This is a genomic window from Vibrio sp. FF266 (genome assembly GCF_041439695.1).
Lineage (GTDB): Bacteria > Pseudomonadota > Gammaproteobacteria > Enterobacterales > Vibrionaceae > Vibrio > Vibrio tasmaniensis_A.
The window spans coordinates 1-57,587 of the sequence record NZ_JBGOOO010000029.1 but is presented as its reverse complement, the minus strand read 5'-3'; the positions used below and the strand labels follow the sequence as shown (position 1 = coordinate 57,587).

The following is a 57,587-nucleotide window of genomic DNA, read 5'->3' as shown; positions in this document are numbered from 1 at the left end:
TGTCACGCCGGGGGTCGCGGGTTCGAGTCCCGTCCACTCCGCCACTTATTAGAAAAGCCCTGCTAGAAATAGCAGGGCTTTTTTATATTTGAAGAAAAGAGTTTTGCTTGTAGATTGTATGAGTGCTGTAAAGGCATCGAGACCCTACACTTCACGCTATTCCGGCACATATTAGAAAGCCTAGTCTGACGACTAGGCTTTCGTCGTTTCCGGCATATGAATCTTATTATTCAACTTCGAGTTTTGTAGAAGCGTTGTCCGTTGAGCTCGAGCTCTGATATTCCAACACTTATTATAAAAGTCCTGCTCTTTCTAGAAGCGCTTGATTACGTTAGTTGATATTTGTGGCTATCGATTCAATGGTTAACCTTTAGAGAATGTCTTAGTGAGGTTTACTTCTTACTAATTTGAACTGGTTGATAAAGATGTCTCGTCTCTAGTCACAAGGTTTTGCTGGTTCGGCAACTCTTGCTATATCTCTACTGCTTAATAGATGAACCTATTAAGCAGTTGCGTGAAACCCCGGCTTTAGCGTTTTATAGTTGGAATATTGATGGCCATTTAATTGCTAATTCAGCGTGATTTAACGTGGCTTTCGGTCTGTTGGTGAATATCTTTAAATGTGTTCTCTCAAAGTGAGCTCCTTTTACTCTTCAGCTTACAGGCGTCATACCTCTCGAGCCTCTTCTAAGAGCTTGTATATAAAAATCGTAAAACTACATATAGACACAATTAGTGTCGTTCTCCGTTTGTTTGGGAGGCTTTATTACGCTATTTCATAGTTACTTTTGTGCACTAGGTTTGGTGGCGTTGGACGGGTAGGGTTCGATGAGTTTGGTTTATAGGTGTTGTAGAAGTTATCTAGGGGCAAATAACAGATACAAAAAAGCCGATGCTAGACATCGGCTTAGTTTGAGTCGTTTGGAATTACGCTGGTTGAACGAGAGCGAGTGCTTTACGAGAAACCTCGTGAGCTGCTTTCGTTAAGTTTTGCTTCTCTAGGGCATCAGATAGGTATCCGTAATCTGAAACATTTGAGCGAAGTGCTAGTGCTTTTTCAAAGTGACTTTGTGCTTCTGCCCACTTCTGTTCTCTTAGGTAGAATTGAGCCAATGCGCTGTGTGCTTCGGCATTGCCACCATCTTTACTGATAGCACGCTCTAGCATCACAACTACTGGGTGGTGATCGGCAAGATTTAGCTCAGGAAGCAACATATAGAGCTCATTTGAACCACTCTTCGCAATGTTTTCTTTAATCACTGTGAAGGCTTCTGAATCAGCTTTACGAGCGATCAGTTGCTTCACAAAACAAGAAACAAGGTGAGAGCTTTGTTTTTGCTTTCTTGAAAGCTTATTCCAATGACTGATTAAACCTTCGCTACCTTGCTGCTGTGCCACATCGTGAAGCAAACCACATTGAGCTTTCTGTTCCAGCTCAACTTGTTCATCAGGTGTAAGAAGCTTGTTCTTAGCCAGCTTAGGCGTTAGCTCTAACAGTGGCTGCCACAGCTTAAGCTGCATGTAAGTGGCTTTTAGCAGGCCAAGTACGGCGGTGTTATTCGGGTACGAACCTTTCAATGTTGAAAGTGTATCGAATGCGGCTTCGTAGTTCGACTCACTGATCTGTTGTTTTGCTTTCGTTAGCTCAACGGCCAATAGAGAGTCCTCTTGTTGGCTAGCAAGCTCGATGTACTTATCACGCTCACTTGTATTGCCTTGTTCGTGCGCCGCTTGAGATGCGACTAAATAACAAAGTAGCGGCATGTCGTGGTGGTTAGCCCAGCGAGTTACCTTCTTCTCTGCGCCTTTCCAGTCACCTTCAAGAAGCTTGATGATGCCTTCATTGGTATAACGACGAGAGCGCTTTAGTTTACGAACACTGAACCAGTTCCAAGTTGTCGAGCTTGCGTACATAAGCTTTTTAAATAGGTACTCTAAGCCGAATAGAGCCGCTAGAAGAGCAATGACAAAGATAACCAGTGTTGTCACGCTCATCTCAATGGTCTTATTCGCAATTGAGATCAGAACGTAGCCTTGTTGACCAGAGAACTGAGTACCAACAATTAACCCAGCACCTAGAACGAGAAAAAGAAAAATCCAACGAATCATTATTTTTCCTCCGGGGTCATAACGGTGACTTCACGACGTAGGCGTTCACGTATAACGTCTGATAACTCATTTTGAGACTCAAGTTTCACAGGGTATTTCACAGAAATATTCTGCTCGCTCAGCTGCTTAATTGCCTTCTCAAACTCAATCACTGAGTTGTTATCTTGGTTTAGGTAGGACTTCGACCACTCGTTAGCTGTTTGTAGTGCTGCACTGTAGACATCACCTTGTTCTTTGTAGACAGCGCGAATTGCGGTCTCTAGTTTGCCCTTGATATTCTCACGCAGGTAAAAGTGTTGCTCAGGAGAGAGTAGAGGAATAACTTCACCATCACGACTGCGGAATGTGATGAAGTTTTCTGAAAAGTCTTTCATCGACGTCATCAGGTTGTTCTGCCAGTCATTAATATCTTGAGATACGGCTTTTTTCTCAACAACGGCAGCCTCAGGCAGGATTGCATTGGCAAGCGGCAGCGTATCGACTTGTTGTTGTAGGCTTGTGATGCGTAGAACTAAGCCATCACGGTCGATAAGAGGAATAGTGCGAAGCTTAGTAATGTCATTGGTCATTGATTGACGAAGAGAGACCAAGCTTGGGTCATTCAGTGCGGCGATACGCTGATCGGCGCTTTCCATTAGCTTGGTTGCACTAACGGCATCATGCTCGAGGAACAGTTTACGTCCTGCTAGTTTCACAAGGTAATCAGCTTCAGCAAGCAACCAGTCATTTGGACGGCGACCTTTAACGTCAGCAACCGCTAGCTGTAGGCTTTGAATGCTCTTCTGTTGCTGAGATTGTACGACTTGAGTTTTCTCCACCGCATGTGATGCTTCTTGGATGGTCTCTTGCTTGATGGTTTGTAGGTCTTTATTTACTGCAGATTGAGTATTTTGCAGTTGTGCTTGAAGAGCTGCGATCTGAGCTGAGTACTCAGCGCTCTTTTGCTGCATTTGAAACGCGATGCCGCCGCTAAAAATAATAGAAATAGCGATCGCAATAGCGCCTAGTTTGACACCGCGCTTACCTTGCTTTTCCGCTTTCTCTATTTGCTCTTTATGTTCGGTTTGAGGCTGTTCATTTTGAGCGGTATTTGGCGCAGAGGCATCGAGCGTCTTTTCAGGTTGTTTTGTCTCTGCAGAGTCAGCTTTTTCGTTTTCAACAACTACTGGCTGAGTGTCTTGTTTCTTTTCAGGTTCAATATGCTCATTATTTTTTTTGCTTGTCATGCTTATTTCCTGTTCTAGCTAGGGCCGGAGAGCAGCCAGTAATATTTGGTTCGTAGCACTGTGAGTATTGGTCACGTTCGAGAAGCCGAGTTGTTGTGCTCGTTCTACTATGCGCTGGCTTGGGACAAATAGATGTCTTGTTGAAAGCCAAGCCAAATACTCATCAGGGGTAATTGAGCAGAGATACTCCAATTGTTCCTGACTAGTGATGACAACTTTGGACGTTTTTTTGTTTATCCATGTTTGATAGGTATTGTGGTCGCTAATAGGAATATATTCTCTACGGTAGGTCTCACAATAAGAGACTTTTGCACCTCGATTGAGTAGAGAATCTCTAATGAGCTCACGCCCACCATTTCCACGCAGTATCAAAATGGATTTATTATCTACGCCATTAAGTTCAGTAAGTTTGAGAAGATGTTCACTATCACTCACTTTGGGATAGTTTACTTTTTGTTTACTAACTTTGCTTAAAACGTGCGCAGTTTTTTGACCAACGCCAAGATAAAGCGGCGAAGTTGGCCAAATAGATGAAGTTTTCGAAAGGATGTTTTGGGCAGCGGTCACGGCGTGGTGACTGACTGCAATAATGATATCGCTGTTATTAAGCTGGGTGCTTAAATCCGATGAGTGTGGATTATCAACGATACGAATAAGCGGATGATGGATTGCTTGAATCCCTTCATCCGCTAGTTGTTGGCAAAGCGATTGTCCCTCTGAACCGGGACGAGTCACCAACACTGTCATAGTTATTCTTGGTCTGCGTATAGCTTGGTTAAGATTTCTCTCGCGCCATCATCCAGCAATTGATTTGCCAGAGTAACGCCAAGTGCTTCTGCATCTTTGCGAAGGCCAGAGATCTCACCACGAACCATTTTAGAACCATCTGGTTCGCCTACTAATGCACGTAGCCAGATATTATCGCCATCTAATAATGAGTAGCTACCGATAGGAACCTGACAACCACCTTCTAGAGTTAGGTTCATTGCACGTTCGCATAGCACACGATCGGCTGTGTCTTTGTTGTTCAGTGGCTCAAGAAGCTTGATTAGACGTTCATCATCTAGACGACACTCAATACCAACAGCGCCTTGCCCTACAGCAGGTAAAGACTGTTCAGGTTCGATAAAGCTACGGATACGCTCTTCTAGCTCTAATCGCTTAAGGCCAGCTGCTGCCAGCACGATAGCATCGTATTGACCATCATCGAGTTTACCTAGACGAGTACCAACGTTGCCACGCAGCTCTTTGATGATGAGATCTGGGCGGTATTCTAGCAACTGACATTGACGACGCAGGCTGCATGTACCTACGACAGCACCTTGTGGTAACTCATCGATGTTGTTGTAAGTATTTGACACGAAAGCATCACGAGGATCTTCGCGCTCACAAATAGTTACTAGACCTAGACCTTCAGGGAAGTCGACCGGTACGTCTTTCATTGAGTGAACTGCGAGGTCAGCACGACCTTCTAGCATTGCTACTTCAAGTTCTTTAACGAATAGCCCTTTACCGCCTACCTTAGCAAGTGGCGTGTCTAGGATGATGTCACCTTTGGTCACCATAGTTACCAACTCAACCTCTAAACCAGGGTGAGCAGCTTGCAGTGCATCCCTTACAAAGTATGCCTGCCAAAGGGCAAGAGGGCTTTTTCTGGTCGCGATACGAATTGGTGCTGAATTTGTCATGGTGTTTCCGATATAGGTTCTGTAATAGGCTAATCCTACCATTGTGAGGCGAAAATTCTTACTGTTTGATCATTCGATACTTTGATAGCAGAGGGAATTTCATGAGTTCACCAAAATAGTGTGATTGGTATCTCATTTGAAACATGGGCTATTATTAGAAATAGTCAATAAAGAGGACACTACGGCGCCGCGAGTTTTACTTTCAGTCATCAAGGGATTCGTAAGTATGACGGCGTCCTTTGCTTTACCGATAAGGGTAAAAGTGTTAAATTGATCACGTTTTGTTGCTGCTTTCGTTCAGTAACTAAACAGAAGTACACTTAATCTCAAACCAAGGACTTACCTTGCAGGCTTACACTCAAACTTTGATTCAACGATTAGACAATCTAAATCAGCAGCGCATTGATCGTGCGTTGGCGTTGATGAATGTGCAGGGCCAGCGAGTTTTTAACCTTATCCCCGCGCTGCTTCACTTCAATCATCCGATGATGCCTGGTTATTATGACCAACAAGTTCCTTTTGGAATTCGTAGCTTCACGCTTAATGAATTCCAAAAGCAATTTGTCTCTGATACTGAATTAACTCTGGGCGGAAAACTTACCGAGGCCGCTGAACCAGCAATCTTGGGCTTGTACACCATGGGCAGTACTTCTTCTATTGGTCAAAGTACCTCAAGTGATCTTGATATCTGGGTGTGTGTATCTCCAGATATGGATGGCGCATCTCGCGATAGCCTGACCAATAAATGTCTGCTTATTACTGATTGGGCTGAAACCTTAGGGGTTGAAGCGAACTTCTTTTTGATGGATGAACAGCGTTTCCGCTCGAATCATTCTGAAGAGATGACCGGTGATAACTGTGGTTCTTCACAGCACTTACTACTGCTTGATGAGTTCTATCGCTCAGCCGTTCGTTTGGCTGGCCAGCGTTTGTTGTGGCAAATCATCCCGCCAGAAATGGAGGAGTGCTACGACGAGTATGTCCAAGGTTTATGTAACGATGGTTATCTTGATTGCTCGCAGTGGATCGATTTCGGCAAGCTGAACAGTATTCCTGCTGAAGAGTACTTTGGTTCAAACCTATGGCAGCTCTATAAGAGTATCGACTCACCGTATAAATCGGTGTTGAAGGCGATCCTGTTAGAAGCTTATTCATGGGAATACCCAAACACCCAGCTTCTTAGTATTGACACCAAGCGTCGTTTCTTCGCAGATGAACCTGATCTGTATGGCATGGATAGCTACTATCTGATGCTTGAGAAGGTAACTCGCTACCTAGAACGTATCAACGACCATACTCGATTGGATTTGGTGAGACGCTGCTTCTATCTTAAGACCCACGAGAAGTTGTCACGAGATGCGGGTATTGGTTCTGTCGCATGGCGTCGTGAAGCCTTAACCGAGATGACTAAATCTTGGAACTGGGGACAGGAAACCATTGCTGAGCTCGACAACCGCCGTAACTGGAAGGTTGAGCAGGTTAAAGTGGTGCACCATGCCCTGCTTGATGCCTTGATGCTGAGCTATCGTAACCTGATTCAATTTGCACGTCGTAACGACATCACTTCAGCTATCAGCCCGCAAGATATCAGTATCTTGGCACGTAAACTTTACGCTGCGTTTGAGGTGTTACCAGGCAAAGTGACGCTACTGAATCCACAAATATCCCCGGATCTCCATGAGCCTGATTTGAGCTTTATCGAAGTTCGTCAGGGTCAGTCAAATAAAGCGGGTTGGTACTTGTACAAACAGCCTTTGATTGCACATCGCATTCTCGGTCAGCCTTCACTTGAGCACCATGAGTACTTGAGTAAGTTGGTTGCTTGGTCGTTCTTTAATGGCCTAATTACAGAGTCGACGCGTTTGCACTCTGTGGTTCGAGATGCTCATATTGATATCGATAAATTTTATCAAATGGTGAGCGATCTACGTAATACCTTCTCTTTGCGTAAGCGTCGACCGAGTATGCAGGCACTGGCGAGCCCGTGTGAGATAAGCCAACTGGCGATGTTCATCAACTTTGAAAATGACCCGACGTCTGAATTAAGTGGTCGCGCATTAAAAGTGGATCTTAAGAATGCCGATATTTTCAGTTTTGGTGAAGAAGGTAAGAGCTTAGTCGGTAGTGTCGATCTGGTTTATCGGAACTCTTGGCATGAAGTTCGTACACTTCATTTCCAAGGTGAAACCGCGATGCTCGACGCGCTGAAGACGGTACTGGGTAAAATGCACCAGGATGCGTTGCCGCCAGAGTCGGTTGATGTGTTCTGTTACAGCAAAAACCTACGCGGTGTGATGCGTAATATGGTGTATCAACTGCTTGCTGAGTGTATCGATTTGCGATTAAAACCAATTGAGCCAGAGAAACGCCGCCGATTTAAAGCTATTCGCCTGGCAAACAAAATGTTTGGTCTGTTCTTTGAACGTCGTGGCGTATCGGTACAGATGTTGGAAAACTCGGTCGATTTCTATCGTAGTATCTCGACGAATAAGCTGAAGGGCTCACCTTTACTGATGCTCGATAAAGAGCAAGAGTATCAGCTACCAGAAGTGGTTGATGGTTTTGCGAGTGAAGGTTTAATTCAATTTTTCTTTGAGGATACCGACAAAGGTTTCAATATTTATGTATTGGACGAGTCGAATCAGGTTGAGGTGTATCACCAGTACAGCGGTGAAAAAGATGAGATGATCGCAAGCGTGAATTCTTTCTACACTTCAGTAAAAGATGAGTCAAAGGTGTCGTCTAAGTTGATTAACTTTAACCTACCTCAGTACTACCAAATTGTTCACCCTGAAGAAGGTAACTCTTATGTGGTGCCATATCGTAACGATGCGACTTTAGCTTCTCGGAGCTCAAAGATAGTCAATATCTAGTCTTACCAAGACTGATTGATATTAAAAAAGGAGTGATTGATTCACTCCTTTTTAGTTTTGCTTACAAATGATTAGACCCAATTAATCTCTTCATCTGCGTGCTTTTCGCACTCTTCTTTGACCATCTCAAACAACGCCATGCCCGTCTTTGAACATGTCCACTTGTCGTCAACTAGCTTGAAGTGAAAGCCGCCAGATTTAGACGCTAACCAGATCTCACGCATTGGTTCTTGGCGATTGATGATAATTTGGCTGCGGTTTTCAAACTCCAACGTCATTACGTTACCAGTCACTTCATAATCAATATCTGCCTCTGATTCATCGATCGCTTCTTCGATGTTTTGCATCTGTATATCGACCAGCTTATGAAATTCAGTCTCGTTCATCCTTTCTATCCTATTGCTTTTCCTGAGTGTGGTGCGATTATAGGGGGCATTGAGTTAATAATCACGATGTGCAAAATGAAAAAACTAATTACCGCTCTGTTTATGGTGTCCGTTATTGGACTTTCTGGTTGTGGTCAAACGGGTCCTTTGTATGATCCTGATGAAGTTCAACAGACTGAACAATCACAATAAGTGAAACACGCAGAAATCGTTATTTATAAGGGATAAGAACTTTGGATTACTTCAACTATCAGGAAGATGGCCAGCTTTGGGCTGAGGACGTCGCACTTTCACAACTAGCAGAGCAATATGGTACACCGCTGTATGTATATTCTCGTGCCACATTAGAACGTCACTGGAACGCATTTGACTCATCGGTAGGTGAGCACCCGCATTTGGTGTGTTACGCCGTTAAAGCTAACTCGAATCTAGGTGTGTTGAATACCTTAGCTCGTTTGGGTTCTGGTTTTGACATCGTTTCTGGTGGTGAGCTAGAGCGTGTGGTTGCTGCAGGTGGCGATCCGGCGAAAGTTGTTTTCTCTGGTGTCGGCAAAACAGCCGCAGAAATGAAGCGAGCGCTTGAGTTGAACATTAAATGTTTCAACGTAGAGTCTGAGCCAGAACTGGAGCGACTGAATAAAGTGGCCGGTGAACTTGGAGTTAAAGCGCCGATTTCACTGAGAATCAACCCTGATGTTGATGCCAATACTCACCCTTATATCTCTACGGGTCTGCGTGATAACAAGTTTGGTATCGCCTTCGATCGTGCTCCTGCTGTTTATGCGTTTGCTAAAACACTCGATAACTTGTCTATCCATGGTATTGATTGCCATATCGGCTCTCAGTTAACGGATATCGAACCTTTCATCGATGCCACTGATCGCTTGCTTGCGTTGATCGATCAACTACGAGCTAACGATATCAACATCAAGCATCTTGATGTTGGCGGTGGTTTGGGGGTGGTTTATCGTGATGAATTACCACCACAGCCCTCTGACTACGCGAAAGCCTTGTTGGCTCGCCTAGACAATCATTCTGATCTAGAGCTGATTTTCGAGCCAGGAAGAGCGATTGCGGCTAACGCTGGTGTATTATTAACAAAAGTCGAGTTCCTTAAGCCAACAGAGCATAAGAACTTTGCCATTATCGATGCGGCAATGAACGACCTGATGCGCCCTGCACTTTACCAAGCTTGGCAAGATATTGTTCCAGTTAGCCCGCGCCAGGGTGAAGCTGTGACTTACGATTTAGTTGGCCCTATATGTGAAACGGGTGACTTCCTAGGTAAAGATCGTGACCTTGTTCTTGAAGAGGGCGACTTATTGGCTGTTCGTTCAGCAGGTGCTTATGGCTTCGCAATGTCATCCAACTACAACACTCGTTCGCGTGCGGCAGAAGTGATGGTTGATGGCGATAAAACTCATTTGGTTCGTCAGCGTGAAGAGCTTACGAGTCTGTGGGAACTTGAAAACATTCTTCCGGAGTAATTTTAAGCGTTATGCACTTCCACTTTTCTAAAATGCATGGTTTGGGCAATGATTTCATGGTCGTGGACTGCATTACTCAAAATATTTTCTTTTCTCCAGATTTGATCCGTCGTTTGGCGGATCGTCACACTGGTGTGGGTTTCGACCAGCTACTTGTAGTTGAAGCTCCCTATGATCCTGAAACTGACTTCCATTACCGCATATTTAATGCAGATGGCAGTGAAGTGGAGCAGTGTGGCAATGGTGCGCGTTGTTTTGCTCGATTCGTTCGCATGAAAGGCTTAACGAATAAGTACAGCATCAACGTGAGCACCAAGAAAGGGAAAATGGTTCTTAAGATTGAAGACAATGATTTAATCACTGTCAACATGGGTATTCCTGAGTTCGAACCGGGCAAGATTCCATTTAAGGCGAAGCAGCCAGAAAAGACGTATATCCTAAGAACGGATGTACACACCTTGTTCTGTGGTGCTGTTAGCATGGGTAACCCACATGTGGTTACCGTAGTTGATGACGTCGATACAGCAGATGTGGATACCTTAGGTCCGCTGCTTGAATCTCACGAACGTTTTCCTGAGCGTGTTAATGCTGGCTTTATGCAAGTGGTTAATCGTGAAGAGGTTCGCCTGCGTGTTTACGAACGCGGTGCGGGTGAAACTCAGGCGTGTGGCAGTGGCGCATGTGGTGCAGTTGCTGTTGGTATAACACAAGGCTTACTGGCTGAGAATGTGAAGGTTCGTCTACCTGGTGGTGACTTACACATTAGCTGGCAAGGCCCTGGGAAACCTCTGTTGATGACTGGCCCAGCAACGCATGTGTTTGATGGTCAGCTTTCTTGCTAATAACGATATAACAAATAGATTTATAAAAAATAAAGGATAGGTTTTGTCTTACGTTGAAGGCGACACTCTGACTGCAGAGGTGGTTGCGGAATATTTACGTGATAACCCAGATTTCTTTCAAAACAGGAAAGATTTGGTTGATCGCCTTGCTATTAATAATGTTGAGCAGGGCGCTGTTTCTCTGGTTGAGATTCAGCTTAAACGTCAGCGTCATAGAATCGAAGAGCTGGAAGAAGAGATCACTGGCCTGATGTCACTAGCGGCGAATAACGATAAAACTTTCTATGAATTCATGGATCTGCAAACTCAAGTGTTGAAATGCAGTGACTTCATTCAGGTTATCAAGGCTGTTGAACAAAAAGCGTTGGAACTAGGGCTTAAGGCTCATGTACGAGTTCTCTCACAATTAGGTTTTTATCAGCTGAATGAAGAGCGTTACTCGAAATTTTCACTTAACCATTTCAATGGCAAAGATGCTTATCTAGGGCGATTGAGAAAGGCAGACAGACACGATTTGTTTGGTGATTATCCAGTTCCAGAGCTAGGCTCTTATGTAGTGCTACCCCTTGCTAAGCGATCTCCACTGGGTGTACTCGCTTTTTCTAGTGAAGATGGCGGACATTTCCAGCCTCATATGGACACGCTCTTTTTACGCCATTTAGCACTTGTTGTCGCTCATTTGGCGGACACCTTACCTTGGCAGATAAATAATGAGCCTAGAGCCCAAAATACCTCTTCCTAACAGCCTTCAAAAGTCGCTTTCTCGCTTCTATGAATATCTTAGAAGTGAGAAGGGACTCAGCTTACACACCCAACGTAACTACAAACAACAACTTGAAACCATGGCCGCTCATTTAGTTACTCTGGGACTAACGGACTGGGGACAAGTCGATGCGGCGTGGGTAAGACAACTTGCAAGTAAAGGCATGCGCGAAGGAATGAAAGCGAGCAGTATTGCGACTCGCTTATCGTCACTGCGCAGCTTCTTTGATTTCCTTGTCTTGCGTGGCGAAATGACCGCCAATCCAGCCAAAGGGGTTTCAGCACCTCGTAAACAACGTCCTTTGCCTAAAAACCTCGATGTTGATGAAGTCGGTCAGTTGCTTGATGTGAATGAGGACGACCCACTGTCAATTCGCGACCGAGCGATGATGGAAGTTATGTATGGTGCTGGATTACGTTTGGCTGAGCTGGTCGGTATCAATCTTAAAGATGTATTGGGTCGACAAGGCGAAATCCGAGTGATTGGTAAAGGCGACAAAGAACGCAAAGCGCCTTTTTCTGGTTTAGCGAAAGAGTGGGTTGATAAATGGCTCAAAGTTCGTGGTGCACTAGCTTCGCCGGGTGAAACCGCTCTGTTTGTCTCTAAACTCGGGACTCGTATTTCTCATCGCAGTGTTCAGAAGCGTATGGAGGAGTGGGGCAAGAAGCAGGCTGTTGCCAGTCATATTAGCCCGCATAAACTGCGTCACTCCTTTGCAACGCATGTACTGGAGTCGAGCCAAAACCTTCGTGCGGTTCAAGAGTTGCTCGGGCATGAAAACATCTCGACAACCCAAGTGTACACTCACTTAGATTTCCAACATTTAGCACAAGCTTATGACCAAGCTCATCCAAGAGCTCGTAAGAAGAATAAAGATTAGATTAAAGGTTTAACTATGCGAATTTATCGAGGGTTAAAGCCCATCAAAGCCATGACCTTTGATTTGGATGATACCTTGTACGACAACTGGCCTGTGATCATGAAGGTTGAGAAAGAGATGGCGCAGTGGCTTTATCAAAAGCATCCTGTGTCTGCTTCTCTTTCGTTAGAAGAGTGGCAAGGTATCAAACAGCAAGTCGCCTCTGAAAACCCAGCGTTAAAGCATGATGTCACCGTGTGGCGAGAAACACAGATTAAGCGTGGTTTGTTACAACTGGGGTATTCTCAGCAGCAAGCAGAACAAGCGGCTCGTGAAGGCATAGAACACGCCTTGTGGCTGCGTAATCAGGTGGATGTGCCACAGGAAACGCATCGAGTGATGGCTGAGCTGAGCCAACGTATTCCTTTAGTTGCGATTACTAATGGCAATGTCGACCCACATAAAATTGGCTTGGGGCAGTACTTCCAATTAATCCTTAAAGCCGGTCCTGACGGCAGAGCAAAACCCTACCCAGATATGTTTGATAGAGCTCAGCAATACCTAAATTGTGACGCTGAGAATATTCTCCATGTTGGTGACCATCTTAGAACCGATGTCTATGGAGCGAAGACAAATGGTTTCCAAGCATGCTGGTTTAATGATACTGGTTCCAATTTATATGATTCCCCTAAGGCAACAGTGCTGCCTGATGTTGAAATAGAGCAACTTAGTGATCTTATGCGATTAACTTAATGGCCGTAGTAAGCTTAATGTGTCGCATTTATGATATTGAATTGTTACATTAGTCACAATTAAATGCCTGTTTAGGCTAGGATAATTGGCGACTACTTTTGATCGGAATTTTTGATTCATAGTAGTACGGGTTCTCATTTCACTCGATTTCGAACAAGGGTTGGCATGCAAACATTTACATTTCTCGCAAATACTGAGGAGTTATTTAAGTCTCAATTTGATCAGCGAGAGTGGTGTGACAGCAAACAGTACCTTATTCAAATTTTCTCTGCTCAGTCCTCTGATATCGCTCGTCGAATTGCCAATGCAGCCCTCAATCGCATAGGGCATGCGACGTTAATCGGTCAGAGCGCCCGTTATGTTATCTGTGATAACAGCCTGAAGCATGAATGTACCTTAGTCGTCGTCAGTGAATTTAACGATACCCATTTAACGTCTACAGTTCAGACGTTTACCGGAAACCCAAATCAAGACAGCCAAGATCTCGCTTCTCAATTAAACCTTACAGAAGAAACCAAAACGGTTATCAGCTTGTGCGATCAGGTTGAAGGGCGTGACTATCCTATTTATAGCGCCTTTGAGAGTTTACCTTACGCATTACCAGTTGCTGGTGGGCTGTGCCACGAGAATGGATATGGCCGTTGGGTTATGCATAATGAGCAAACCTACCAACATGCTTGTGTTGCGGTTGCATTGACTAACCCTAGCTTAAAGATTTGGTCGGACGCGTATTCTGAGTGGAATCCTATTGGGATGAAATTGCGAGTGACACACGCAGTTGGAAATCGTTTATATGCGTTGAATGACAAGCCGGCTATCGAGGTGTTCAAACATTACCTTGCTGATGGTAAAGATCTCCCTTTTAGTCAGTTGATGAGCTTCCCCCTGTATCGAGAGCTCGGCAGAAAGAAGTGCATCTCGACGCCTCTACGTATTAATGATGATGGTAGTATTGAGTTTGATAGCCCTTGGCATGTCGGCGAAGAGGCCCAGTTTTGTTATAACCATCCTTCTTTGACCGCAGAAAAAGTTCGTCACGGCGCTGAGATGCTTGCCGTGCATCAGCCTGAATCTGTGATCATCTATAACTGTGTATCTCGACTAGAGTTTATCGACAGTAAACTTGAGCTCAAACCATTTGAAGGGATAGTAAACGCGTGTGGTGCATACTGCATGGGAGAACTATATCGCAACGACGATCGCCAAGAGATACTGCATCACAGCCTTACCTATATTGCGATGAGAGAGTCGGACGAGATTAATGAGTTTCGTTGCGAAGATTTCAAGCGAGACTCAACGGTATCGCCACTACTCAACTTAGTCAGAAATGCGGTCGCAGACCTCGACAGTATGAACACTCAGATGGAGAACAAACTCCATCAACAGGCACGTCGCTTAACTGAAAGCTACCGTATTGACTCTCGCACAGGGCTACCCAACCGTATTGTATTAAAAGAACGCCTCAATACGATTTTATTCAATGAACATCTGTTGACGCTGAAGCTGACTAATTTTCATCAAGTTAACGAAAAATACGGTTATCAAGTGGGTGACCAATTACTGCTTGATCTGTCGAATCATTTTGTCGACCGATTGCCCCTTAGTGTGGCTAAGGAATCCAAGGTAAAGGTTGAACTGTTCAGTATTGGTGTCGGTGAGTGGGCAATTATCTTTAACGCGAGTGTCGATAGCGTGAAGATAGAGCAACGTTTCGTCGAGTTTGCTGATGGTATTGAGCATATTAATTTTGAGCCATATGGATTAACCGACATAGACTACCTTTCGGTTTCTCTGTGTGGTGGTTTCGCTAGTCGCTGTGATTTCTTAGCTGATAGCGGTGATGAGATCTTGTTGAAAGCGATTGAAGCTCGACGCTACGGGGTGCGGAACAATACTCACATCACTAATGCCAAAAACATTCAGGTGAGTGAGGAAGATCGTAAAGAACAACTAGGCTGGTTGAGCTGTGTAAGCCGCGCAATCTTAGATCAGAACATTATCACCTACTCACAGCCGATTGTGGCGTCTGGTACTCACGAAATGATTGGCCAAGAGTGCTTGGTCAGAATCATGGAGTCGGATGGTACCATTGTACTCCCTGGTAAGTTCTTACCCATTATTGCTGACACGCATCTCTATACTCGCCTTAGCCGGCACATGATTCGAAACACCATTGGCTACATGGCAAATAAGGAGAGTTCTTTTTCAATCAACCTATCCCCACAAGACTTACTGAGCGATAAGACGCTTGAGGTTCTCGAGTCAGCGATTAGTGGTATGAACGACCCCACTCGACTTGGTCTAGAGGTTCTCGAGTCTGAACAGATCAAAGATTATGGCCGCATGATAGAAGTGTGTGATCACTTCCGTGCTCTTGGGGCGAGAATCATTGTTGATGACTTTGGTTCTGGTTATTCCAATATTGATGAGATCATTAAACTTGAGCCGCAGATCATTAAGCTCGACGGTAGCTTGATTCGCAATATCGACAAAGACCCAAAGCAAAGGAATATCGCCTCTCAATTAGTACGCTTGTGTCAGGTGTTTAACGCCAAAACAGTTGCCGAATTTGTCCATAACCAACAGGTTTGTGAAATTGCAGAGCAAATGGGTGTCGATTATCTGCAAGGTTATTACTTTGGTGAGCCTAAGCGACTGTTTTAGTTATTAAAACCCTCAGATCTTAACGTTACTTGCTTTTAAAGTGCTTCACTGGCACTGATGATGGCTCTTTAGTGGAATGAATGATGTCTAACTAGCGTCACATTATTTATAAGACGATTGTAAGTATTCCGTGCAAGCTTTATCTATAATAAGCACAATAACAAATCATTAACGTAACGATTAATGTGAATATGCAATCGACCTCTTTCCAGATACAAGACATTAAGTGCACCCAGCGTGAATTGCAAAAGATAGATTTTCATCAACATGACAATCTACTGATTCAGGTGTTTTCTTCTTTCGAGAAAGATTCGGTGTTGGCTGCCTGCCAAGTAATTCAGTCGACTTTCCCCAACGCCAAATTGATTGGTTGTAGCGCTAATCACTACATCAGCCAAGGTGTGATCCTGCATAAAGGTCTCTATGTTATTGTTACTCGCTTTGAGGCGACGTCTTACACTTGTGGTGTTGTCGAATATAGCGAGCAGCCTCGACGGGATAGCCAAGCGATGTGGCAGCAGCTTGAATGTAATGCTGATACTCAAAGCATTATCTGTTTCGCCGATCGCTTGCAGATAAATAACCAAGATCTATTTTCAGCGTTTGAGCAGTCGATATATTCATTACCTATTTGTGGCGGTGCATCGACCATTACAGAGCATGGACGATGGGTGATGCTCGATGGTATTTGCTATGAAAATGCCTATGTCATGTTAGCACTGCACAGTGTTGAACTCGCAATTACTAAGGGGTATTACTGCGAATGGAACCCCATTGGTCGTACCTTCCGAGTGACTGGCGCTCAAGATAATCGGCTAGCTGAATTGGACGGTATACCTGTCCGAGAAGTCTATAATCGTTACCTCGCTGACGGTCTCGAAATCCCTTTTGAGCAACTGTATAACTTCCCCTTGATGGTCGGTGAACCCAAAGACCAGAACACTCACTTACCGCTCAAGGTGACAGAGGGCGGAGAGATAGAATTCAGTGGGTCGTTTCAGGTTGGTGATGAGGTGCGGTTTTGTTATGACCACCCTTCATTGACCCTAGAACAAATCCGACTGGGCGTTCAACAGATTACTTCCCATAAACCAGAACAGTTTTTTATCTATAACTGCACTTCGCGCATTGATTTCATTGATGGCAACCAAGAGGTTGAGGTTTTCCAAGCATTAGCGGACACCTATGGCGTGTACTGCATGGGAGAGCTCTATCAAGATAATGACCAGCAACGAATTTTGCATCATAGCCTCACTTATCTTGCGCTTAGGGAAGGTGAAGGCAAGGCGGTATTGCCATTAGAGACACAACCCGCGACCAATATTTCCCCTCTGTTTTCATTGATACGAAATGCTCTGCTTGATGTCGATGACATGAACAACAGTATGGCGAGTAAGATTCAACAGCAAGCGACCGCATTGACCGCGAGCTACCGAATTGATCGCCGTACAGGTTTACCTAACCGAAGCGTACTGCGTGAAAAACTGTCAAAAATGAGTACCGATAGTCATTTGTTGGCTTTGAAAGTCACGACATTTGGCCAAATCAATGAGAAGTATGGCTATCGAGTCGGTGACAAGCTTCTGCATGATTTAAGCGAGTATTTTCAAAAGGCGCTGTGGCAGTTCTTTGATGAGGGGTGTCAGCTCTATAGCATTGGTATTGGTGAGTGGGCGGTGGTGTTTGATAGCTGGGTGGGGCAAGAACATATTCATCAGCGTTTTTCTGAATTTGCAGACCAAACGGAACATGTGAATTTTGAACCAACGGGGTTGCCTGATATTGATTACCTGTCGGTATCCATCTGTGCGGGTATAGCCAGCCGTCGAGATTTTCCTACGACCTCGATTGATGATTTGTTGTTGAAGGCGATTGATGCTAGGCGCAGCGCTGTGAGTCAGAACAAGCATCTAGTGAGCGCCAAGACGCTCATTCAATTGGAGAAGCATCGCCAAGAGCAGCTTGGCTGGCTGTCGTGTGTCAGTCGCGCGGTGCTTAATCAGAATATTGTGGCGTGTTCCCAACCTATTGTCTCTGCGCACAGCCATCAGGTAGAAAGCTACGAGTGCTTGGTTCGAATTGAAGAAGATGGACAACTGATTGTGCCGGGTAAGTTCTTGCCAATCATAGAAGGAACGCATCTCTATACGCGTCTGAGTCGCCAGATGATAACGCGTACCTTTGATTTTATGAGTCAGCGAACCGATTCGTTCTCAATTAACTTGGCGCCACAAGATTTTAGCAATGAGAAAACCATTCTTCACCTTGAGCAAGCGATCAAGAAAATCAGTCACCCACAGCGTATTGGCTTAGAGGTGTTAGAAACGGAACAAATTCAGGATTACGGTCGCTTGATCGAGGTGTGTAATCACTTCCGCGACCTTGGTGTGAATATTATTGTTGATGACTTTGGTTCCGGCTATTCGAACATTGATGAGATATTGAAGTTAGAACCACAAGTCATAAAGCTTGATGGCAGTTTAATTCGGAATATTGATAAAGATAAGAAACAGCGCAAGATCGCTCAGCAACTGGTGAGTTTATGTCAGATTCTGAATGCTAAGACGGTGGCTGAATTTGTTCATAACGAACAAGTGTGCCGTATTGCCGAAGACATGGGTGTCGATTACCTGCAAGGTTACTACTTTGGTCAGCCTCAACGCTTATTCTGATAGGGAGAGTAAAATCTCTTTTCAAGGAACAGCTAGAGTGTGCGTTTCACGTGAAACACTAAATGGTTCAATAGATTAAAGTACGATGTAAAAAGGGTGAGCTCATGGCTCACCCTTTTTGTTTTCAGTATCTGTCCCGTTCTGAAATGTGTCTGTTGTCTTCCCGCGCTCTTGCTTGAACTATTTGAGAGCATGGCCACATTTGTCGGCGTGGAATACTTTTAGATACTGTTGGTAGTAGTCATCAATGAGCTTGGCAGGTTCGCTTTCACCTAAAGATTTGAGCAATTCAATGCCCACTTCGCAAGTACACAAATGGCCACTGTCTTGATTGCGGCGCAAGTTGTAAGAGGATTCGCTGGTGATGTCGAGATGAACTTGTGGGACTGCTTGTAACCACGAGCTCTTGTTAAGCATCTTCTTCGCTTCTTGCCATGTGCCATCCAAGATGATGAATAGCGGTTTACGATTCTGGGCTTGGGTCATCACAGCTTGCTGACACTCGATGCTTTGATCACTTGGGAATAACAGAAACGGTTGTCGTGTTTCATCTTCAAGCAGTGCCATTAGATCCGCTGGTGGTGTTTTCCTTTGCCATACCAAGGACTGACACTGCTCAAGAGATTGCTGAAGCAGCTTTCCGGTGTTGGTGTCTCGCGACAGCTCATTCTCATGAGTCAATAGTACAAGATCAGTTTGGCTTTCAACCGTCGGTATTAGATGACAAACGCACTGGTGAGTGAAGCCACAACCAGGGCAAGCTTGTTGATTACTCATGGTTATAGCTTAACTCCGCTTTGCGCTGGTGATATGCCATCAGCAAACAGAACCACGTCGCTGATATCAGCATCATTTGCAACTGGAGCGACACTTGGATTCAGTGGGTAGCTAACACCGGTGTAAGACAGTGTGTGCTTCGCAGGTGTTGCTCCACCGCCACTGACATTGAAGATCAGATCCTGCCAGCCGTGGTTTTGCGATTTACCTAAGCGTATGTCGCCCTTAACCAGTGTCACTCGGCTATTGAAGCGCCAGTTATCTTGATGGTTTTCGAAAATCAGCAGTGTACAGCCACCCGAGCCACACCAGTCCAGTTGAGCAAACAACTCTTCCTTACCATCACCGTTTAGATCGTAGGTTAGCCAGCGGTACTGAGTGTTGTCTGGATCGGTATTGTTGATCTTAAAATACTCGCGGATCGCTTGGTCGACTTTTGGATCAAGTTGATCACTGGAGTTGACCTGCTTAGCGGTTAGATCAACGTTAGCGGGGGTGTTTGCTTGCGCACTCTTAGCTTCGAATAGCACCAGACCGCCATTGGCAATCGGATAGACCACGTTGCCCACTTTCTCTTTTTCAGCGATTAGCTTGCCATTATCGAGTGTGAAGATACGCTCGGAGATTAAATACTGTTGCTGGTGGCGAGTCATAACCACTTGTACCTGATTTTGGTTCAGTTGCTGCCAGAAGCCCTGCTCAACAATAGAAGGGTCTCCATTGCTGTATGAATAAGTCGTGATAGCACTGTGGTCATTGTTGAGTTCAAGGTTGATAGAGAACCCTGAGTTTTGCGTTGAGCTAGCGAAGTAGAGTCCGCTCCAGTCCAATGTTGGATCTTGGTTTGAGACCGTTGCACAGCCATTATAGTTACTGTCATTGAGGTTAAGCTTGGCATGCCATCCATAGATAGAATCACTCATACCGTCGCTACAGCTCTCCTTCGTAAGGTTGAGTTTGCCTTGTGCTGTTTTACCCTCTAATTGGTAATCACGACTACTTGGTGTGGTGCGGCTTGATTCAATATCGAGGAGCTGTGGTTGTTCGCCCATCTTAGTGTATTTGAGCTGGTCTTTATCGAAGGTTGCTGACCAGAAGGGTTCATTACCGAATACTCGTGTTGAACGCAGTGGTTGGTCACAACGATTAGGATTTTCTGCGGTTAGGATATTCACTTGATCAACCACGAAACGTGCCGTGAAATCTGCGTTATACCCGGTTTGGCTCGGTACGGTTAGGTGACCAATCAGCTCGCCATATAAAGCTTGGTAAGGTCTCGTTGAGAGCCCTTGTGCTTCTAGCGCTAACTCTGGAGATAAGTCTAACCAGTATTGTTGTTGGCTACCGCAAGGGGTGAAGGTTCGGCTTTCATGGCCAACCACAACCTGACCACGCATGATGAAGGTTTGCGGTTGAATGCTCAGTGGCTCATCCAAGGTTGCTGGGGGCAATTCAGGTTGTTGTGGCGTATCAGGTGCCGTAACACAGCCTTGTAGAGCGAATGCGACTAGCCATGTCACTGGGTTTTTCATTACCTTCATGTTATATCTTCCTCGGAGCAACCGTTAATTGGATTTATTATGGCATATTGGTTATTTAAAACAGAACCCGACACCTTTTCTATTCAGACTCTGAGAGTACAAAAAACCTCTTGTTGGGAGGGTGTACGCAACTATCAGGCTCGAAACATGATGCGTGATGACGTCAAGCTTGGAGACTTGGTGATGATATACCATTCATCATGTAAAAAAGTTGGCGTGGCGGGGATCGCGAAAGTAACCAGAGAAGCCTACCCAGACCACTTTCAGTTCGACCCAGAGAGTGATTACTACGACCCTAAGTCTTCGCCCGATAATCCGCGCTGGATAATGGTTGATGTTGAGTTTGTGCGAGTGACTGAACGCTTGATTCCTTTGGCAACACTTAAAGCCATGCCTGAACTGTCAGAAATGCCACTGGTTAAACGGGGCAACCGATTATCGATCATGCCGGTTACCGAACAAGAGTGGCAGGCAATATTAAGCAAAGAAATACAGGGTTCTCGATAGCGTTAGAGAGAGCTTTTTACGTAAGGTTCAAAAAAGGCAGCCAGTTGGCTGCCTTTTTATTTATTCAGATCTTTTCGACGAGACGAGATTAGAGCAGGTGCTTTTCTAGATAGTGAGCAACGGCGTCGTCTGCGTTGCTGCCAATCACTTCATTGTCTGGTAGAGCTTTCATCACTTTTTCATGTGATGTGCCCATGATTAGACCTTTACCCGCCATCGCTAGCATCTCTGCGTCATTCATGCCATCACCAAAGGCAACACAGTTATCCAGTGTCAGGTTCAATGATTTCGCAACAGCGTCTAAGGCGTGGCCTTTAGATACTTCAGCGGCCATCACTTCTAAACACCAAGGTGTTGAGAAGGCGATGTTCAGTTTGTCTCCAAACGCATCTTTCAGCTTTTGCTCAAACGTGACCAGATATTCGTGGTCTTGCTCTGGATGTGTGAAGAAGACTTTAGCAATGCCGTCGCTTGGGGCATTATCAGCTTCAAATCGCTTGTAGCTAAAGCCAGACTCACTATGGAACTTAGCGAGCATTTCGTCTTCACGGTCGAGTAGCCAATCTTCATTCTGGTACATATGAATAAAGATATTTGGATCTTGGCGAACAATATCAATAACCGGTTGAACTAATTTCTGAGGGACGTCCTGGCTATACATCAGTTGATCGTTCTGGTCGTGTACGCGAGCACCGTTTGACGTGATCATGTATGCCGGAATCCCTGCAATTTGACGAATCCCTGCTACGTCGACGTGATGGCGACCCGTAGCGAAGATAAAGGTGTAACCTTGCTCGTGTAACTTCTTAAGCGTTAGTTTGGTAAAGTCGCTTAGCTGATGGTTGGGAGCCAAAAGCGTACCATCTAAATCAGAAGCAACAATTTTCACGGAATCTTTAAGTGCAGGAATAGTCATTTAACCCTCATTGCAAAATGCTTAGCAAATATCAATACTAGCCAACGCTAGCATCGTTTTAACCACAATATCTCTAGGTGGAAATTGTATGCCAATTTCATGCAAGAAAAGAGGGCAAAGCTCACTTACTTCTCTTCCTCTTTAGCGCTTATCTTCTTGGTCGGTTACTTAGCCTATTAGCTTATTCGATCTAGGCAAAAAACTGATTGATAGCATCCAGTGTGTGATTACGGTATTCATCTTGCTCAAACAGTACCTCATGCCTAGAACCCTCAATCACCTTAAACTGGCAATCAGAGTTGGTTTTTTTCAGCTTATTGATGAACTTCACTTGAGCATCGTTACTCACAATCTTCTCTTCCCCTGCCTGAATCAATAGCAGTGGGATCTTGATTTGACGAGTTTGTTGTATTGCCTGCTTGGCGGCCATTAACCCTTGCCATACCCAGCGAGTACTTGGTCCGCCAACCTGCAAAGAAGGGGAACCGTCATATAAGCAACGGAACCACTGATAGCGCACCTTACTGTGGCTTAATAAGTTATTTTCGAAGGGCTTAGAGTAATACGCCTGTTGCCCGGGGGCATAAGTCGGCTTGGCATAGAAAGCGGTGAGAGCTTGCCCAACAAGCATTGCGATAGGCTTGAAGTACCATTCAGTATTTATCCCAAACATCGGAGCGCACAGAGTGACTTTGTCAAACGGGTGGTTGGGATGAGTTTGCAAGTAGCGAGTGGCGATTGTACTGCCCATCGAATGTGCGAGCAGGTAGCGATTGGAATACTTGCTAAGATCAAAACTGGCAATAATGTCAGACATATCTGATACGTAATCATCAAACTCGTGAATGTGACCAATGTCAGAGTCTGTTACCATACGTTCCGACTGACCTTGACCTTGGTGGTCAAATGAATAAACGTCATAACCTTGCTGATAGAAATCATAAAAGAGCTCTTGGTATTTTAAGCAGCACTCGATGCGACCATTTGAAATAACAATAGCTTTGGTGTGTGTCGGAGAAGTTAAGCTACACCAGTACAACCTTTTTTTACCAGATGATGTAACATAACCATCCTTTCGTTGTTGCCAAAGGGTGGAGATCGGGTGTTTAATCGCTTGCTCGAACTCAGGTTCTTGCGTGTATGAAAACAGGGTGGCACTGTGGTTTTCCATGGGAAATTACCTGAACTGATGCATGTGAGAGCGTCATCGCTACTAATGTTGTTAGATTAAAGAACTAGTAAGGAAATGCAAATGGATACTCATGTTTGGCTTGCTTATGTCGTCACGGCGATTTTGTTTAGTTTGGCACCGGGCTCAGGTACCGTTAACTCAATCAGCAATGGGCTCAGCTATGGCACCAAGAAGTCACTTGCGTCGATCGTAGGCTTACAGCTCGGTCTTGCATTTCATATTATGCTGGTGGGAGCGGGTATTGGTGCACTAGTGGCAAAATCCGCCTTGGCATTTACCATCATCAAATGGGTGGGCGTGGTTTATCTTCTATGGTTAGGCATTCAAAAGTGGCGTGATAAGTCTAGCTTGGTGGCTTCAGAAGAAAAATCAACGCTATCGAGTGGCAAGCTGCTCAGAAATGCAGTGCTTATCAATTTGACTAACCCAAAATCTATCGTGTTCTTAGTTGCTCTGTTTCCGCAATTTATCGATCCGACACAACCGCAAGCACCGCAGTTGTTGGTGCTTGGAGTGACCACTGTATTTATTGATAGCGTGGTTATGTTGGGTTACACCTCATTAGCTTCACAAATGGGACGTTTTATTCGCTCAGATCGCATAATGGGTAAGATAAATAAAATATTTGGTGGTATGTTCATGGGTTGCGGCGCTTTGCTGGCTGCTGCCAAAGCTTAATGAAAGTAATAGAGTTATAGTTAAATCAATTAGAGTTATCAATAAATGACCGCTACGTACGTTGCTCGACAACCTATCTTAAACCGTAACAAGAACACGCTTGGTTATGAGCTGCTGTTTCGTGACGGTGATAGGAATGCCTACCCCGCGCATATTGAGTCTAATCGAGCAACGTATCGCCTGATCGTTGAAAACTTCTTGTCCGTTGGGCTTAACCCTTCGATCCCATCTTCACGCTGCTTCATTAATTTTCCGTATCAAAGCTTGATTCGTCGTCTTCCAATGAGCTTACCGAAAGATAAGGTCGTAGTTGAGATTCTTGAAACCTGCCAACCGACCGATGAGCTATTAGAGGTAATCAAAGAGCTTTATCAAGCAGGGTATATGATTGCCCTAGATGACTTTACTTCGACACCTGAGTGGGAACGTTTCCTTCAATATACGCATATTGTTAAGCTTGATATCATGCAGATGGGGTTGGATGCGGCGTGTGAGTTAGTCAAAAAGCACGAAGGGAAGAAGTATAGTTTTCTTGCTGAGCGGGTTGAAACGGAACAAGAGTTCCAACAAGCGAAAGAAGCAGGGTTTAAGTTTTTCCAAGGCTATTTCTTTAGTAAGCCCGAAATCATAAAGACTAAGTATATTAGCCCAGAGCAAGTGATAGCGATGGAGCTATTCCAAGAGGTCTGTAAGCCGGATGTCGACTTCCAACGTGTTGAAAGCATCGTCGCGAAAGATATTGCCTTATCCTATAAGCTTCTGCGCTTTGTGAATACTATGTCACCCCGCCTTGAGGTCACCATCTCTTCATTTCGTCAGGCCTTGGTTTATTTAGGGCAAGAGAAATTGAAAATGTTTGTCTCGCTAGCAGTAGCGTCTTATGTCTCTGATAAAAAGCCCAAAGAGCTGTATGGCCTGTCTTTGCAGCGTGCGCAGTTTTGCCAACGGATGTCTCGTTACCAAGTATTTAAAGGGCATACTGAACAAGCCTTTATGATTGGTTTGTTCTCATTGCTTGATGCGTTGCTCGATCTGTCGTTAGAGAACTTAATTGAACAATTACCGTTATGCACAAGTATTAAGGTGGCCTTGCTGCGCAGAGAAGGTCCATATGGCGCATTATTAGCGCTTGAAGAAAGTTTCGAACATGCTGATTGGCAAAAGATTGATGATCACTGTGCTGATCTAGGTTTGAACGTGGAACAAGTGAAAACAGAACTCACTGAAGCTCGACGTTGGAGCCATATTGTTACCAACAAACTCTGATATTTTTCGTTAAACTTTTATGACAATGAAAACGCACGCCTTGACGTGCGTTTTTTTATAACTAATATATATGCATATCCATATATGAGTATGTAGTTATGCTTCCTCACCAATTTTTTAAATTACTGTCTGATGAAACGCGAGTGCGTTGCTTAATGTTGATTGTGCGCCAAGAGTGCCTATCTGTTGGTGAGTTGACTCAGGCATTACAAGAAAGTCAGCCAAAGATTTCCCGCCATCTTGCGCAGTTGCGTTCAAACGGAATTTTAACTGACGTTCGCCAAGGGCAGTGGGTGTTCTACCGTCTGTCACAAGATTTACCGGGTTGGATGCTAAAGTTAATTGATGACCTTATCGCATCGAACTGTTTGAAAACTGAATACCAACAGGATATTGAGCGCCTAGAAGCCATGACTTCACGCCCTCAATGTTGCGTTTAAATACATTTAAATTTATTGCCAAAATCGTTGAGATTGCAGCTAGGCATAGTCAACAACACTGCGGCTTCAAATATGAAGGCAATTAACTGAGAGAAAAGAGTATGACAGTCAAAGTAGGTATTAATGGTTTTGGCCGTATCGGCCGTCTAGCACTTCGCGCAGCATTCGATTGGGCTGAGCTAGAGTTTGTTCAAATTAACGATGTAGCAGGCGATACAGCAACACTGGCGCACCTTCTTGAGTTCGATTCGGTTCAAGGTCGCTGGAACCACGAAGTCACGGTTGAAGGCGATGAGATGATCATCAACGGCCAACGCATTAGAACTACGCAAGAGCGCGATATCGATGCAATCGACTGGTCTGGTTGCGATGTGGTTATCGAAGCGACGGGTGTTCACCGTAAGACATCTTTCCTAAACAAATACCTTGAGCAAGGTGTGAAGCGTGTTGTGGTATCGGCACCAGTAAAGGAAGAAGGCATTGCAAACATCGTAGTTGGTGTGAATGACGCTATCTTCGATCCAGCGGTACATAAGATTGTGACTGCGGCATCTTGTACGACTAACTGTCTTGCGCCAGTGGTTAAGGTGATCAACGAGAAGTTGGGTATCGAAAACGCAGCTTTCACCACTATTCACGATCTAACTAACACGCAAACTATATTAGATGCGCCGCACAAAGACCTACGTCGTGCTCGTGCATGTGGTATGAGTCTTATCCCGACAACGACAGGCAGCGCTAAAGCGATTGTTGAGATTTTCCCGGAGCTTGAAAATCGTATTAATGGCCACGCGGTTCGTGTACCACTAGCGAACGCCTCTCTGACCGACATCATCTTCGAAGTGAAGCAAGACACCACTGCTGAAGAAGTCAACGCGATGCTGAAAGAAGCGTCTGAGAATGAACTGAAAGGCATTCTTGGCTTTGAAGAGCGTCCCCTGGTTTCTATCGATTACAAAGGCGACCAACGTTCAACAATCGTGGATGCACTATCAACGATGTTGGTCGGTAAGCGCATGGTTAAGGTCTACGCTTGGTACGACAACGAGATGGGTTACGCGACACGTACCGCTGAGCTAGTTCGCACTGTTGGCCTTGCATAATACTCTTCATACTTGAAGCTGCAGCGTTGTTAACTGCGTAAGTTCACCCTAATCACATAGAACCACTATGCTCATAGGGCTGAACTTACTGGTTGCCTAGCTGCAACTCCAATTATTTTGAGTATCGGTCTATATACAAAAGAATTTTAAGAGATTGATGACGATGACGAATTCTCAAGTACACCCAACATGGCAACTAGATCTAGAAACTGGTGCGTTAGTGCTTACTCCGTGCCCAGGCACTAAAGACGCTGACCTAGATGCATCGTTAACGCAACTGAAAGCACAAGGCGTTGAAGCTATCGTGACAGCACTTGATGACCATGAGCTTGCAAGCAAAGACGTTGCGGCACTTGGTGAGAAGACACGTGCGCTAGGCATGCAATGGTTCCAAATAGAAATCGAAGACGATTGTGCACCGGGTACCGATTTTGCTGCGAAGTGGCGGGCGACTAGTCCAGTTTTACACCAAATTGTGGATAACGGCGGTAAGGTAGCAATGCATTGCATGGGCGGTTCTGGCCGTACTGGTTTGCTGGCTGCACACCTGTTGTTAGAGAAGAGCTGGGACATGAATAAGATTGTTCAAGAGGTGCAGGCACTGCGTCCGGGCGCATTCACTAAAGCCATTCAGGTTGAATACATTAATGGCGTAGCTTCTGCGTAGCTCTTCATACTTGAACCTGCAGCGTTGTTAACTGCGCAAGTTCACCGGATCGCCGGCCGCCCTAATCACATAGAACACCTATGCTCATAGGGCTGAACTTGCTTGTTGCCTAGCTGCAACTCCAATTATTTTGAGTATAAGTTAAGTGGAAAGTAAGAATTAGAGCTTTTGGACACCTATGATCTAAAAGCTCTTTTTGTTTAGATTGCAGAGATAGCGTTATGTTTTCAAATCTAAGTAAGAGCGTTCGCCAATACATGTTGGTGACTTTTAACTACTGGAACTTCACCATTACTGATGGTGCACTTCGCATGCTGGTGGTTCTGTATTTTTACGACCTTGGCTACAGTTCGTTAGAGATCGCCTCACTGTTCCTTTTTTATGAATTCTTTGGTGTGGTGACGAACCTAATTGGTGGTTGGTTAGGGGCGCGTCTTGGCCTCAATAAGACCATGAATATCGGCTTAGGGATGCAAGTTGTCGCTTTGGGCATGCTCGCGGTGCCAACCGCAATGTTGACCATTCCTTGGGTAATGGCGGCGCAGGCCTTGTCTGGTATCGCTAAAGATCTCAATAAGATGAGTGCTAAAAGCTCGATTAAAACCTTAGTCCCAGATGAGCAGCAAGGTGCGCTTTATAAGTGGATTGCGATTCTAACCGGATCTAAGAATGCACTGAAAGGTGCCGGGTTCTTTATCGGTGGCTTACTGCTTTCGACGATTGGTTTCCAATACGCAGTGCTCGCGATGGCTGCTGTGCTGACCTTGGTCTTCATTGGCAGTTTAGTGAGCTTAGAAGCAGACATGGGCAAAGCGAAAACCAAACCGAAGTTTAAACAGATCTTCTCTAAGTCTGAATCCATCAATATCTTGTCGGCTGCGCGTATGTTCCTGTTTGGTGCTCGTGATGTGTGGTTTGTGATTGCTTTGCCGATTTATCTAGGCAGCGTGTTTGGTTGGGACCACTCATGGGTGGGTGGCTTCTTAGCGGCTTGGACCATCGCATACGGTTTTGTGCAGGGCATTGCACCTAAGATTACTGGTAAAGCACAAGGCAAGGTGCCTGATGGACATGCAGCACTACTATGGGCGGGTGCATTGGCTATTGTGACTGCCGGTATTGCCTATGCGGTGCAAATTGGCTGGCAACCAGAGCTAGTTATCATCGGTGGATTGATGGTATTTGGTGCCATCTTTGCGGTGAACTCATCACTTCACTCATACCTGATTGTGAGTTACGCGAAAGGCGATGGGGTTTCTCTTGATGTTGGTTTCTACTACATGGCAAACGCGATGGGTCGCTTGATTGGCACGATATTGTCGGGCTTGGTATTCCAGATGGCCGGTTTGTCTGCGTGTCTGTGGGTATCCTTCGCATTCTTAGCGATAACGACGGTGATCTCTCTGCGTTTACCTAAAGTGCCGCAAATCTCAGCGGCATAAGCTTCAGCCGCATGAGCCTCATTTGTAAGAGTGAAAGTCGCATTGCTTAGGTCGGGTAACCTAGAGTCGAATAAGTTAAATTCGCGATAAGTATCTTCTTTAACGCTAAGCTGACTTGGTATTTATTCCGGTCAGCTTTTTTATTGCTATAGTAGAATGATTGAATATTAATCAGGCATTTACATGAAGCAGCGAATTCTCTTTTTTGATTTAGCACGATGTGTCGCGGCCATAGCTGTTATCGCGATTCATGTTTTGGCGCCTTATCGTAATGAATTAAGCACCATTCCTTTCGGTGAGTGGCTGACTGCCATTACGGTGAATGGTTTCAGCCGCTGGGCAGTGCCTGTGTTCATCTTGATTTCTGGTGCATTGATGCTGAGTGATCAGCGCCCGTTTGACGCCAAATACTACCTCAAGCGCCGTCTGGGTAAGGTACTGATCCCATTCATTGTTTGGTCGCTTTTCTATACCTACCTATCAGGTTGGTCGCTAATGGGTTTTGATGCGGACGTCAGTTGGGAGGTTTTGCTCAATAGTTATCATCACTACACGTACTATCACCTTGGTTTCTTCTATTACTTCATCCCACTCTACTTTGTGATTCCTTTTTTACAGATCATGGTCAGAAAGTACGGTGATAGATCTGTCTATGCCTTTACGGCGGTATGGTTGTTCACAACGTTATTGTTCTTATTGAAAATCGATGGCCCTTGGAGTCACGAGTTGTGGTTGTACACCGGGTACTTACCGTTGGGTTACCTGCTGTATAAGATGGTTCCACTTAACAAGATGACTGTCGGCGTGAGTGTGTTACTTGGTGGATTAGCGTTACTGACCACGGTTTATATGGTGGTTGATGCAAGTTTGGTCGCAGAAGAATACACGGTAGGGCGTTGGTTATCTTACAAGACGTTGAACACCGTATTAGCGGCGAGCATGGTGTTCATGGTGTGCCGTTACTATGGTGAAGGCTTGTCTGAGAAGAGCAATCAAGTGGTTGGTTTTATCAGTAAACACAGCTTAGGTATTTATCTGCTGCACCCGATTTTCTTATGGCCAATGAAAGAGTTCGGTTGGTACCAAGGACACCCTGCTTGGGTTATTCCATTATGGATTGTGATCAGCGGAGCTGGCGCGTTATGGATGAGCTGGTTGGTCTCTAAGTCAGAGAAAACACGTTGGTTATTGCCTTAGCGGTGGGTGCTAAGGCTTTCTGATGGATTGCTTAGAAGATACAGTTGAAGTACCTAATGTTTAGCGCTTCAATGCAAAGTGTAAAAACTTATCGCCTTGGTAGGTTAAGGTACCTTTGTCGCCAGGGTTCAGGGCGTGGAAGTAGTGGATTCCGACTTGGAACTCTCGTTTTGGACCAACCACACCACGTTGAACGTAAATCCAATACTCTTGATCTTCTTGGCCAGGTTCTGCATCAGGAAGGTCGATGGATTGTTTGTCCAACACAGTGACGTTCACTTTCTTTTCTGGCGCATTTTCACCTTGTGAGTGCTTTCGATAGAAACCAAAAAATACCCAAGCCGCTAGACCGGCGAGTGCAAAGATGGCAAAAAAGAGTGAATTAGGCATGTAACCTCCATGTAGTCGTGATGGTTATTCTAATCTTTCAAGCAATAGGGATATGTGTTTCAAGCCGTTATTCGTGAACTGTTGTAAGCCAAGCTGATTATTTTTCGGCAGACATCACATTTAGAGGCCAGTTTGGGATAAAGCATTGTTATTTATTGTCTCTTTCTCTCGTAAATAACAGTGATTTTGTATAAGAATAGGGAAATGCTCGACTAGAATTATAGTGTGGAGTGGGAGGGCTAATATGACCGATATTGAAAAAGTGGTGACAAGAACTCGTAATATAGAGAAATTATTGAGGCTTCAATATCATGCCGAAGGCGAAGGATTGCATGAGCTTGTAACAAGCTGTGAAGAAAGGCTACCGCACGATATGGTGAGCAAACTGCGTTATATCGCAACGTGTCGTAATAAGGTAGTCAATGAGCATGAGGCTAAGTTGGAAGACCAGCATAAGTTCATCATGATGTGTAACGACTGTGAGAAGGAGTTGACTCCACGTAGTGGTCGTTTTATTTGGCGAGTTGCAATCTTACTGATGATGGCAATGACTTTAGCTGCTGCTGGTTTCTATTATGCGAACTGGGATGTGTTAACACTGCATCTGTTTTCGAAATGAAAAAATTGAACAAAAAAAGGGACGCTAATGGCGTCCCTTTTTTTATCTGTAACTTGCTTAGTACATCATCGGTAGTGTCATTAGACCTACAACTACCGCGATCATTACAAGTCCTTGTCTTTGCGAAGATGAAATCATAACACTACTCCTAAATTTGGTTGTCTCTCGCTATGTTTTAAAGAATAGCACTACTTATGGCTTTAGATCAAGAATTACTTTCGAAGCCTTTAAAAGTGATAGAAAACTATTGGGTTTTCTATCACTTTTGCTATGTTTTACTGTGTGTTTTGGGGAGCTCTTATTTTGTTCGTTATGATTTTTTTTTGTTCTCATTTGTTTTAAGTTGTTGTTTTGTAATGGTCATTTTGTGTAATTTATATTGTTAAAGGTTGTTAAACTGTATTAATGGGGCTTGGTGGTGTCTAGGTTTGTTTAATTAAGCTTTATAGGTTTTAGGTTTGATTTTTGTGATGGTTTTTTGACAGGAAGCTTAGCTAAACCTGACAAAGTGGTTTTTATAAAGGTAATTTACGCACTTTGTAAGTCTAGGTTTGTATAGTGTTGGAAAGTTCTATGTAAGTCTGCTTTTTGATTTTAAGTGTTTGTTTTTAATGTGTTTGTGCATTTTATTTTGAACTTTTAGTTATGTGGTATTTGCAATATATAGCGACATATTGTGGCGTTGGTAGGATAGAAGTGATTGGAATTTAAGTTTGGGTTCTCTAGCGTCAATTTATATGAGTTTTCCGAACAATGAGTCTATTTTAAAAGGAATAATCACTATCGCTGAGGGTATTGTGACGACTTCAATCTAAAGATGCTCTTTTTAGTGGAAGCGTAATCAAGATCCAATTTTGAAGGGCTGAGGCTTTACATCAACACCCGTGTGCCTAGACTGGCGACGATTAAAAGCAATAGGGCAAATGATATGTGGAGTTGGTTGGCGGTTTCCTTGTCTGGTATTGGAGCAATAACAGGAACGAAACATGGGCATATCGGTCAGGCTTTATTGTATAAGGTCTTTACCTTTGTATTATTGGCGACTATTGCTCTAACTCAATCTGTTGTCGTTGATTTTACCTATTGGGTAGTCGCTGGGTTAGCGATATCCGCGATCGCAGATGTGCTTCATACTGTTACTCAAAAACGTCTTCTGCATTTTGTGTGTTTCCTGTTGGCTCAACTTTGTTACAGCAAAGCATTTTGGTTACAGCTATCAGGAGAAATGGTCTGGTGGTTGTTCGCGCTGCTGTTAGCTGCATGTATCGTTGCTTTCTTCCTATTACTCCCTCGCTTAGACAAACTCGTTTTTCCAGTGGTTATCATGGGTATTGTGCTCATTCAGCTTGCTTGGGCCTCTGGTGAAGTCTGGTTACTTGAGCCTCAGCTATCACATGCTGTTGGTTTTGTTGGTTGCTGCGTGCTGCTGCTTTCCGCATTGGCGTACGCCCTAAATTTCTATCGCAGCCCAATCAAGGGCGCTTACTTTTGGGTAACGGGCAGTTATTTTCTTGCACACGCTCTCATCGTTGCTTCCCTCACCATTTAGGGTAGAGCTAGCTTAATTCTGAGCTACATCAAGGCAGCTTAGATGAAAATAGGTACTCTACGTCTACTTCATTAAACATGAGATAGAGTTATGACCACTGAAATCCACGCACACAACGTTTTAAACCTACTGAGTGAAAAGCCACTGACTCGTGAAGAATTGACGCAAGAGCTCGCTCAAACCTATGGCGCTGAAGCTCGCTTTCATACGTGTAAGCTGAACGGTCTGGATTTAGATGGATTGCTGAAATTTTTCCTGAAAATGGAAAAGGTCGTGATCATTGATGACAAGCTTTGCACTAATCGCGAACGTGTTTGTAATCACTGATCTTGAATGACCATCAGTTCTTGTCGCCAGTGAACTGTGATTAGCGAGTGGATGCGATATTCTTGGCTCCACTCCGACCATTTCTCCCTCGTTTGGCTCTCATAAATACACTTCCAATAACGTAAATTTCTAAGTTTGTTACTGTGTTCGAAAATCAATCTTGAGGCTGCTATACTCCGCGCACTTACGCTTTCGAGACAAACTTATGGAAATTTTATCTGCAGCGACCATGCTGTTTCTTATTATGGATCCGCTTGGCAACTTACCAATCGTGCTTTCTATCCTTAAGCATATTGATCCGAAGCGTCGCCGTATTGTTCTTGTTCGCGAACTAATGTTTGCGCTGATTATCCTGCTGCTGTTCTTGTTTGCTGGTCAAAGCATCATGAACTTCCTGCATGTGCAGCCTGAAACCTTGAGTATCTCTGGCGGTATTATTCTGTTTATCATCGCGATTAAGATGATTTTCCCAAGTGCGGGTAGTATTACTGGCCTCGCGGCGGGTGAAGAACCGTTTATTGTGCCGATGGCGATCCCTATGATTGCTGGCCCTTCAGTGATTGCGGCATTGATTCTTTTGTCGACACAGCATCCTGACAACATGTTAGAGCTTTCAGGCGCAGTGATGCTGGCTTGGGGCGCGACCTTCTTTATTCTGATGTTTAATGGCTTCTTCCTACGAGTACTAGGTGAGAGAGGCCTTAAAGCCATCGAACGCTTGATGGGCCTGTTGTTGGTTATGCTGTCGACGCAAATGTTCCTAGATGGTGTAAAGGGCTACATGGGCTAACATCAGTATCATCGCTGAATAAAAAAACGCCGCTCAAATGAGCGGCGCTTTTGTATCAACTGTTTCTGTCATGATGTTTTCTGTCGCTAAGCGTTTTATATCTAAGCTTAAGCTTTATTACATCATGTGTTTGCGTCGGATATCGAGTAGGGCAAAGACGCCGAAAATCAATATGGACCACTTCTCCCAACGTGACATTTCGATCTTATCGCCAAAAGCACCGATGAAAATCAGCATCTGCAGGCCGTGCATGAAGAATAAGAATGCTGTCATGATATAAAGCGCAATCGCAGCATTACCCGGGAATGGGTAGAAAATATTGGCGATTAAGATAAACCAAACAAAGGCGATGGCTGCTTTTGCTAGTGGAAGCAAGAACTTCATTCAATAACTCCTATTCTTCAGTGATTCGATTGAACAGTCGGTAGCTCGACTGGCCAGTGGTCTTATCGCGGTGTAATTCCCAGTTTTCTGGCATAGCTTCGAGTTTTAGCTCTTTCTCTGTCTCGACGTAAATGATGGCGTTGTCGGCAAGCCAACCGTTGCTCTCAAGCAGTTGTACTGTTTCTGCGAGTAAGCCTTTACGAAATGGAGGATCGAGAAAGACCATATCGTAAGGAGTGCCTGGCTGCTTAAGAAAAGAGATAGCATCAGTGTTGACTACATTGATGTTGTCTGCTTTGAGCTCTTTCGCGTTATCAGAAAGCTGTTTGGCCGCTTTTTGATTCATTTCGAGCAGTGTCACCATTTTTGCTTGGCGAGAAGCGGCTTCAAAACCTAGACCACCAGAACCGGCGAATACATCCAAGCAGGTCGAATGTGGGATATCTTGTGCCACCCAGTTAAAGAGTGTTTCTTTGACTCGGTCAATGGTTGGGCGTAATCCTTCTAAATCATGAACAGGCAGCTTTCTACCTCTCCATGAGCCACTAATAATTCGAACAAAGCCTCCGGATGGCTTTTTTTGTGATGTGTTTTGCTGGCGACGTCTTACCATAGATTTTTTGACCGCTAATAAAGTGATACTATACCGAGCCCAATTTAAGTGGGTTCGAGTATTAAATAAATTTACAATGACAAAGTGTATCAAGCTAAAAGCAAACTTATCACTGCTTTGTCATTTTTCTTTACTATTCGTTTGTACAAGCTTGTATTGTATAACAATAGCAAAGAGTCGACGTGTATTAAGTCAATACAGCTAATTAGTAGATCTAGGAAACTCCTCTGATGACGGAAAAAAAGAAGCGCGGATTATTATCGTGGCTTGGTTTTGGTGAAGAAGAACAAAGCCCAAAAACTCAGAATGAAGCGAACGTAGAAAACGTTGAAGATCAAACTGAAGTTGAATCACAAGTTGAGGCTGAACAGGTCGCACCTGAAGTTGAAGACGCTAAATCAACGGAACCTAAGTCTGTTGAATCTGAACTTGCGGAGTCAGAGCAAACGCTTGAAGAGGCTCAACAAGATCAGCAGCCTGTCGCAGCAGAAGCAGAAGCAGAAGCAGAAGCAGAAGCAGAACAGGAAGAAGTGATTGCTTCTCAATCTAAGGTTGAAGAAGTTCAAGAGAAGCCGACAGAAAGCTTCTTTGCACGACTTAAGCGTAGCCTAAGCCGTACTAAAGCAAACATTGGTGCTGGCTTCTTTGGTTTGTTCAAAGGCAAGCAAATCGATGAAGACCTGTTTGAAGAATTAGAAGAGCAACTTCTGATCGCCGACGTGGGTATGAATACCACCGTGAAGATCATTGAAAACCTAACAGAAAAAGCATCCCGTAATGACCTAAAAGACGGTGAAGCGCTTTATGGTCTGCTTAAAGAAGAGATGTCAGAAATCTTGAGCCAAGTGGAACAGCCACTGGTTGTTGATACCACTAAAACACCTTATGTTATCTTAATGGTGGGTGTGAATGGCGTGGGCAAAACAACCACTATCGGTAAGCTGGCGAAACAATTCCAAAGTGAAGGCAAGAAAGTGATGCTGGCGGCGGGTGATACCTTCCGTGCGGCAGCGGTTGAACAACTTCAGGTTTGGGGGCAGCGTAATGATGTTCCGGTTATCGCTCAGCACACTGGTGCCGATAGCGCGTCTGTTATCTACGATGCGATTGAAGCGGCGAAAGCGCGTGGTGTTGATGTTGTGATTGCAGATACTGCAGGCCGTTTGCAGAACAAGAGCAACTTGATGGAAGAGCTACGCAAGATTGTTCGTGTAATGAAGAAGATCGATGATTCTGCACCGCACGAAATCATGTTAACGCTAGATGCAGGTACCGGTCAGAATGCGATTAGCCAAGCGAAGTTGTTTAGTGACGTGGCACCAGTAACGGGCATTACGCTAACTAAGCTAGATGGTACGGCGAAAGGTGGCGTAATTTTCTCAATTGCTGACCAGTTCCAGATTCCAATCCGCTACATTGGCGTGGGTGAAGGCATTGACGACCTGCGTCCATTTGAGTCGAAAGACTTTATTGAAGCACTATTTAGCCGCGAAGAGTAACGCGTGTAGCAAAGTGGTTTATCCTTAACCTGCTACCGTTTTAAATTTGATATGAGTGATCGTAAGAGGAATTTTCGGTGATCAAATTTCAGCAAGTGAGCAAAGCCTATCGAGGCGGACGACAAGCGCTCCAAAAAGTGGACTTTCATCTCAAACGAGGAGAGATGGCATTTTTAGGCGGGCACTCTGGTGCTGGTAAAAGTACCTTGCTGAAGTTGATCTGCGCGATAGAGCGCCCAACTGACGGACGTGTTTGGTTTAACGATCACGATATTACTCGTATCCCAGCCAAAGACATTCCCTTTTTACGCCGTAATATCGGGATTGTCTTTCAAGATCACCGCCTACTTATGGATCGCTCGATCTTCGATAACGTCGCTCTGCCTATGCGTATAGAATCTATTTCTGAAAACGAAATTAAACGTCGAGTCAGCGCCGCGTTGGACAAAACCGGTTTATTAGATAAAGCCCGTTGTTTGCCAAGCCAGCTCTCTGGAGGTGAACAACAACGGGTCGGTATTGCTCGCGCTGTGGTTAACCGTCCAACTCTGCTTTTAGCGGATGAACCAACTGGTAATCTAGATCCTGAACTATCGAGTCGTGTATTACGCTTGTTTGAAGAGTTCAACCGTGCGGGTGTCACGATCATGCTAGCGACGCACGATATCGGGTTAGTGAACACTCGCCCTCAATATCGTCATCTGGAATTAAACCAAGGCTTTTTGAGTGAGGTTGAAGATTATGGCCGCGAATAAGCGCATTAAGAAACCTCAATCCAATCGAGCAGCAAACCGGGCTTCAAGCGACGGTTTCTTTGTTGTTCATTGGAAACAAGCCAAGTCATCGTTCTCGCAAATGTGGCAGCGTCCGTTGGGTAACTTGCTGACGCTTGCGGTGATTTCAATGGCTTTAGCTATGCCCGCTTGTTTGTACCTATTGGGCAAGAACGTTGGTGAAGTGGCGCAAGATGTCACCAGCCCGTCACAAATTAGTGCCTATGTAGAGGATGGTATCCCTGAGCCGAGAGTCATGGTGCTTAAGGATGAAATTGAAAGTTGGGACCAAGTCGATCTGGTTGAGTACATTTCTCCGCAGCAAGGTCTTGAAGATCTTAGCCAGTATTCTGGTTTTGAGGACGCCCTAACTATCCTAGATGATTATTCATTGCCAGGTGTTTTGGTGATTACGCCAAGCGTACACAGCGACACGTTAATTAAAGAACTGGCAGGCAAGGTTAAGAAGCAAGAGTTAGTCACCGATGTTCGTTTAGATGAAGACTGGTTAGCTCGACTGGATGCTATCAAAGCACTTGCGGCTGTCATCGTGATTACCTTAACTGTGTTGATGCTGGGCGCAGTATTTCTGATTATCGGCAACACATTACGATTTAATGTGTTGGCGCATAAAGAAGAGATTCAAACCATGAAGCTGATTGGTGCTACCGACAGCTACATTCTTCGACCATACCTCTATGCTGGAATGTGGTTTGGTGTTTTAGGTTCGATTAGCGCGTGGGTAATGACGGCATTGATTACCGTATTACTGAACAGCGCAGTGGATGACTTGGCTCAGCTGTACGATAGCCACTTCCGCTTAATTGGCCTGAGTTGGGATGAATCTTTACTGCTTTTGATCGTCGGAACCTTGCTTGGTAGTGTAGCTGCGAAGCTTTCTGCACAGCGTCATCTAAAAGAAATTGAACCAGTTTAGGTGAATAGAGTCATATTTATACGAAAAATAGGCAGTTCTTAACCAGTTTTTGCCTTGTATAGACGAATTGATTATGCATAATTACTTCCCCCTCCTTGAAACCTGTTCATTTTAGGTTCAAGATTGTCGGGTTTTAATAGATGTATTACTCCAGATCAGAGATTGATGAGGAACCGAATGGCAAACCAAGCGTATCAAATGGCTTTAGTCACACAAGATAGTTTAGATAGCTATATCCGCTCAGCGAACAGTTACCCAATGCTGACGCCTGACGAGGAACGTGGACTTGCAGAGCGATTACATTACAAAGGTGAGATCGACGCTGCGAAAGGCTTGATCCTTTCACACCTACGATTCGTGGTGCACGTTGCAAGAGGCTACTCTGGCTACGGGCTGCCAATGGCTGATCTTGTCCAAGAAGGTAACATCGGCTTGATGAAGGCTGTTAAGCGCTTTAATCCAGAAGTTGGTGTCCGTCTAGTCTCTTTTGCTGTTCACTGGATCAAAGCTGAGATTCATGAATACGTATTGCGTAACTGGCGTATCGTTAAGATCGCAACGACTAAAGCACAGCGTAAATTGTTCTTTAACCTTCGTAAGTCTAAAAAGCGTTTAGGTTGGTTCAATAACGGTGAAGTTGAGACGGTTGCGCGTGAACTGGGTGTTGAGCCTTCAGAAGTTCGAGAAATGGAATCTCGTTTAGCGGCACAAGACGCGACGTTTGAAGCGCCTATGGACGACGACGACGGTGGTTCTGCTTACACAGCTCCAGTTTATTACCTAGAAGATAAAGCGTCAGACGTTGCTGAGACGGTTGAAGCAGCTAACTGGGAATCTCATACTAATAATCGCTTAGGTCTCGCATTGAAGAGCTTAGACGAGCGTAGTCAACACATTGTTCGCTCACGTTGGTTAGACGACAACAAAGCAACACTGCAAGACTTAGCGGATACCTATAGCATTTCTGCAGAGCGTGTCCGCCAGTTAGAAAAGAATGCGATGAAGAAATTGAAGCAAGCAGTTGGCGACTTCTAATAGCATTTAATTTTTAATAGTATTTGGTTTCTCATAGTAGCAAGCAAATAGCTTAATTTTGAAAAGGCCGAGATCGAGAGATCTCGGCCTTTTTGTTTTGGATCGATTTCTCAACTTTTGCGATCGAAATTTGCAAAATGATTTTGTGGATAACTCTGTGAGGAATTTATTCGTCAGCTGTCTAAAAGCAGGGTGTAGTAAGGCTTTGACAGGGTTTTTTGAGTGGGGATATGTTTCAGTTAACCCACAGTTAGATCAGGATCATTACTACATGTTGTGGATCTATTTTTAAAAAGGCACTTTATTCACGCAATTCACAGATTTATCCACAAATGGTGTAAAAGTGATCGCTGGTGGATAACCTTATTAAGTGGGTGTGATTGTTAGCCTTGGGATAGGTTACAATGGCAGCAAAGTAAATCAGTATAAAAAGAGAAAGTCATGGACCAGTTTAAACATATCGACGTTAAAGGCGCTCAAGCCCTTATTGAACAAAGTGAAGCTCGACTTGTCGATATACGAGATCCGCAATCTTTTGCGGTAGCCCATTCAGAAACCGCCTACCACCTGACTAACGATACAATGGTGTCGTTTATGGATGAGGTTGAGTTCGAACAGCCTATCTTAGTGATGTGTTACCACGGTATTAGTAGCCAAGGCGCGGCACAATATTTAGTGAACCAAGGCTTTGAAGAGGTATATAGTGTTGATGGCGGTTTCGAAGCTTGGCATCGTGCTGAACTTCCGGTGATTGCGGGTTAATAGCTTTATCACTTAAACGCTTCAAGCATCTCCATAGTATGAATAGGAAGTAACAATGATTAGATTGATGGTGTTAGACAACCCACGTCTTGCTCAAGCATTTATTGATTATATGGCCTCTCGTCAGATCCCTATTCAGATGTCTCCAGAGGGAGAAGGGCGTTTTGCTTTGTGGCTTCTTGATGGTCAATTTCAGGTTGAAACCGAAGCTGAGCTGAATCGTTTTCTTGCTGAACCCAATCATAAACGCTATCAAGCGGCGTCTTGGGATATGGCAGAAACCAGAAAGAGTAACTTTCATTATCACACCCCGAGCTTCATGGGCATGATCAAAGCAAAAGCAGGTCCTGTGACACTGAGCCTAATGTTGGTGTGTGTGGTGATTTTTGCGCTGCAACAGATTGGTTTTGGCCAAGCTATTTTCAATGCCCTGCATTTCCCAGCAGTTGATGGACAGCAATGGCAGCTGTGGCGTTGGTTGAGCCATGCTGTTCTGCATTTCTCTGTTATGCACATCGCATTCAATATTTTGTGGTGGTGGCAGCTAGGTGGGGACATTGAGAAAAAACTAGGTAGCCTCAAGCTACTTCAGATCTTTGCTGTCTCTTCTGCGCTTTCAGGTGCTGGTCAGTATTGGGTTGAAGGGGCGAACTTCGGTGGTTTGTCTGGTGTTGTGTATGCTTTGGTTGGTTACTTATGGGTTGTCGGTGCGAAGGCGCCACAACTTGGTTTAGGTATCCCAAGACAGATTGTCGGCTTTATGTTGGTGTGGTTAGTGCTTGGGTACATGCAACCATTCATGGCCATTGCAAACACCGCGCATTTAGCTGGCCTAGCCGCTGGTGTCATTATTGGCTTTATCGATGCGATGAAAGCACCGAGCTCGGCAAGAAGCTAACTCATTTTTTCTAGTGAGTAGCCAAACGATAGAGACAAAAAAGCGGCCAGATGAGCCGCTTTTTTATTGGGATTCGTTTTTACATCATTACTGATAAAGATATTTGGTAAACAATAAGTCAGCAATGAGAGTTTTACCTGTTTCAGGAAGTAAAATCTTATTGAGGTGCTCAACTAAGGACTTTCTCAAATCTTCACGACCGGATAGAGACTTAATTGTCTCTTCATTTTGTTTGCCGAGTAATTCAATCACCGCATCACGAATCAATGGCTGATGATGCTCAATGGCTTCTAAGTCATTACTATTTGCGACCATTATGTCGAGACGGACCTGAATATAGCCCAGTTTTTTACCTTTAGTGTAAAAATTGGTGGTGAGATCGGGCTCTAGCGTGAAGTAGGCTAGTTTGGGTGTCGATTCTTCTTCAGCGAAACTTGATGCTGAAAACAGTAGATTAATCGCAATAAATAGTTGGGCTACATAACGTTTGTGCATATTTGAGACTTTTCTTTAGTTTATTCGCGATATTCGAAACGCATTAGTCTTGTTACAATGAGCGGTCTAAATCTAAATACGTTTACAATTCGAAGGACGCTTTAATTTTATTCGAAAGTTGAAGCTTTATTGTACGTGTAAAGTCACCTATTGAATACTAGTATGAATCAGTCAATATCATTGTATCTAAATTCATTAATGAATGTAGATTGGCAAAGCACAGAAAAATTTAATTTTCCTAATGAAACCACCAAAGAGTGGCTTATGGAACAAGGATCGCTTTCCCGTAAGTTGGGCAAGTGCTGCAAGCACCTGTCTGTTGAGTTGCTTCATAATCAAGTTGTGGAACGATCAATTCTGCAACAGGACGAAGAACGCCTTTTATCATCACATGATTGCTTACTGCGTAAAGTGATTTTAAAGGGTGATGATGAGCCGTGGGTGTTAGGTCGAACCTTAATACCTCGAATTACCCTAGAAGATCATCAGCACTCTGACCTTTCTCAACAAGGGGATGTCCCGCTTGGATTAACGGTTTTCAGTGCTGAGAACGTGGAGCGAGATGCGCTTCAAGTCGGTTGGGTTATCGCTGGCGATGAGCGATTACTCGCGCGTCGTTCTCGATTATGGATGAATCATAAACCGATGCTTGTGGCCGAACTTTTTTTACCAACATCCCCCATTTACTCTAAGGAGAGTGTGTAAATGCTTGCCACCAAAGCGAAGGCGTACTGGCAATTGACGCGAATGAATCGCCCGATTGGTACTCTGTTACTCCTTTGGCCGACCTTGTGGTCGCTGATTATTGCTGCGAAAGGCATGCCTGATTTTGATGTCTTGGTTGTTTTCATACTCGGTGTGGTGTTAATGCGATCGGCTGGCTGTGTGATTAATGACTTTGCTGACCGTAAAGTTGATGGTCATGTCAAACGCACCAAGCAACGTCCATTACCTTCAGGTTTGGTTTCCAGCAAGGAAGCCATTGTGCTCTTTCTAGTGTTAGCTGTGGTTTCTTTTTTGTTGGTACTCACCATGAACCCGCTGACCATTAAGCTCTCTTTTATTGGGGTTGGTCTCGCGTTCATTTATCCTTTCATGAAGCGTTTTACACACCTTCCACAGTTGTTTCTCGGATTGGCTTTCAGTTGGGCAATACCAATGGCTTGGGCGGCGCAAACCAATGAACTGCCAAGCATTGTGTGGTTTATCTTCGTGATTAATGCGTTGTGGACGATAGCCTACGACACGCAATATGCGATGGTTGACCGAGATGATGACTTGGAGATTGGCATCAAGTCGACGGCTATTCTGTTTGGTCGTTTTGATAAGCTTATGGTTGGCGCGCTGCAGTTAGTTACACTGGCGATGTTGATTGCATTGGGCATGCACTACCAACTCGGTGATACTTTCTACTGGGCACTGTTAGTTTCGGGAAGCTTGTTCGTGTATCAACAGCATCTGATGCGTCACCGCGATCGAGACCTTTGCTTCCAAGCCTTCTTGAACAATAACTATGTTGGAATGGCGGTGACTGTAGGCTTGTTCATTACCTTCTGGTAAGCATCAACTTTACAAGTAAACGAACGCTAAAGAAAAAGGCACCCATTGGGTGCCTTTTTTGATCGTGTTCAGTCTAGTGATTAAAGTGAATGCTAACCAAGAGATTATTCTGCTTGGTGGATACTCTCTTGAATCGTCAAACGTACTTCAGGGTAAAGCATTGAGTAGAGAAGTTTAGCGAATTGCTGAGTCTTTTCTAAATCACAGTTACCATCGTTATCCAGATATTGCTGCTGTTTCAGAGTTGCGAACATCGACGCAAACACGCCTTTATCGAAGAACTCCGGTGCGTTGATACCTTGTAGGCGACCCAGTCGCTGTGCGATGTCTTGGCTCTTCTGCTCAAGGTCTGACTTATCTAGATCAGGATTCTCTGCCAATAGGTTCAGAGCAATTGAGTAGCGCTGGAGCGTTTCTGAAATCGTACGGCCTAGTAGCATCAGTGCTTGGCTGTTTGACTGGTTGATCGTTACTTGGTTGTTCGACACAACAAGCATGCCTTGACCGACTAGCTCATCAATGATGTTCGCAACCACGCTTTCAAGCTGATCTTCGTCGTAGCTTAAAAATAACTCTTTCTTTAAGAATGGGTAGATAGCTGCAACATTTTCTTGAATAGCGTCGATTGATAAACCGTGCTGACGAATGGTCATCTGAGCGATCAATGATGGCAATGCAAACAAGTGAATGATGTTATTACGATAGTAGGTCATCAGAATCGATTGGTGACGATCAAGCGAAATGATGTCGCCCATAGTGTCTGATTCAATTAAGAACTTGTTCAATGACTCTGCGTGTTTTACTAAGTCTTCAGCGCTGTCTTTAGGCACTGTGAATGTACCTGAATAAGGCACATTCTTAAGTAAAGACAGGTAGCAGTTGATCTGAGAAACCAAAGAGTCACGAGACAATGCGCGCTGTCTTGAAGCCAATAGTGCCGTTGCACAAAGAGTCAGGGCATTGGTCGCTGCCGCATCGTTAATGTGCGTCATCATTTTGGTTGCCAAGTCATTAACCACCGGGTTCATCCATTGTGGTTTGCTGGTTCCCATTGGGTCGATATCTTTAGTCCACTCAGGAGCATGTTCGTTCAGATATTGGTTAAGCTGAATTGGCTCACCGAAGTTCACGTAGCCTTTACCAAAGTTACGCAGCTTACGAATTGTACGAATCACTAGACTCGCGTTTTCTTTCTCTTTACGCTTACCACGAAGTTCTTTCGCGTAGGTCGCGACTTCCATTACGTGCTCATAGCCGATGTATACAGGAACCAAAGTCACCGGACGGTTCATGCCGCGCAGCATGGCTTGGATTGTCATCGCGAGCATGCCGGTTTTCGCCTGCAATAGACGACCTGTACGAGAGCGACCACCTTCACTGAAGTATTCTACCGAGTAACCTTTAGCGAATAATTCCGCTAGGTATTCGCGGAAAATAGTCGAGTACAATTTGTTGCCTTTGAAGCTACGACGAATAAAGAACGCACCACCATGACGGAAAATAGGGCCGGCAGGGAAGAAGTTCAGGTTGATACCTGCTGCGATGTGCGGAGGCACCATGCCTTCATGATAAAGTACATAAGAAAGCAGTAAGTAATCCATGTGACTACGATGACAAGGTACATAAACGATCTCGTGACCATCTTGAGCCAGCTTACGAACGGTTGAAGCGTTGCTAATATGCAGGCCTTGGTACAACTTATTCCACAACCAACCAAGAATCTTCTCACCGCGTTTAATCAGCGAGTAAGAGAAGTTAGCTGCGATCTCATCCATGATGTCTTGAGCTTCTTTGCTCGCTTTCTCTATGGAAATATTTTTTGATTCAGCTTCATCTTCTATCGCCTTTTTGATTGCTTCTGACTTTAGCAGGCGGTCGAACAGAGCTTGGCGGCTTGGTAGGTTTGGACCCGATGCTGCAAGCTTTTGACGAGAGAAGTGAATGCGTGCCACGCGCGCCAGTTTATGCGCGATGGTGCTGTCGGTACCGTGTGAGTTAGCCATGTATCGTAGAGATACCACTGGGCTAAAGCGAACCAGACAGTCACGACCTGCTAGCAATACAGCTTTCGATTTCTCTAAGCCGTTCATTGCTTGTAGGTAAGGCTTCTGGTTATTCTCTTTACCAGGTTTACGACCCCACAATACGGTGGCAGGGATAACTTGAACGTCGAGCTCAGAGTCTTCAGCATGCAGTGAAAGCAGTTCAGAGAAGACTTCAATTGATGAGCTTGGTACATAATCATCGTCTTGCAGTAGAGTTTTGCGAGAAGAGATAAAAACGTAGCGTTGCAGTGATTTGCCATTGATTTCAAGTTTGCTCAACGGATCAGGCAACCCTAGTTCAAGTGCATGTTTTTGCAATGTAAGAATGTCTACACTTGAGCGAAACGGTAAGGCGTATACAATCGGTTTGCTCAAATCAATGTTCAAATCCTCTACAGGGTTTGAAGGGATTGATGTGCTCTTTACCAATAGGGATAAAGGTAGCTTCATTAATGAACGTGAAAAAGATTGTCCAGAAGACATATAGGTTCACTGCCTCAATAGTTATTTCAATGTGCTCAAGCGTATCTCTATTTCTATAATGAGAGGATAAATCCTATGAGTGAAATAGGGATAAGCCTAGGCGTAAATTTAATCGATGCAAGAATACCAGAAACTGGTCTAACCTTTTAATGGAAATAGTCATATTGCCGTTAAGTTTGTGGAAAATCATTCATCGACTGATTGAGTATAGAGTTAAAAATGACCAAAAAATCAAACACCGGATTCAAACGTATCGTCAAAGCGGCGGGCTTTTCATGGCAAGGCATCACGAGCTCGTTTAAAAACGAGGCTGCATTTCGACAAGAAGTCTTTATGGCCGCAGTGCTTATTCCGTTGGCGTTCTACTTAGATGTAAACCAAGTTGAGCGAATCTTAATGATTTCAGCCGTCGTGTTGGTGATGGTTGTCGAGTTGATTAATACCGCGATTGAAGCGGTCGTTGACCGAATCGGTAGCGAACATCATGAGCTTTCTGGGATGGCGAAAGATGTTGGCTCAGCTGCCGTTTTTATCTGTTTAGTATTAGCTGGTTACGTGTGGTTAGAGATCTTATTTTTGTAATTCGCTAAAAATGAACTAAAAACAACCAATTGCTTTGCTTTTGTTCAGTTACTGGATATACTCACAGTCAACTGTATAAAAAGACAGGTGAATCATGAAGCCGTTAACGCCCCGCCAGCAACAAGTTTTTGACCTTATCAAAAGTAAGATCGAAGATTGCGGTATGCCACCGACTCGTGCAGAAATCGCACGTGAACTTGGCTTCCGCTCTGCAAATGCTGCAGAAGAACATTTGAAAGCTCTTGCTCGTAAAGAAGCGATTGAGATTATCCCGGGTGCGTCTCGCGGTATTCGTATTTTGCTTGAAGATGCAGCGAATGAAGAGCAAGGTTTACCATTAATCGGTCAGGTTGCCGCTGGCGAGCCTATTTTGGCTCAAGAGCATGTAGAAATGCATTACCAAGTTGACCCAGGTATGTTTAAGCCACAAGCTGACTTCTTACTTCGCGTAAATGGCGAAAGTATGAAAGACATCGGTATTATGGATGGCGATTTACTGGCCGTGCATAAAACACAAGACGTGCGTGATGGACAAGTTGTCGTGGCTCGTGTCGACGATGATGTAACGGTAAAACGCCTAGAGCGCAAAGGTTCTACCGTTCTGTTGCATGCTGAAAATGAAGAGTTTTCTCCAATTCACGTGGACTTAGAATCCCAACACTTGTCTATTGAAGGACTTGCAGTTGGTATTATTCGTAACACGGACTGGATGTAGTCAGTGCAAACAGCTTATTGATATTTACTCTCAATAACTTGTTATTGTAATTGATATTCATTATCATCTTCTTTGTCGAGATACAAGGAAGATGATGATGCCAAACCCAACCAAACCTCAAATGAAGCCGCTTATTCGTAAGTCGCACACCTATGATCAAAAGGCTTCTTCTGATCTCGGGTCAGCACATCAAGAATTCCAAGTACCGACGAATCTTGTTCAACACCTTTGGTTTCGCAGCCGCGAAAGTCTAGCCGATGACGGTCTTGTTTATGACCCTATTGCAGCACAAGCCTGCAAGCGTTGCCAACTCGCACCTGAATGCCTTACCGGCGAACTCGACCAACAACAACTCCTTTACGCGACACTGACTCAACTTTGTGACTCTCAAGTTCAACAGTTTTTATCTCATAACCCAGATGCTTGGATTATTAACGTAGGAGCAGGGCTTGATACCCGTTTCTACCGTTTAGATAACGGCCGCTGTCATTGGGTTGAGCTAGATGTAACCGAGAACCTAGTTTGGCGACAACGCCTGTTCCACAAGAATGAACGCTATCGTCTAGAGTGTGGCTCGGTGGATGACCTGACTTGGTTGGATGAACTTAATATTCCAGAACAAGCTTCGGTGATGGTGGTGTGTGAACATGCTCTGTTGGATTGCAATGAACAACAGACGGCGAACTTTATTCAATCTTTGAGCCGTTATTTTACCCACGCACATGCGTGTTTAGTGTTAGCTGGAGATAAAAGCTCTAGTGCACTGGGGCAAAAGCTCGGTTCTGGAAAATACGCACATGGCTTATCTTCTCCGATAGACAGCGTCCTTAATTGGCTGCCATGGGCTCAGTGGGTAAAAGCGTTTTCTCCACTTGACCAGCAGTGTAATCGTTGGAAATTGTGGCAGCGACTTCTTTGTAAAATCTCTCAGGTCAAAAAGCGTTTAACGCCGCAGTTAGTGCTTGTTAAGTGGTAGTGCTAGCGGTTCTGTTGGCAGGTATCTGAATACTTGCCTCGTTATAGCTATTCGTTATCGATAAAAGGCAAGCGCCTCCCCACACCATAGTGAAAGCCCACTCACTAGGTTAAACTATCGCCTCTAATCTAAGAGGTGATCGTGAAGTTATTTAATCCCCAAACTATTTTTCAAACGTTATCCAATCAGGCGATGCACAAAAAAGTGCTGTTACTCGCGATCCCGATGGTTCTTTCTAATATTACGGTTCCACTGTTGGGCTTAGTCGATGCTGCGGTTATCGGTCACTTAGAGCATTCTTGGTATTTAGGTGGTGTGGCGCTGGGTGGCACAATGATCAGCGTGACCTTTTGGCTGCTCGGTTTCTTACGAATGTCGACGACGGGACTGGCCGCGCAATCTTATGGGGCTAACGATGGCAAGCAACTTGGTTTAGTCTTTGTGCAAGGCGTGACCATGGCACTAGGGTTTGCTGGTTTCTTCTTGCTATTGCATAGCTTTGTTGCTGATGCGGTTTTCTCTCTGAGTAGTGCCAGTGACCAAGTGAAACACTATGGTCAGCAATATTTCTCTATCCGAGCATGGAGTGCGCCTGCTGCGTTGACTAACTTTGTGCTGTTAGGTTGGTTACTCGGAACCCAAAATGCCAAAGCACCCATGTGGATGGTGATCATTACTAATATCACCAACATCGTTTTAGATATCGTATTTGTGATTGGCCTCGGCTGGCAAGTGGAAGGCGCAGCATTGGCATCTGTAATGGCTGATTATGCCGGTTTAACATTTGGCCTGATTTGTGTTTACCGAATCTGGGTGAAGAAGCAGTTACCATCGCCATGGGAGCTGCTTAAGAAAACCAGCCAAGGTTTGAGTCGTTTCGTAAAACTGAATCGCGATATCTTCCTTCGTTCACTATGCCTACAAGCGACTTTCACTTTCATGACCTTCCAAGGTGCAAGCTTTGGTGATGATGTTGTTGCGGCCAATGCAGTGTTGATGAGTTTCTTGATGATCATCTCTTATGGGATGGATGGTTTTGCTTACGCAATGGAAGCGATGGTCGGTAAAGCGATAGGCGCGAAAGATAAAGATGAATTAAATCAGTCGTTGATTGGTACCTTTTTCTGGAGCTTCAATATTTGTTTGGTTCTAACCATAGTGTTCGCGATCGCTGGGTCTAATCTAATTAATATGATCACCACCATCCCAGATGTAAAAAGCCAAGCTGAGGTGTATCTGCCTTGGTTGATCGCAATGCCACTGGTTTCAATGTGGTGCTTCTTGCTGGACGGTATCTTCGTGGGCGCAACCAAAGGCAAAGATATGCGTAACAGTATGTTTGTTGCGACCTGCAGTTTCTTCGTAATTTTCTACTTAGCATCAGGTTTTGATAACCATGCGCTGTGGCTAGCAATGTTGAGCTTTATGGCGATGCGTGGGATTGGTCTTGGTGTTTTATTTGTTTCTCAGTGGAAGAAAGGAGAGTTTCTCGCTTAGCTTGCATAGCTTAGTTCAGGGAACAAAAAATAAAAACAGCAAGCTCATGGCTTGCTGTTTATGTATTTGGCCTACAGGTGGTCAAATAGTCCTGTTGGTTCTTTGTTTAGAACAAACGGTTAAGTCCGTTAAGCGCTGCGACGCGATACGCCTCGGCCATCGTCGGATAGTTAAAGGTAGTATTCACAAAGTATTCGATGGTGTTGGCTTCACCTTTTTGTTCCATGATCGCCTGACCAATGTGAATGATTTCAGCGGCACGTTCACCAAACACGTGGATACCTAAAATCTCTTTAGTTTCACGATGGAAAAGTATCTTCAAGCTACCAATATCTTTACCTGCAATTTGAGCGCGAGCTAAGTGCTTGAATGAAGAACGTCCCACTTCATACGGTACTTTAGCTGCAGTAAGCTCTTGCTCGGTTTTACCGACAGAGCTGATCTCAGGAATGGTGTAGATACCTGTTGGGATGTCTTCGATAAGGTGTCGTTCTGCTTCACCTTTCACCACGGCTTGGGCCACAAATCGACCTTGGTCATAAGCAGCACTTGCTAGGCTAGGATACCCAATCACATCACCGACAGCGTAAACATGTTCAACACTGGTTTGGTAGTTGCTGTTGACTGATACTTGTCCACGAGAGTCCGCTTCTAAGCCAACCGCACCAAGGTTCAGTTTATCAGTATTACCCGTTCGACCATTGGCATACAGTAGGCAATCGGCACGCATTTTTTTACCTGACTCTAGATGAATGATTACACCATCATCTGTTCCTTCAATTTTCTCAAAGGTCTCATCGTTACGAATAACAACACCACTGTTCCAGAAGTGGTAAGAAAGTGCATCTGAGGTTTCGTTATCTAAGAAGGACAACAGGCGATCGCGAGTATTAATGAGATCGGTTTTAACGCCTAAACCGCGAAATATAGAGGCATATTCACAGCCGATAACACCAGCACCATAGATGATGATGTGTTGTGGGTCGTGTTTCAGAGAAAGAATCGAATCACTGTCGTAGACACGTTCATGCATGAAGTCGACGTTGTCTGGCTGATAAGGACGAGAACCTGTCGCGATAACAAATTTGTCTGCGCTGTAGTGTTCTTCAGTACCGTCGCTTTGCATTACGGAGATCGTGTGGGTATCGATAAAACGTGCAGTACCGAAGACTAACGTGCATTGGTTGCGATCGTAGAAACCTTGGCGCAAGCGAGTCTGTTTGTCGATGACCGATTTAGCATGCCCCAGAATATTGGAAAATGTTGAGTGGATACTTTTATTGTTCTGACAAAACAGAGGGTTACTGTTGAATTCAATAATACGACTTACGGCATGACGCAGTGCTTTGGAAGGAATAGTCCCCCAGTGGGTACAACCACCACCAACGCTGCTCTCTTTTTCAATGATAGCAACGTTCAACCCGGCTTTGGTTAATCCCATCGCTGCCCCTTCTCCTCCGGGGCCACTACCAATTACGATTACATCAAAGTGGTTGGAGTGCGACATAGATATCTTCCTTGTTATATTTGATTAACATTGCTTTAGCGAGATTTTAACTGATTCTGTTCTTGGGTACATGAAAAGGGCATCAGAGAGTCGGTGAGATCACGTCATGCTACTGAAAAAATAATATTTGGTATGTCGTATGTCTCCAAATGACGGTGCGGATATTGAAATGTTTTCTTTGAACGTATTTACTTCGATACGTGAACAAAGAGGTGTGTTTAGTGTCTTATATAACCAGAGTGCCTTATATAAGTAAGTGATTCGCGTTATATTGAATAGAGTATTAGACATGCCTGTTTAGGCTGTAAAAGAAGATGTTGATAAAGTATGAAACCAATGGGCATTCGCGCACAGCAAAAAGAAAAGACTCGTCGTAGCTTAATCGATGCGGCATTTAGCCAACTCAGTGCCGATCGTAGTTTTTCTAATCTAAGCTTGAGAGAAGTCGCTCGTGAGGCTGGAATAGCTCCGACTTCCTTTTATCGCCATTTCAAAGACATGGATGAGCTTGGCTTAACCATGGTCGATGAAGGTGGCTTATTGTTGCGTCAGTTGATGCGTCAAGCTAGGCAACGCATAGTAAAAGAAGGCAGCGTGATTCGCACATCGGTTGAAACCTTTATGGAATTCATTGAAAGCAGCCCAAACGTATTCAGACTGTTATTGCGGGAGCGCTCAGGAACTTCATTTGAGTTTCGTGCAGCGGTAGCTCGTGAGATACAGCATTTCTCTGCTGAGTTAACCGAATATTTAATCACAACAGGAATGACAAGAGACGAAGCTTTTACTCAAGCGGAAGCCTCCGTCATCTTGGTTTTTAACTCAGGGGCAGAAGCATTAGATTTAGATCGACGTCAGCGAGATGAATTGGCTGAGCGTTTGATCATGCAATTGCGAATGATGGCCAAAGGAGCTTTTTGGTATCGTAAAGAACGTGAACGTAACCGATTAAAAGGCGGGATTGAATAATGTCGAATGAAAATAATACTGTAAACCGTGGTTCTGAAAGAAAGACACTCGTACTTGCTGTTGTAGCAGGTGTGTGTGGTGATGCACTGTTATCTTGGGTAACAATGAGCGAAGTGGGCTTCTCTATTTTCCCGCTGATTGCTTTAGTGTTGGCTGTACAAGCGCTATACCAAGAATACCTAACAAATCCAGTATCTGAAGATATTCCGTTAGTGGGTTTAGCTTGTTTCTTTGTAGGTGCATTTGGCCACTCGGCTTTTGTGAAAGCACAACACCCTGATGCAGGTTCAAACTTCTTTGCGATTATCGTCGCGATGCTACTGCTCGCTTGGGTAGGTAAGAAGCTAGGCTTTATCGGTAAAACCGCTTAAACCAATCTATAAATAAAAAAACGAGCCAATTGGCTCGTTTTTTTGTATCTGCTGCTTAGCTTCGACTTAGAGAGCGAGGTTTACGCTTTACGCTCTAGGAACACACCTGCTTCCATATGGTGCGTGTATGGGAACTGGTCAAATAGAGCAAAACGAGTGATATCGTGTGTTTCGCTTAGAATGTCTAGGTTCTCTTTCAATGTCTCAGGGTTACAAGAGATGTACATGATGCGCTCGTAGCCTTGAACCATCTTACAAGTATCAACATCCATACCTGAACGCGGTGGATCAACAAAGATAGTGTTGCAGTTGTAGCTCTTAAGATCGATGTTCGCTTGCTGTAGACGACGGAATTCACGCTTGCCTTCCATTGCTACGGTAAAATCTTCCGCAGACATGCGGATGATCTGAACATTTTCAATCTTGTTGGCTGCGATGTTGTATTGCGCAGATTCTACTGACGGCTTCGCTAGTTCTGTTGCCAGTACACGTTCGAAGTTCTGTGCCAATGCTAGTGAGAAGTTACCGTTACCACAGTAAAGTTCAAGCAAGTCGCCTTTGCTGTCTTGAGTACAGTCGACTGCCCACTCCAACATTTTCTCTGCTACTTTACCGTTTGGTTGAGTAAAGCTGTTCTCAACTTGCTGGTAGATGTAGCTATCACCATTCACATCTAGCTTTTCAATAACGTAGTCGCGGTCCAGCACGATTTTCATCTTACGCGCACGGCCGATCAGGTTTAGGTTAAAACCTTCATCGTTTAATTGCTGCTTAAGTGCTTTAGCATCTTGAATCCACTGCTCACCTAATTGGCGGTGGTAAAGCAGTGACACCAAAATCTCGCCGCTTAATGTAGAAAGGAAGTCTACTTGGAATAGTTTGTGGCGTAGAGAGTGGTTGTCCTTCATTGCATCCGTTAATAGAGGCATTAGGTCGTTGATCAGGCGGCTAGCCGCTGGGAATTGGTCGACACGGTATTTTTCTTTAGTTTCTTGATTGAACATGACGTAATACATATCGTCACCTTCATGCCACACGCGGAACTCTGCACGCATACGGTAGTGTTGTTCTGGAGATTCATACACTTCCAGCTCAGGCACATTATATTCTGAGAACATTTCAGTAAGACGCTCAGTCTTTTCTGCCAGTTGTTCTTGGTAGCGTTGCGGGTTTACTTCTAAATTCGCCATTGTTATGCCTTTTGCTATCGTGCTTTTAAATCAAGAGCGCAGATTTTATTCAATCACAGGCGCTTGTCCAGTGTTGAGAGCCATTCAGTTTAAATAGACGACGAAAACTATAGCTTATAACTATCTTAGACTAGACAAATGATTCATAGGTCAATACTATTTCCGGCAAGCTGGTGCCATGTGGATGTATAGATGGCTGAAGAGGGAATCTGGTGAAAATCCAGAACTGACGCGCAGCGGTAAGAGAGAACGAGTATTCAAAGACACTGCAAATAGCATTTTGTGGGAAGTCGAATATTAGGTAACCATAAGGTTGTGCTCTTGAGTCCGAATACCTGCCAGCGGCCAAACCATAAAATGTGGTTTGGTAGGACTTTACGCGATTTAGGATCACAACATGAACAAATCCATTTTAGCGGTTGCTGTAGCATCGCTGCTTTCACCTATCTCCAATTTACACGCACAAGAAGCATCTGCTGACGAAACCATGGTCGTTACGGCTAACCGTTTTGAGCAAAGCACTCAAAGTACAACGTTACCTGTTGTAGTTGTTACTCGAGCAGAGATTGAAGCGATTCAAGCTAATGATATTTACGAAGTACTACGTCGTTTACCTGGTATTCAGGTAGCGAGCAACGGCGGCTACGGACAAAAGCAGAGTGTTTTTGTTAGAGGTACTAACTCTGACCACATCTTAGTACTGATTGATGGCGTAAAAACAGCAAGTGCAACATCAGGAGGAGCAAATTTTGCTGCTATTCCACTAGTTGGTGTTCAGCGCATTGAGTTTGTGCGTGGTCCTCGAGCTGCAATTTATGGAGCCGATGCGATTGGTGGTGTAATTAATATTATTACAGACACATCAAGTTCAGAAGCAAAAGTTAGCGTAGGGTTTGGATCTGATTCATACAAAAAAGGCAGTGTGGCAGTGTCTGGTAATATTACAGACTCGACAAGTGGTTCTGTAGCTGTAAAGCGAGCAGAGACTGATGGGTTTTCTGTTCAAAACTCAGCAGGTGATCAAGACGCAGATGGACATGAAGTGACTGAGCTAGCACTTGCGATAACTCATAAGCTGAATGACGAGTTTAAGCTTAAGTTTAATTCTACTTACTCGGATGGTGAAACAGAGTACGATCCGAAAAATGCTACAAAAGATCAGACACTTTACAGTGCAATTGGCCGTCTTAGTTATACTGGAGAAACGTTGTCGAGCAACTTTTCTTTAAGTAAAGCTCAAGATTCTAGTAAAGATTATTACTACAAAAGTACTTATCAAACGGACCACCAGGCCGTTGCTTTCACAAATTTATTCACTGTGAACAATGAAGTTTCTATTGGTGCGGGCCTTGATTGGTCTAAAGATGACGTATCAGAGTCCTCAAAAGACTATGCCGAGAAATCTCGCACGAATAACTCGCTATATGTTAGTGGCTTTTATGACAACCAAGCCGTACAAGCTGAATTAGCTTTACGCGGTGACGATAACCAACGCTACGGCAAGAATACTACATGGCAAGCGGGTTTAGGATATTGGTTAGCAGCTAATTATCGCGTGACGGCTAATGCTGGTACGGCATTTAAAGCACCGACATTTAATCAACTATATTGGCCGGGCTCAGGTGTCCCAACGCTGAAACCTGAAGAGTCAAAAAACTATGAAGTCGCGTTCGAAGCCCATCAATCATTGGTTGATTGGAGAGTATCGGCTTACAAAAATGATATTAAAAACATGATAGTTGGATGGCCATCAAAAAACATTGGTGTCGCTGAAATTAAAGGCTTAGAACTATCGGGAGAATTCGATACAGGAAGTTTTTCTCACCAAGTTAGCCTTGACTTTATGGACCCGACAGATAAAAGCGATGGTTCTCAACTTTTACGTAGAGCGAAACAAAATGCTAAGTGGAACGTGACGTATTTTGCGGACAACTGGCAGGCGGACTTGAGTTATTTATATCAAGGTAAACGTATGGATAGCGGCAATGCTGAGTTAGATGAGTACTCGCTAGTAGATATAGCTGCGAGCTACTTTGTGACGGATCATTTCACAATGAGAGGGCGTATTGCTAACCTTTTTGATAAAGATTACACGTTAGCCAAAGGGTATGAAACACAAGAAAGAAGTTTCTTTATAAACGCTGACTACCAGTTCTAATTAACAACTAAACCGCCTTCGGGCGGTTTTTTCTTATTGGATATATCAATGAAAAAGAAAGTCGTCATAAGTTGGTCGTCAGGTAAAGACTCTACGTTAACGTTAGAGCGGCTACTTGAAAGCACCGAGTATGAAGTTGTTGCTCTGTATACTACGTATGTTGGAGATGAAGTTCCTTTCCAGGTAACTCCTATTGAGGTAGTTGCAATGCAAGCTCGATTGGTCGGTTTACCATTAATCATGATTGAGCTACCGGAAGTCTTCCCAAGTAATGAGGTTTACCAAAGTACGATTGTCTCGGCACTTAAAGATTCTAGCTTATCAATCGATGCGGTCGCGTTTGGAGATATGTTCTGTAATGGCATTGCCGATTACCGAAGAAGTTATATAGAGCCAGCTGGTTGGGAGTGTGTGTTTCCCTTAATGGGAGAGAGCAGTCAGGCACTTGCGAGTGAAATAATAGAGAGAGGAATCGAAACCTTTCTCGTCACGGTCGATACCGATGTATTAGACATGAGCTATTGCGGGAAAGAATACACGCTTGAGCTAATCGGCAGTTTACCGAGTCACGTCGACCCATGCGGCGAAGATGGTGAGTTTCATACTTTAGTCACGTCAGCGCCATGCTTTAAAGGAAAGCTTAACATAGAGCTGGAAAATGTAGAGCAGGGTGAGCGCTTTGTGCATCAACGCTACCGAGCCTGCATTATGTAGAGTGATGATTGGCGAAAACTAAGTGAAGGGGTATCATTGCAACGGAACTTATTACAGGTAATGGTTGTGTCGGAAAGCATACAAAAAAACATATTGATCTTTGATTCTGGAGTTGGCGGCCTGTCCGTATATAAAGAGATAAGCCAGTTACTACCGAATCATAACTATACTTATGTATTCGATAACGAGGCTTACCCATACGGTGAGCTAGACCAGCAAGTCCTTATCCACAGAGTTCAAAGCATCGTCGCCAGTTTTGTGGCTAGCCACGCTATTGATATTGTGGTGATAGCCTGCAATACAGCAAGTACAATTGTGTTGCCTACACTAAGGGCAAATAACCCAATCCCTATTGTCGGGGTTGTTCCGGCAATCAAACCAGCATCCCTACTTGCCAATAAAGCCGTTGGTCTTATTGCGACACCCGCAACGATTACTCGTGAATACACACACGAGCTCATCAAAAACTTCTCTAGTAATAAAAGAGTTGAGCTTTTAGGTTCGACTCAGCTGGTGGATATGGCCGAAGATAAACTAAGAGGTGAGGCGATTAACCTTGAAGAGCTACGGCAAATCCTTCAACCAATGATCAACACAATTGATGTGGCTGTTTTAGGGTGCACTCATTTTCCACTGATCAAATCAGAGATTCAGCAAGTGCTAGGTAAAAACGTGATGTTGATTGATTCAGGTAAGGCTATTGCTAAGCGGGTTCAAGATTTATTGGATTTAGAGAGCAGCACTGAAGAAGGGGGAGTGCGTGAGGCTTTTTGTAGTGCACTTCCTAAAAAAGAAAGTGCACTAAATAGTATGCTGAAGCAGTTAGGGTTTAGCTCAGCTCAGCTTCGTCCGTTTCTGGATGTTTAGGATCGTTTGCAACGCGTACTTTTAAAGTACGTTGCATGTAATCTTTATCGTTAAGTTCTGAAATAGCATGATTCACATCATTACTTGCCATAACAACAAATCCAAAACCTCTTCTTTTACCAGTACGTTTGTCTTTCATTAAACGTACAGCAAATACTTCACCATATTCAGAGAACAATTCACGTACATGTGATTCATTCGCTTTGTATGGAAGGTTACCCACATAAAGTGTTTTTGTTGAAGCCTTAGGTTCTGACTCTGATTTTGAGTTGGTGCTTGAAAAATTAACAACAAAAGCGGAAGCCAAGACACCAAGGATAAAGGTAATTGCAGGCGATATATCTACCTGAGAGAAAACAATGCCGCCCAATACAGCTAGCGCGACAATTAACAACATCAATTTTTTTGAGTTCATATCGGAATACTACATATTAATAAACGAAATATACGCATCTACCATTAACAAAATAGACACATGAATCTTACGTTCATGGCTTCCATTTTGCCAATGTATTGCTGTGATACGTCTCAAATGTTTAGTTTTTATTCGAAAAATGCGGATCTGGTGGCTTTTTAGGCGAACAAAACTTTTATTTAAAAAAGCTCTTGTGCTCTATATCGAACTCTCTATAATGCCGCCTCACCGACAAGGAGTGAGACGAAAGTCACGCTGCGAAATCGGTAGAGAATAAGAGTTTGAAAATAACCCTTGACTCTCTAAGTGGTGCAGGTATAGTACGCACCCCTAGCGACTGAGATGTAAGTCACAAAACGCTAGCGCTCTTTAACAATTTAAACCTATCAATCTGTGTGGGCACTCGTTGATGAATATCA

Annotated in this window: 55 protein-coding genes and 1 riboswitch; of the genes, 38 read left to right on the top strand and 17 right to left on the bottom strand. The window is 44.3% G+C overall.

Going from position 1 to position 57,587, the window contains the following annotated elements; translation table 11 throughout:
* Positions 1–927 precede the first annotated feature (927 nt).
* From ACED59_RS18435 to hemC, 4 genes are read right to left on the bottom strand one after another with little or no spacing between them, the layout of a single operon-like run.
* Positions 928–2,109, bottom strand: coding sequence for a heme biosynthesis protein HemY (locus tag ACED59_RS18435; protein WP_017098553.1), 1,182 nt, complete (start codon positions 2,107–2,109; stop codon positions 928–930).
* A complete protein-coding gene (locus ACED59_RS18430; RefSeq protein WP_017098552.1) occupies positions 2,109–3,335 on the bottom strand; it encodes a uroporphyrinogen-III C-methyltransferase in 1,227 nt (408 codons plus the stop codon). Before ACED59_RS18430 ends, ACED59_RS18435 begins: the two co-directional genes overlap by 1 nt.
* 18 nt (positions 3,336–3,353) lie before the next feature.
* The gene (locus ACED59_RS18425; RefSeq protein WP_009848204.1) at positions 3,354–4,082 is read right to left on the bottom strand and encodes a uroporphyrinogen-III synthase; all 729 of its coding nucleotides are present in this window, start codon (positions 4,080–4,082) and stop codon (positions 3,354–3,356) included.
* A 2-nt stretch (positions 4,083–4,084) separates the two neighbouring features.
* A complete protein-coding gene (gene hemC / locus ACED59_RS18420; protein WP_017098551.1) occupies positions 4,085–5,023 on the bottom strand; it encodes a hydroxymethylbilane synthase in 939 nt (312 codons plus the stop codon).
* Between the two features lie 344 nt (positions 5,024–5,367).
* On the opposite strand from hemC, the gene ACED59_RS18415 reads away from it, so the two are divergent.
* Positions 5,368–7,896: a class I adenylate cyclase gene (locus tag ACED59_RS18415; RefSeq protein ID WP_017098550.1), complete on the top strand. Its 2,529-nt coding sequence runs from the start codon at positions 5,368–5,370 to the stop codon at positions 7,894–7,896.
* A 71-nt stretch (positions 7,897–7,967) separates the two neighbouring features.
* Here the strand turns inward: ACED59_RS18415 and cyaY are convergent, their stop codons facing one another.
* Positions 7,968–8,282, bottom strand: coding sequence for an iron donor protein CyaY (gene cyaY, locus ACED59_RS18410; RefSeq protein ID WP_009848207.1), 315 nt, complete (start codon positions 8,280–8,282; stop codon positions 7,968–7,970).
* Here cyaY and ACED59_RS18405 point away from each other — a divergent pair.
* From ACED59_RS18405 to ACED59_RS18370, 8 genes are all read left to right on the top strand, one after another.
* On the top strand, positions 8,262–8,474 hold the full coding sequence (locus ACED59_RS18405; RefSeq protein ID WP_009848208.1) for a lipoprotein: 213 nt from the start codon (positions 8,262–8,264) through the stop codon (positions 8,472–8,474). The two genes, cyaY and ACED59_RS18405, sit on opposite strands and share 21 nt — an antisense overlap.
* 41 nt (positions 8,475–8,515) lie before the next feature.
* Positions 8,516–9,769 (top strand): diaminopimelate decarboxylase, encoded by a 1,254-nt coding sequence (gene lysA / locus ACED59_RS18400; protein WP_009848209.1) that lies wholly within the window; start codon positions 8,516–8,518, stop codon positions 9,767–9,769.
* A gap of 11 nt (positions 9,770–9,780) precedes the next feature.
* On the top strand, positions 9,781–10,611 hold the full coding sequence (dapF, locus tag ACED59_RS18395) for a diaminopimelate epimerase (RefSeq protein WP_009848210.1): 831 nt from the start codon (positions 9,781–9,783) through the stop codon (positions 10,609–10,611).
* 43 nt (positions 10,612–10,654) lie between these two features.
* Positions 10,655–11,353, top strand: a complete 699-nt coding sequence (locus ACED59_RS18390) for a DUF484 family protein (protein ID WP_012605049.1) — start codon at positions 10,655–10,657, stop codon at positions 11,351–11,353.
* The gene (gene xerC / locus ACED59_RS18385; protein WP_017098549.1) at positions 11,322–12,254 is read left to right on the top strand and encodes a tyrosine recombinase XerC; all 933 of its coding nucleotides are present in this window, start codon (positions 11,322–11,324) and stop codon (positions 12,252–12,254) included. The genes ACED59_RS18390 and xerC overlap by 32 nt, the downstream gene beginning before the upstream one ends.
* A 15-nt stretch (positions 12,255–12,269) precedes the next feature.
* The gene (gene yigB / locus ACED59_RS18380) at positions 12,270–12,986 is read left to right on the top strand and encodes a 5-amino-6-(5-phospho-D-ribitylamino)uracil phosphatase YigB (RefSeq protein ID WP_017098548.1); all 717 of its coding nucleotides are present in this window, start codon (positions 12,270–12,272) and stop codon (positions 12,984–12,986) included.
* 165 nt (positions 12,987–13,151) lie between these two features.
* A complete protein-coding gene (locus tag ACED59_RS18375) occupies positions 13,152–15,650 on the top strand; it encodes an EAL domain-containing protein (RefSeq protein ID WP_371705069.1) in 2,499 nt (832 codons plus the stop codon).
* Between the two features lie 191 nt (positions 15,651–15,841).
* A complete protein-coding gene (locus tag ACED59_RS18370) occupies positions 15,842–18,322 on the top strand; it encodes an EAL domain-containing protein (RefSeq protein WP_371705068.1) in 2,481 nt (826 codons plus the stop codon).
* A gap of 180 nt (positions 18,323–18,502) precedes the next feature.
* Here the strand turns inward: ACED59_RS18370 and ACED59_RS18365 are convergent, their stop codons facing one another.
* Together ACED59_RS18365 and ACED59_RS18360 are read right to left on the bottom strand one after the other, a co-directional pair.
* Complete coding sequence (locus ACED59_RS18365) at positions 18,503–19,099, bottom strand: tRNA-uridine aminocarboxypropyltransferase (protein ID WP_371695851.1); 597 nt, start codon at positions 19,097–19,099, stop codon at positions 18,503–18,505.
* Positions 19,100–19,101: 2 nt separating this feature from the next.
* Positions 19,102–20,640 (bottom strand): COG3650 family protein, encoded by a 1,539-nt coding sequence (locus tag ACED59_RS18360; RefSeq protein ID WP_017098544.1) that lies wholly within the window; start codon positions 20,638–20,640, stop codon positions 19,102–19,104.
* Positions 20,641–20,679: 39 nt separating this feature from the next.
* Here ACED59_RS18360 and ACED59_RS18355 point away from each other — a divergent pair, with 39 nt between their 5' ends.
* Positions 20,680–21,147, top strand: coding sequence for an EVE domain-containing protein (locus ACED59_RS18355; protein ID WP_017098543.1), 468 nt, complete (start codon positions 20,680–20,682; stop codon positions 21,145–21,147).
* 88 nt (positions 21,148–21,235) lie between these two features.
* Here ACED59_RS18355 and ACED59_RS18350 read toward each other — a convergent pair whose 3' ends face one another.
* Both ACED59_RS18350 and ACED59_RS18345 read right to left on the bottom strand, forming a co-directional pair.
* Positions 21,236–22,063 (bottom strand): Cof-type HAD-IIB family hydrolase, encoded by an 828-nt coding sequence (locus tag ACED59_RS18350; RefSeq protein ID WP_009848219.1) that lies wholly within the window; start codon positions 22,061–22,063, stop codon positions 21,236–21,238.
* A gap of 190 nt (positions 22,064–22,253) precedes the next feature.
* Complete coding sequence (locus ACED59_RS18345; protein ID WP_009848220.1) at positions 22,254–23,234, bottom strand: alpha/beta fold hydrolase; 981 nt, start codon at positions 23,232–23,234, stop codon at positions 22,254–22,256.
* A gap of 81 nt (positions 23,235–23,315) precedes the next feature.
* On the opposite strand from ACED59_RS18345, the gene rhtB reads away from it, so the two are divergent.
* The 7 genes from rhtB to ACED59_RS18310 all read left to right on the top strand — a co-directional run bounded on the left by rhtB (position 23,316) and on the right by ACED59_RS18310 (position 30,048).
* Positions 23,316–23,933: a homoserine/homoserine lactone efflux protein gene (rhtB, locus tag ACED59_RS18340; protein ID WP_009848221.1), complete on the top strand. Its 618-nt coding sequence runs from the start codon at positions 23,316–23,318 to the stop codon at positions 23,931–23,933.
* 45 nt (positions 23,934–23,978) lie between these two features.
* A complete protein-coding gene (locus ACED59_RS18335; RefSeq protein ID WP_009848222.1) occupies positions 23,979–25,199 on the top strand; it encodes an EAL and HDOD domain-containing protein in 1,221 nt (406 codons plus the stop codon).
* A 98-nt stretch (positions 25,200–25,297) separates the two neighbouring features.
* A complete protein-coding gene (locus ACED59_RS18330; RefSeq protein WP_009848223.1) occupies positions 25,298–25,639 on the top strand; it encodes a metalloregulator ArsR/SmtB family transcription factor in 342 nt (113 codons plus the stop codon).
* 101 nt (positions 25,640–25,740) lie between these two features.
* Positions 25,741–26,742 carry an ArsJ-associated glyceraldehyde-3-phosphate dehydrogenase gene (locus ACED59_RS18325; RefSeq protein ID WP_017098542.1) on the top strand — a complete coding sequence of 334 codons (1,002 nt, stop codon included), beginning with the start codon at positions 25,741–25,743 and terminating at the stop codon, positions 26,740–26,742.
* Between the two features lie 157 nt (positions 26,743–26,899).
* The gene (locus ACED59_RS18320; RefSeq protein ID WP_029224010.1) at positions 26,900–27,409 is read left to right on the top strand and encodes a cyclin-dependent kinase inhibitor 3 family protein; all 510 of its coding nucleotides are present in this window, start codon (positions 26,900–26,902) and stop codon (positions 27,407–27,409) included.
* Positions 27,410–27,630: 221 nt separating this feature from the next.
* On the top strand, positions 27,631–28,851 hold the full coding sequence (gene arsJ / locus ACED59_RS18315) for an organoarsenical effux MFS transporter ArsJ (RefSeq protein ID WP_017097107.1): 1,221 nt from the start codon (positions 27,631–27,633) through the stop codon (positions 28,849–28,851).
* A 183-nt stretch (positions 28,852–29,034) separates the two neighbouring features.
* Entirely contained in the window at positions 29,035–30,048 is a 1,014-nt protein-coding gene (locus ACED59_RS18310; protein ID WP_017097108.1) for an acyltransferase, read from the top strand.
* A 60-nt stretch (positions 30,049–30,108) separates the two neighbouring features.
* Here the strand turns inward: ACED59_RS18310 and ACED59_RS18305 are convergent, their stop codons facing one another.
* On the bottom strand, positions 30,109–30,438 hold the full coding sequence (locus tag ACED59_RS18305) for a DUF2500 domain-containing protein (protein ID WP_017097109.1): 330 nt from the start codon (positions 30,436–30,438) through the stop codon (positions 30,109–30,111).
* A 244-nt stretch (positions 30,439–30,682) separates the two neighbouring features.
* Between ACED59_RS18305 and ACED59_RS18300 the strand changes: the two genes are divergently transcribed.
* The 4 genes from ACED59_RS18300 (at position 30,683) to ACED59_RS18285 (ending at position 33,723) form a co-directional block, all read left to right on the top strand.
* On the top strand, positions 30,683–31,057 hold the full coding sequence (locus tag ACED59_RS18300) for a hypothetical protein (protein WP_004736595.1): 375 nt from the start codon (positions 30,683–30,685) through the stop codon (positions 31,055–31,057).
* Between the two features lie 928 nt (positions 31,058–31,985).
* Complete coding sequence (locus ACED59_RS18295) at positions 31,986–32,606, top strand: lysoplasmalogenase (RefSeq protein ID WP_029223157.1); 621 nt, start codon at positions 31,986–31,988, stop codon at positions 32,604–32,606.
* Positions 32,607–32,696: 90 nt separating this feature from the next.
* Positions 32,697–32,933 (top strand): YecH family metal-binding protein, encoded by a 237-nt coding sequence (locus ACED59_RS18290; RefSeq protein ID WP_009848231.1) that lies wholly within the window; start codon positions 32,697–32,699, stop codon positions 32,931–32,933.
* A gap of 205 nt (positions 32,934–33,138) precedes the next feature.
* On the top strand, positions 33,139–33,723 hold the full coding sequence (locus ACED59_RS18285; RefSeq protein WP_009848232.1) for a YhgN family NAAT transporter: 585 nt from the start codon (positions 33,139–33,141) through the stop codon (positions 33,721–33,723).
* Between the two features lie 117 nt (positions 33,724–33,840).
* Here ACED59_RS18285 and ACED59_RS18280 read toward each other — a convergent pair whose 3' ends face one another.
* Positions 33,841–34,107: a DUF1145 domain-containing protein gene (locus tag ACED59_RS18280; RefSeq protein WP_009848233.1), complete on the bottom strand. Its 267-nt coding sequence runs from the start codon at positions 34,105–34,107 to the stop codon at positions 33,841–33,843.
* A 10-nt stretch (positions 34,108–34,117) separates the two neighbouring features.
* Entirely contained in the window at positions 34,118–34,720 is a 603-nt protein-coding gene (gene rsmD / locus ACED59_RS18275; protein WP_009848234.1) for a 16S rRNA (guanine(966)-N(2))-methyltransferase RsmD, read from the bottom strand.
* Positions 34,721–34,950: 230 nt separating this feature from the next.
* On the opposite strand from rsmD, the gene ftsY reads away from it, so the two are divergent.
* The 6 genes from ftsY (at position 34,951) to glpG (ending at position 40,624) form a co-directional block, all read left to right on the top strand.
* Positions 34,951–36,219, top strand: a complete 1,269-nt coding sequence (ftsY, locus tag ACED59_RS18270) for a signal recognition particle-docking protein FtsY (RefSeq protein ID WP_012605029.1) — start codon at positions 34,951–34,953, stop codon at positions 36,217–36,219.
* Between the two features lie 77 nt (positions 36,220–36,296).
* Positions 36,297–36,974 (top strand): cell division ATP-binding protein FtsE, encoded by a 678-nt coding sequence (gene ftsE, locus ACED59_RS18265; protein ID WP_009848236.1) that lies wholly within the window; start codon positions 36,297–36,299, stop codon positions 36,972–36,974.
* A complete protein-coding gene (gene ftsX / locus ACED59_RS18260) occupies positions 36,961–37,929 on the top strand; it encodes a permease-like cell division protein FtsX (protein ID WP_029223158.1) in 969 nt (322 codons plus the stop codon). The genes ftsE and ftsX overlap by 14 nt, the downstream gene beginning before the upstream one ends.
* Before the next feature lie 177 nt (positions 37,930–38,106).
* On the top strand, positions 38,107–38,964 hold the full coding sequence (rpoH, locus tag ACED59_RS18255) for an RNA polymerase sigma factor RpoH (protein WP_029223159.1): 858 nt from the start codon (positions 38,107–38,109) through the stop codon (positions 38,962–38,964).
* 441 nt (positions 38,965–39,405) lie between these two features.
* The gene (gene glpE / locus ACED59_RS18250) at positions 39,406–39,726 is read left to right on the top strand and encodes a thiosulfate sulfurtransferase GlpE (RefSeq protein WP_009848240.1); all 321 of its coding nucleotides are present in this window, start codon (positions 39,406–39,408) and stop codon (positions 39,724–39,726) included.
* A 55-nt stretch (positions 39,727–39,781) separates the two neighbouring features.
* The gene (gene glpG, locus ACED59_RS18245; protein ID WP_017063770.1) at positions 39,782–40,624 is read left to right on the top strand and encodes a rhomboid family intramembrane serine protease GlpG; all 843 of its coding nucleotides are present in this window, start codon (positions 39,782–39,784) and stop codon (positions 40,622–40,624) included.
* Between the two features lie 87 nt (positions 40,625–40,711).
* On the opposite strand, the gene ACED59_RS18240 is transcribed toward glpG, so the two are convergent.
* Complete coding sequence (locus ACED59_RS18240; RefSeq protein WP_009848242.1) at positions 40,712–41,119, bottom strand: flagellar basal body-associated protein FliL; 408 nt, start codon at positions 41,117–41,119, stop codon at positions 40,712–40,714.
* A 162-nt stretch (positions 41,120–41,281) separates the two neighbouring features.
* On the opposite strand from ACED59_RS18240, the gene ACED59_RS18235 reads away from it, so the two are divergent.
* The gene (locus ACED59_RS18235) at positions 41,282–41,824 is read left to right on the top strand and encodes a chorismate lyase (protein WP_162924288.1); all 543 of its coding nucleotides are present in this window, start codon (positions 41,282–41,284) and stop codon (positions 41,822–41,824) included.
* The gene (ubiA, locus tag ACED59_RS18230; protein ID WP_017097111.1) at positions 41,825–42,679 is read left to right on the top strand and encodes a 4-hydroxybenzoate octaprenyltransferase; all 855 of its coding nucleotides are present in this window, start codon (positions 41,825–41,827) and stop codon (positions 42,677–42,679) included.
* Positions 42,680–42,783: 104 nt separating this feature from the next.
* On the opposite strand, the gene plsB is transcribed toward ubiA, so the two are convergent.
* Positions 42,784–45,207 carry a glycerol-3-phosphate 1-O-acyltransferase PlsB gene (gene plsB, locus ACED59_RS18225; protein ID WP_009848247.1) on the bottom strand — a complete coding sequence of 808 codons (2,424 nt, stop codon included), beginning with the start codon at positions 45,205–45,207 and terminating at the stop codon, positions 42,784–42,786.
* A gap of 219 nt (positions 45,208–45,426) precedes the next feature.
* On the opposite strand from plsB, the gene ACED59_RS18220 reads away from it, so the two are divergent.
* From ACED59_RS18220 to dinF, 4 genes are all read left to right on the top strand, one after another.
* Complete coding sequence (locus ACED59_RS18220; RefSeq protein WP_029223019.1) at positions 45,427–45,789, top strand: diacylglycerol kinase; 363 nt, start codon at positions 45,427–45,429, stop codon at positions 45,787–45,789.
* A gap of 94 nt (positions 45,790–45,883) precedes the next feature.
* Entirely contained in the window at positions 45,884–46,504 is a 621-nt protein-coding gene (lexA, locus tag ACED59_RS18215) for a transcriptional repressor LexA (protein ID WP_009848249.1), read from the top strand.
* Between the two features lie 97 nt (positions 46,505–46,601).
* Positions 46,602–47,480 carry a class I SAM-dependent methyltransferase gene (locus tag ACED59_RS18210; RefSeq protein ID WP_009848250.1) on the top strand — a complete coding sequence of 293 codons (879 nt, stop codon included), beginning with the start codon at positions 46,602–46,604 and terminating at the stop codon, positions 47,478–47,480.
* Positions 47,481–47,621: 141 nt separating this feature from the next.
* Complete coding sequence (gene dinF / locus ACED59_RS18205; protein ID WP_032499673.1) at positions 47,622–48,977, top strand: MATE family efflux transporter DinF; 1,356 nt, start codon at positions 47,622–47,624, stop codon at positions 48,975–48,977.
* Between the two features lie 106 nt (positions 48,978–49,083).
* Here dinF and sthA read toward each other — a convergent pair whose 3' ends face one another.
* Entirely contained in the window at positions 49,084–50,484 is a 1,401-nt protein-coding gene (gene sthA, locus ACED59_RS18200) for a Si-specific NAD(P)(+) transhydrogenase (protein ID WP_009848252.1), read from the bottom strand.
* Positions 50,485–50,811: 327 nt separating this feature from the next.
* Between sthA and fabR the strand changes: the two genes are divergently transcribed.
* On the top strand, positions 50,812–51,453 hold the full coding sequence (gene fabR, locus ACED59_RS18195) for an HTH-type transcriptional repressor FabR (protein WP_010438693.1): 642 nt from the start codon (positions 50,812–50,814) through the stop codon (positions 51,451–51,453).
* Positions 51,453–51,824, top strand: a complete 372-nt coding sequence (locus ACED59_RS18190) for a YijD family membrane protein (protein WP_004736696.1) — start codon at positions 51,453–51,455, stop codon at positions 51,822–51,824. Before fabR ends, ACED59_RS18190 begins: the two co-directional genes overlap by 1 nt.
* Positions 51,825–51,904: 80 nt before the next feature.
* On the opposite strand, the gene trmA is transcribed toward ACED59_RS18190, so the two are convergent.
* A complete protein-coding gene (trmA, locus tag ACED59_RS18185; RefSeq protein WP_009848254.1) occupies positions 51,905–53,014 on the bottom strand; it encodes a tRNA (uridine(54)-C5)-methyltransferase TrmA in 1,110 nt (369 codons plus the stop codon).
* 154 nt (positions 53,015–53,168) lie between these two features.
* Positions 53,169–53,372: riboswitch (cobalamin riboswitch) on the top strand.
* Positions 53,373–53,411: 39 nt separating this feature from the next.
* Between trmA and ACED59_RS18180 the strand changes: the two genes are divergently transcribed.
* Genes ACED59_RS18180 through murI form a run of 3 tightly spaced genes read left to right on the top strand, consistent with a single transcriptional unit; the run spans position 53,412 to position 56,753 of the window.
* A complete protein-coding gene (locus tag ACED59_RS18180) occupies positions 53,412–55,172 on the top strand; it encodes a TonB-dependent receptor domain-containing protein (protein ID WP_017097115.1) in 1,761 nt (586 codons plus the stop codon).
* A gap of 48 nt (positions 55,173–55,220) precedes the next feature.
* Positions 55,221–55,886, top strand: a complete 666-nt coding sequence (locus tag ACED59_RS18175) for an ATPase (RefSeq protein ID WP_029223829.1) — start codon at positions 55,221–55,223, stop codon at positions 55,884–55,886.
* 60 nt (positions 55,887–55,946) lie between these two features.
* Positions 55,947–56,753: a glutamate racemase gene (gene murI / locus ACED59_RS18170; protein ID WP_029223017.1), complete on the top strand. Its 807-nt coding sequence runs from the start codon at positions 55,947–55,949 to the stop codon at positions 56,751–56,753.
* Here murI and ACED59_RS18165 read toward each other — a convergent pair.
* Complete coding sequence (locus ACED59_RS18165; RefSeq protein WP_017097116.1) at positions 56,716–57,168, bottom strand: RNA-binding protein; 453 nt, start codon at positions 57,166–57,168, stop codon at positions 56,716–56,718. The two genes, murI and ACED59_RS18165, sit on opposite strands and share 38 nt — an antisense overlap.
* Positions 57,169–57,587 lie beyond the last annotated feature (419 nt).

Coding starts and splice junctions, on each gene's coding strand:
- ACED59_RS18435 (WP_017098553.1), bottom strand. CDS start 2,109: ATGATTCGTTGGATTTTTCTTTTTCTCGTTCTAGGTGCTGGGTTAATT.
- ACED59_RS18430 (WP_017098552.1), bottom strand. CDS start 3,335: ATGACAAGCAAAAAAAATAATGAGCATATTGAACCTGAAAAGAAACAA.
- ACED59_RS18425 (WP_009848204.1), bottom strand. CDS start 4,082: ATGACAGTGTTGGTGACTCGTCCCGGTTCAGAGGGACAATCGCTTTGC.
- hemC (WP_017098551.1), bottom strand. CDS start 5,023: ATGACAAATTCAGCACCAATTCGTATCGCGACCAGAAAAAGCCCTCTT.
- ACED59_RS18405 (WP_009848208.1), top strand. CDS start 8,262: ATGAAATTCAGTCTCGTTCATCCTTTCTATCCTATTGCTTTTCCTGAG.
- cyaY (WP_009848207.1), bottom strand. CDS start 8,282: ATGAACGAGACTGAATTTCATAAGCTGGTCGATATACAGATGCAAAAC.
- dapF (WP_009848210.1), top strand. CDS start 9,781: ATGCACTTCCACTTTTCTAAAATGCATGGTTTGGGCAATGATTTCATG.
- xerC (WP_017098549.1), top strand. CDS start 11,322: ATGAGCCTAGAGCCCAAAATACCTCTTCCTAACAGCCTTCAAAAGTCG.
- yigB (WP_017098548.1), top strand. CDS start 12,270: ATGCGAATTTATCGAGGGTTAAAGCCCATCAAAGCCATGACCTTTGAT.
- ACED59_RS18375 (WP_371705069.1), top strand. CDS start 13,152: ATGCAAACATTTACATTTCTCGCAAATACTGAGGAGTTATTTAAGTCT.
- ACED59_RS18370 (WP_371705068.1), top strand. CDS start 15,842: ATGCAATCGACCTCTTTCCAGATACAAGACATTAAGTGCACCCAGCGT.
- ACED59_RS18365 (WP_371695851.1), bottom strand. CDS start 19,099: ATGAGTAATCAACAAGCTTGCCCTGGTTGTGGCTTCACTCACCAGTGC.
- ACED59_RS18360 (WP_017098544.1), bottom strand. CDS start 20,640: ATGAAGGTAATGAAAAACCCAGTGACATGGCTAGTCGCATTCGCTCTA.
- ACED59_RS18355 (WP_017098543.1), top strand. CDS start 20,680: ATGGCATATTGGTTATTTAAAACAGAACCCGACACCTTTTCTATTCAG.
- ACED59_RS18350 (WP_009848219.1), bottom strand. CDS start 22,063: ATGACTATTCCTGCACTTAAAGATTCCGTGAAAATTGTTGCTTCTGAT.
- ACED59_RS18345 (WP_009848220.1), bottom strand. CDS start 23,234: ATGGAAAACCACAGTGCCACCCTGTTTTCATACACGCAAGAACCTGAG.
- rhtB (WP_009848221.1), top strand. CDS start 23,316: ATGGATACTCATGTTTGGCTTGCTTATGTCGTCACGGCGATTTTGTTT.
- ACED59_RS18335 (WP_009848222.1), top strand. CDS start 23,979: ATGACCGCTACGTACGTTGCTCGACAACCTATCTTAAACCGTAACAAG.
- ACED59_RS18330 (WP_009848223.1), top strand. CDS start 25,298: ATGCTTCCTCACCAATTTTTTAAATTACTGTCTGATGAAACGCGAGTG.
- ACED59_RS18325 (WP_017098542.1), top strand. CDS start 25,741: ATGACAGTCAAAGTAGGTATTAATGGTTTTGGCCGTATCGGCCGTCTA.
- ACED59_RS18320 (WP_029224010.1), top strand. CDS start 26,900: ATGACGATGACGAATTCTCAAGTACACCCAACATGGCAACTAGATCTA.
- arsJ (WP_017097107.1), top strand. CDS start 27,631: ATGTTTTCAAATCTAAGTAAGAGCGTTCGCCAATACATGTTGGTGACT.
- ACED59_RS18310 (WP_017097108.1), top strand. CDS start 29,035: ATGAAGCAGCGAATTCTCTTTTTTGATTTAGCACGATGTGTCGCGGCC.
- ACED59_RS18305 (WP_017097109.1), bottom strand. CDS start 30,438: ATGCCTAATTCACTCTTTTTTGCCATCTTTGCACTCGCCGGTCTAGCG.
- ACED59_RS18300 (WP_004736595.1), top strand. CDS start 30,683: ATGACCGATATTGAAAAAGTGGTGACAAGAACTCGTAATATAGAGAAA.
- ACED59_RS18295 (WP_029223157.1), top strand. CDS start 31,986: ATGTGGAGTTGGTTGGCGGTTTCCTTGTCTGGTATTGGAGCAATAACA.
- ACED59_RS18290 (WP_009848231.1), top strand. CDS start 32,697: ATGACCACTGAAATCCACGCACACAACGTTTTAAACCTACTGAGTGAA.
- ACED59_RS18285 (WP_009848232.1), top strand. CDS start 33,139: ATGGAAATTTTATCTGCAGCGACCATGCTGTTTCTTATTATGGATCCG.
- ACED59_RS18280 (WP_009848233.1), bottom strand. CDS start 34,107: ATGAAGTTCTTGCTTCCACTAGCAAAAGCAGCCATCGCCTTTGTTTGG.
- rsmD (WP_009848234.1), bottom strand. CDS start 34,720: ATGGTAAGACGTCGCCAGCAAAACACATCACAAAAAAAGCCATCCGGA.
- ftsY (WP_012605029.1), top strand. CDS start 34,951: ATGACGGAAAAAAAGAAGCGCGGATTATTATCGTGGCTTGGTTTTGGT.
- ftsX (WP_029223158.1), top strand. CDS start 36,961: ATGGCCGCGAATAAGCGCATTAAGAAACCTCAATCCAATCGAGCAGCA.
- rpoH (WP_029223159.1), top strand. CDS start 38,107: ATGGCAAACCAAGCGTATCAAATGGCTTTAGTCACACAAGATAGTTTA.
- glpE (WP_009848240.1), top strand. CDS start 39,406: ATGGACCAGTTTAAACATATCGACGTTAAAGGCGCTCAAGCCCTTATT.
- glpG (WP_017063770.1), top strand. CDS start 39,782: ATGATTAGATTGATGGTGTTAGACAACCCACGTCTTGCTCAAGCATTT.
- ACED59_RS18240 (WP_009848242.1), bottom strand. CDS start 41,119: ATGCACAAACGTTATGTAGCCCAACTATTTATTGCGATTAATCTACTG.
- ACED59_RS18235 (WP_162924288.1), top strand. CDS start 41,282: ATGAATCAGTCAATATCATTGTATCTAAATTCATTAATGAATGTAGAT.
- ubiA (WP_017097111.1), top strand. CDS start 41,825: ATGCTTGCCACCAAAGCGAAGGCGTACTGGCAATTGACGCGAATGAAT.
- plsB (WP_009848247.1), bottom strand. CDS start 45,207: ATGTCTTCTGGACAATCTTTTTCACGTTCATTAATGAAGCTACCTTTA.
- ACED59_RS18220 (WP_029223019.1), top strand. CDS start 45,427: ATGACCAAAAAATCAAACACCGGATTCAAACGTATCGTCAAAGCGGCG.
- lexA (WP_009848249.1), top strand. CDS start 45,884: ATGAAGCCGTTAACGCCCCGCCAGCAACAAGTTTTTGACCTTATCAAA.
- ACED59_RS18210 (WP_009848250.1), top strand. CDS start 46,602: ATGCCAAACCCAACCAAACCTCAAATGAAGCCGCTTATTCGTAAGTCG.
- sthA (WP_009848252.1), bottom strand. CDS start 50,484: ATGTCGCACTCCAACCACTTTGATGTAATCGTAATTGGTAGTGGCCCC.
- fabR (WP_010438693.1), top strand. CDS start 50,812: ATGAAACCAATGGGCATTCGCGCACAGCAAAAAGAAAAGACTCGTCGT.
- ACED59_RS18190 (WP_004736696.1), top strand. CDS start 51,453: ATGTCGAATGAAAATAATACTGTAAACCGTGGTTCTGAAAGAAAGACA.
- trmA (WP_009848254.1), bottom strand. CDS start 53,014: ATGGCGAATTTAGAAGTAAACCCGCAACGCTACCAAGAACAACTGGCA.
- ACED59_RS18180 (WP_017097115.1), top strand. CDS start 53,412: ATGAACAAATCCATTTTAGCGGTTGCTGTAGCATCGCTGCTTTCACCT.
- ACED59_RS18175 (WP_029223829.1), top strand. CDS start 55,221: ATGAAAAAGAAAGTCGTCATAAGTTGGTCGTCAGGTAAAGACTCTACG.
- murI (WP_029223017.1), top strand. CDS start 55,947: ATGGTTGTGTCGGAAAGCATACAAAAAAACATATTGATCTTTGATTCT.
- ACED59_RS18165 (WP_017097116.1), bottom strand. CDS start 57,168: ATGAACTCAAAAAAATTGATGTTGTTAATTGTCGCGCTAGCTGTATTG.